The following is a 57671-nucleotide window of genomic DNA, read 5'->3' on the forward strand; positions in this document are numbered from 1 at the left end:
AAGCCATGAAATAGGCGTTGGCGCCGGCAGCCAATTCGTCTTCGACGCAGAGCTTGCGGTAGAGCCGGGAGGTCGTGCCGCCGCCGAGGATCTCGGCTGCGAGTTCGAGCGCCAGAACCTCGTCGCGCTCACCGGCCGTATAGGTCGGGGTCAGCCAGCCGCGGCGCAGCGAGGGCTGCTGCACGCGCGGATCATTGAGCTGGACGCGGCGCGAAGCGCGCGGTTCCGGCTCGATCGGGCGGCTACGGACGGGCGCGGCGCCACGCGCGGCGATCCTGCCATAGGTTTCCTCCGCGAGGCGACGGACCTCGGCGGCATCGGTATCGCCGGCGACGACCAGGATCGCGTTTTCCGGCGTGTAGAAGCGCTGGTAATAGGCGAAAGCGTCATCCCGGCTCAGGCGCTCGATCTCGTGCTCCCAGCCGATGATCGGCGTGCCGTAGGGATGATGGAAGAACAGCGTCGCGGAGAATTCCTCGCCGAGCTGGGCGGACGGGTCGGAATCGACGCGCATGCGCCGTTCCTCCAGCACCACGTCGCGCTCGGGCGCGACCACGCCCTCGTCGAAGGAGAGGCCGGTCATCCGGTCGGCTTCGTAATCCATCATCGCGCGCAGGTGTTCCTTCGGCACGCGCTGGAAATAGGCAGTGTAGTCGAAGGAGGTGAAGGCGTTCTCCTGGCCGCCGAAGCCGGCGACGATCTTGGAGAACTCGCCGGCCGGCCAGCGCTCCGTGCCCTTGAACATCAGGTGCTCGAGGAAATGCGCGATGCCCGACTTTCCGGCCGGATCGTCGGCCGAGCCGTTGCGATACCAGACCATGTGGGTGACGACCGGCGCGCGCCGGTCCTTCACCACCACGATATCGAGGCCGTTGGCCAGCCGGAACGATTCGACCGGCTGCGCCAGGTCGGTCCCTTGCGCATGGATGTTCACCTGGTGCCGTCTCCTCGATCGAAAAAAGGGCGGGCGCGACGCGCCCGCCCTTCTGGACAACTTGGTCAGGCGTCCCTGCTTCGGCAAGGGGCAATCGGGTGCGGCGACCTGGCCGCAGCCATGGCGCCTTTCGTCGATGCCGTACCGCCTACTGCATCACCGGGCCGCGCCCGGTCGAGAATTCACGCGCACCGACAGCCTGCTTGTCTTCCACCGGGCCGCGCTGGCCCGGGCCGATCGCGGCCGTCGAAGCCGGACGGCGATAGCCGACCGGCGGCTCGGTCAGGGTGCGGCGCGGCGGCTCGGAGCCATAGGCGAGCGTATCCTGATCGACCTGGTTCTGGCGCGCGGCCATCTCGCGGCCGATGCGGATCGGCTTGATCTGGTTGTTGTACATATTCTGCTCTTCCGAGACCATCGGCCCCGTCGGCTGGCGCGCCGCAGTCCGGCCGCGGCGGATCTCCTGCGGCGACATGATCGGATTGTTCTGCAGACCAAGCGCCGACACGTAGGGCAGCGCGTTGGCCTCGTCCTTGCGGCGCTGGACATCCGGATCGTTCGGCCAGGCGGCATTGCGCTCGCTGGCCGCCTCCTGCGGACGCGGCAGCGTCGAATTCGGCGGAACGACCAGCGGCGCGCGGGCGCGATAATCGATATCGCCGCCGTCGCCCTTGCCCATGATGCCTTCCATCAGATTCTTGAACAGCATGCCGTCCTGCGCGAAGGCCGGCGAAGCGGCAAGCACAAGCCCGCCGGCGATCAGCAGATGAGCCACGCGAATGCGTCCGGCCATGTCAAATCTCCCTTCGGACAATCCCGCCATGTCTGAAACCCAGACGAACGGCAAAACAATGGCGAAACCGTCGTTAAGCTGTTTTTTCTGTGCTCGGGCGGAAGGACTCATACAGCAGACCGAGCACCCCGACAACGATCGCGACATCGGCGATGTTGAAGATATACCAGCTGAAACTGCCCCAATGGAAATGCACGAAGTCGACGACCGCGCCATAGACCGCGCGATCGACCCCGTTTCCAAGCGCGCCGCCGATGATCAGCGCCAGGCTGAACACGGAAAAGCGCCGCGGCTCGCGCCACATCCAGCGCCAGAGCCAGACGGCCGCGACGAAGGAGATGACGACGAGGAACCAGCGGCCGAGATCGGTGCCCTGCTGGAACAGCCCATAGGAGATCCCGCGATTCCAGGCCAGCACGATCGTCAGGAAGGAGGCGAGATCGTACGGCCCGTTCTCGGCCAGCCCGACGCCATAGAGCAGCCAGCATTTCAGAAGCTGATCGGCGATGAAGACGATCAGCACCGTAGCGAGGCCGAGGCGGCGAGCGGACGTCATCAGGCGCGCACTCCCAGCTCCTTGAGCGCCTTGGCGTCGCGCGGCGTTACCTGGGGATAAGCCTTGTCGGCCTTCGCCGGATCGAAATACTTCCAGGAGCGGGCGCATTTGATGCCGGCCGCGCGATGCGGCACGACCGCGACGCCCGGCACATCGGCGAGGCGGAAGGCCTCGGCCGGCCCCTCCCCGCTCTCGATGCGGATGCCGGAGGTGATGCTGATCTCGGCGAGATCGGCGCCCGACAGGGCCGCGTAAAGATCGCTGTCGGAGACGAAGACCTGCGGCGCTGCTTCCAGCGAGGAGCCGAGGCGCTTGGCCGCGCGCTCAAGCTCGAGCGCACCGGTGACGACGCGGCGCACGCGCCGGATCTTCGACCAGCGCTCGGCCAGTTCGGGATCGAGCCAGCCGGCCTGCGCCGCGACGAAGCGCTCGAGATGGACCGAACCCTCGCCCGCCTTCTGGTCGGGATAGCGGTCGAGCCAGGCTTCCTCGGCGGTGAAGACCAGGATCGGCGCGAGCCAGGTCGTCAGGCAGCGGAAGAGATGGTCGACGACGGTCAGCGCGCTCTTGCGGACATGGCTCGACAGCGGATCGCAATAGAGCGCGTCCTTGCGCACGTCGAAATAGAAGGCCGAGAGCTCGGTGTTCATGAACTGCGAGAGCAGGAACACGACCTTCTTGTAGTCGTAGGTGCGATAGGCCTCCTCGACCTGCGGGCCCAGTTCGGCCAGCCGGTGCAGCATCAGCCGCTCGAGCTCCGGCATGGTCTGCGGATCGGAGACGCGGACATCCTCGCTGAAATGCGCGAGCGTGCCGAGCATCCAGCGCATGGTGTTGCGCAGCTTGCGATAGGTTTCGACGAAGGTCTTGAGGATCTCCTTGCCGATGCGCAGGTCGTCGGAATAGTCGGCCGCCGCGACCCAGAGGCGCAGGATGTCGGCACCCGAGTCCTTGATGATGTCCTGCGGGGCGGTGACGTTACCCTTGGACTTCGACATCTTCTCGCCCTTCTCGTCCAGGCAGAAGCCATGGGTGAGGACGATGTCGTAGGGCGCCCGGCCGCGCGTGCCGCAGCTTTCCAGCAGGCTCGAATGGAACCAGCCGCGATGCTGGTCCGAGCCTTCGAGATACATCACGCGATCCTTGCCACCATCGCCGCGGCGACGGGCGCGCAGATCGGCGCGCTTCTCCAGGGTGAAGGCATGGGTCGAGCCGGAATCGAACCAGACGTCGAGCACGTCGGTGACGCGCTCGTACTGCGCCGGATCATAGCCGAAGGGCTTGAGGAAGCGGGCGCCGTCCAGATCGGTGAACCAGGCATCCGCGCCCTCGGCCTCGAAGGCCTCGGCGATCGCGGCGTTGACCTTGGCATCGACAAGGATCGCCTTGGTTTCCTTCTCGACGAAGACGGTGATCGGCACGCCCCAGGCACGCTGGCGCGAGACGACCCAGTCCGGCCGGTTGGCGATCATGCCGGTGATGCGGTTCTCGCCGGCGGCGGGAACCCATTCGGTCTCCTTGATCGCCTTGAGCGCGCGGTTGCGCAGCGTATCGGTGTTGCCGCCCGCGACCGGCTGCGGATCGGCCGCATCCGGCGCGCCGGCCTCGCCGATCGGCTTGTCCATCGCGATGAACCATTGCGGCGTGTTGCGGAAGATCACCGGCTTCTTCGAGCGCCACGAATGCGGATACTGATGCTTCAGACGGCCGCGCGCGATGATGTTGCCTGCCTCGACCAGCGCCTTGATGACGACGTCGTTGGCATTGCCCTTGTCGCCCTTGTCGGTGATGACCTGCGCGCCCTCGAAGCCCGGCGCTTCCTTGGTGAAACGGCCATCGGCATCGACGGTGTAGGGGATGCGGGTCTCGATGCCGCGCTCGGTGAGCTGGCGGCCATTGGCCATCCAGACGTCGAAGTCCTCGCGACCGTGGCTGGGCGCGGTGTGGACGAAGCCGGTACCGGCATCATCGGTGACATGGTCGCCGTCGAGCAGCGGGACGACGAAGTCGTAGCCGCGGCCGCGCAGGGGATGGGCGGTGGTCAGCGTGGCCAGATCATCGGCGGAGACATCCGCGACGAGTTCGAAGGCCTCGACCTTCGCCGCCTTGAAGACGCTCTCGGCGAGATTCTTGGCGAGGATATAGGTGGCTCCGACCTTGGCCCAGTTGTTCTCGGGCGCAGCCGTGACCTTGTAGAGGCCATAGGCGACCTTGTTATGGAACGAGATCGCGCGGTTGCCCGGGATCGTCCAGGGTGTGGTCGTCCAAATCACGACGCCGGCACCGGCGAGCGCGGCCGGGCCGTTCAACACCGGGAACGGCACATAGATCGTGTCGCTCGTGTGCTCCTCGTACTCGACCTCGGCCTCGGCCAACGCGGTCTTCTCGACCACGGACCACATCACCGGCTTGGAGCCGCGATAGAGCTGGCCGGTCTCGGCGAACTTCATGATCTCGCGGGCGATCTGCGCCTCGGCCGGATAGGCCATGGTCAGATAGGGGTTGGCCCAGTCGCCCTCGACGCCCAGGCGCTTGAACTCCTCGCGCTGGACATCGACCCAGTGCTCGGCGAAGGAGCGGCATTCCTTGCGGAACTCGACGACCGGGACGTCGTCCTTGTTCAGGCCCTTGGCGCGATATTGCTCCTCGATCTTCCACTCGATCGGCAGGCCGTGGCAGTCCCAGCCTGGCACATAGTTGGAATCATAGCCGAGCATCTGCTGCGAGCGCGTGACGAGGTCCTTCAGCACCTTGTTCAGCGCATGGCCGATATGGATGTTGCCGTTGGCATAGGGAGGGCCGTCATGCAGGACGAAACGGTCCCGCCCCTGCCCGGCCTCGCGCAGCTTGCGGTAGAGATCCATCTTCGCCCAGCGGGCGAGCAGCTCCGGCTCGCGCTGCGGCAGGCCGGCGCGCATCGGGAACTCGGTCTGCGGCAGGAACAGCGTCTGGGAATAATCGACGCCGTCGGCTGCGGTCTCGGCGGCTTTGGCAGTATTGGTCTTGTCGGTCATCATCCGGCTCGGGCAGTCGGGACGTCAGGCCGGTCGATGGGCCTCGGGCGTCCACTCTTGAAACGGGAAAAGCGGTCTTCAACCCGGACTGCGCAAGCGCCCGCGCCTAATCTAGCGCGAGGCGGCAGCCGGGCCCGTAATTCGCCGGGAAAGATCGATCGACAAGGCGCGGTTGGCGAGCATGGAGGGCTTCTAGCAGGCAGCGCTCAAGGAAGGAAGGGCGGCGTATTCGCCAGAATGTCGCGCGCACGGGCGCTGTCGGCGTCCATCTGCACGATCAGGGCTTCCAGCGTGTCGAACTTCTCCTCGCCGCGAAGCCAGTCGACGAAGGCGACATCGACGCGCTCGCCATAGAGATCGCCGGAGAAATCGAAGACGAAGGTTTCCAGCCGCGGCGCGCCGTCATCGAAGGTCGGGCGGCGGCCGAAGCTCGCGACGCCGTCATGCCAGACGCCGTCGATCTTCATTCGGACCGCATAGATGCCGTGGCGCAGCCGGCAATCGCGGGCGAGCTGCATGTTGGCGGTGGGATAGCCGAGCTCGCGCCCGCGCTTGTCGCCATGGGCAATGAGCCCGCGCACCAGCCAGGGCCGACCAAGGAAGGTCGCGGCACGCCCGACATCCCCGGCCTCCAATGCCGTGCGGATCAACGTCGAGGAAACCGGCTCGCCCTGCCAGGAATAGGGCGGCACGACCGCAACCGGAATGCCGGCGGCGAGGCCATGGGCCTGCAACATCTCGGGCGATCCGGTGCGGCCCTTGCCGAAATGGAAATCATAGCCGCAGACCAGGCCGGCGGCGCCCAGCCGACCGACAAGCAGGTCGTCGATGAAGCTTTCAGCAGGGATCGCCGCGATGTCGCGGTCGAAGGGCAGGACGAAGACCTGGGCAAAGCCCGCCTGCGTCAGCCCTTCGAGCTTGAGCTGCGGCGAGGTCAACCGAAAGACCGGCTCTTCCGGGCGAAAGACGCTGCGCGGATGCGGCTCGAAGGTGAAGGCGGCCGGCTTCGTGCCGAGATCCTGCGCCATGGCGCCGGCGACACGGGAAAGCTCGGCATGGCCGCGATGGACGCCGTCGAAATTGCCCAGAGCCAGGACGGCACCGCGGAAGGCTTCGGGAGTGGGCTTGTCGAGGTCAAGGACCACGGCCGTCGGCTCGGGGCGGTCAGGCGCATCGGCTTGGAATGGCATCAATCGGGAACGTCCACGTCCACCTGCCCTGAAACGCGGGCGATGACCGTCTTTGCGGCGAAGGCCGGCGGGGCGTCAAGACCGCGCGCGGACGGAAGATCTCAGGATCGCGGCTTCGGCGGCATCGCGACCCAGGCCTCGCCTTCCATCACGGCCTTGCCGTCGACGAGGCATTCGCAGAAGAAGCGTGCCCGGCGGCGCTCTGCCACGAGTTCGACGACCTCGACGCGGGCCGTGACCACGTCGCCGATCTTGACCGGCGCCAGGAAGGTCAGCGTCTGCGAGAGATAGACCGCACCCGGCCCCGGCAAACGCGTGCCGAGCAAGGCGGAGATCAGGCTCGCGGTCAGCATGCCATGGGCGATGCGCTGGCCGAACTTGGTGTTGGCGGCGAAATGGTCGCAGAGATGGATCGGATTGGCATCGCCGGACAATTCGGCGAAGAGCGCGACGTCCCGCTCCATCACGGTCCGCATCAGGCTTTCGCTCTGGCCGATGGCCAGATCCTCGAAGGCGTGGACGGTGTAGAGCCCGCCGGGCATCGGCTGAACGGTCATGGATCACGCGCGGCCCGCGGACCTGCGCCCTCCTGTCTGCGATCCGACCAAGCATCTCGCAACCGCAACATGAACGCAATTGAACTTTGGTGCGGCGCACGCTTCTGCCCTTGCGTCACTTCGGCATCGAATTAACCGGTTCGCAAGGCGCTGCGGCTATCAACTCGGACGAGCGGCACGGCGCTGGTATGTCCCGGCACCGCGACCGTCATGCCTGGAGCATCGCAATGGCTCTCGACCCGTCCATGCCGATCCTCGTCGTCGACGATTACCAGACGATGGTCCGCATCATCCGCAACCTGCTGAAGCAGCTCGGCTTCGAAAATGTCGACGATGCCTCGGACGGCTCGGCCGCGATCTCGAAGATGCGCGACAAGAAATACGGCCTTGTGATCTCCGACTGGAACATGGAGCCGATGAGCGGCTTCGAGCTGCTCCAGAAAGTCCGCGAGGAAACGGCGCTGTCGGAAACGCCGTTCATCATCGTCACCGCCGAATCGAAGACCGAGAACGTCGTCGCGGCGAAGAAGGCCGGCGTCAGCAACTACATCGTCAAGCCGTTCAACGCGCAGACGCTGAAGACCAAGATCGAATCGGTCTGCGTCGCCGCCTGACGCGCGCCCGTCATTGCGAGCACAGCGAAGCAATCCAGGGGGACGGGGTTAAGACGCCCAGCCCAGCCCTCCTGGATTGCTTCGTCGCTTCGCTCCTCGCAATGACGGAGGAGCGGCCTCAATCTCACCAGACCAGATGCGGCATCGCATAGGCCGGACGATGCGTCTGCCGGCCGAACCAGCCGCGACGCTCGTCCCATGAGGCTTCCATCAAATCCTGGGCGTGGATGCCGGCCAGAACCATGATGCCGGCCGCGCCGAAGGCGTCGGCGCCGGCGATGTCGGTGCGGATCGCATCGCCCACGGCGCAGATCCTGTCGCGGGCGATCGCGCTTCCCCGCGCCTTTTCGGCGGCAGCCACCGCCGCCTCGTAGATCGGCCGATGCGGCTTGCCGGCATAGACCACCCGTCCACCGATCTCCTCATAGGCCAGCGCGACCGAGCCGGCGCAGGGAATGATGCGCCCGCCGCGCTCGACGACAAGGTCGGGATTGGCGCAGATCAGCGGCAAACCGCGCGCGGCGAAGCCGGCGAGCAAGCCGGCATAGGTTGCCGCCGTGTCGTTCTCGTCGTCGAACAGGCCGGTGCAGAGCACATAGGCCGCCTCATTCGGCCCGGTCTCGCGCACGTCGAGCCCGGCGACCAGCGGCAAGTCCCGATCGGGGCCGAGGCGGAACATCGGCTCGCCCGCCCGCTCGCGGATCAGCGAGCGGCAGACATCGCCGGAGGTAACGATGGCATCCCAGGCCTCGCGCGGCACGGCGAAATTGTCGAGCTGACCGACGATGACCTCGGCCGGTCGCGGCGCGTTGGTGACGAGAACGACGCTGATACCGCGCTCGCGCATCCGCATCAGCGCCGCGACCGCATCGCGATAGGCGGCGACGCCGTTATGGACCACGCCCCAGACGTCGCACAGGCAGAGATCGAAACGATCCGCGACCTCGGAAAAGCCCGAAAGCGGAAGGGTGGAAGCGATCCCCGATGGCGACACTGTCTCGATCTCCGGCGGCTGCATCAATGAAAGGCGAGCTTCGCCCCTCGACAAGGCCTGATCTAGACGGGATTCGCCGGAAGCGGAACCGGAGACCGCGGCGGGCGGCCGCGCGTCAGGCGCTGGCTCGGCGCAGCACGGCCCGGAAGGGCAGCCGCTCCGGCGGCGCTTCCTGTGCAGCGGCGCCAGGGAAAGGCAGCGGTGCCGGCGAACCCTTGTCCTGGCCCAACAGGCGCTCGGCAATGCTCTGCGGCGGGGGGCGCTCGGCCTCGGCAGGCGCGGGAGCAGGCTGCGCCACAGGCCTGGGCTCCGGCTCGGCGAAAACCTCGGGCTTGACCGGACGCGGCGGCGAAAAGGCCAGACCCTGCCCCATCGTGGCGCCAAGCTCGATCATGCCGGCGGCGGCGGGATTGTCCTCGACCTGGTCTGCGACGAGGATGATCGCGACGCGGGCCAGCAAGGCGGCGAGGTCGCCGGCCGCGATATCGCTCTGGATCCGGCCTTCGACATGCGCCTGGAGCAGCGCGGCCGGCGCCTTCACATAGCGGATGCCCCGATCGAACAGGGCGCGCGGGTCAAGGCGCAGGTCCGCGAGTTGATCGAGCGCGAAACGAACCCCGTTCGCCGACATCGCGCCGAGCAGGCCGAGGCTGGTCGGGTCGAGCTCGCGGAAGACCGCCTGCGGCATCTCGATGACGAGATGGCCTGTATGCTCGCGGTATTTGTCGAGGATGCGGGTCAGGGTGGCCAGCGCCCGCGACGACGTCCAGGTCGCGTTGCTGAAATTGCAGGAGACAAAGATGCTCCCTTCCTTCGAGCCGAGATGGCGGGCGATCGCCAGCGCCCGCGTCAGGACAAGCGCGTCCAGCGTCGGCCCGAAGCCGCGCGCCTCGACGGTCTCGAGGAACTCATGGGGCAGCAGCAGCGTGTTCTCGTCGAGCCGCAGGCGCGCCAGCGCCTCGTAGCCGCAGGTCCGGCGCTGCGGCAGGGAGACGATCGGCTGCAGATGGATCTCGAGCCGGCCTTCTCCCAGAGCCTTGCCGATCAGGGCGGCCCGTTCGGCCTCGGCCTCCTCGCGCGCCGCAGCAGCGGCGGCGGTCCGTTCGGCAGCAAGCTTCTCGGCTCGTTCCCGGCGCATTGCTTCCGGGTCGAGCACCACCTCGGGCACTGGCGCGGCAGTCGCAGAGACGACAGGGTCCGGCAGGCGAGCCAGGACGTTCTCATGATCGGCGAGCGTCGTCGCCACCTGATGGATCAGGTCGCCAAGCAGCCCGACCTCGGCCGTCAATTCATGGATCGCGGCACGTGCCGGCGCGGCATCGGCATCGCGCATCGGCATCTGCTCGACGCGTTGCGACAGGGCATCGAGACGGATGGCGTTGGTGGCGAGACGGACCTTGACCTCGCCAAGCCCCGCCATGGCCTGTTCGTGCCGGGCAAGGCCGCGCCGCTCGAAGGCCCGCATCGCCAGCATGAAGCCGGCTCCGGAAGCCAGAAGGCCCAGCGCCGCACCGAGCCCGCCCGGCAGCAGGATCGCGACGGCAGCGCCGGCCGACAGGCCGGTCACGGCGCCAGCAAGAGGGTGCAGGGCTTTCAGGCGGGCAGGTGCCACGGCAGCGTTCGCGCCACGTCGAGGAATCGGATTGGGGACCGAATCACGGCCTCAGAGCGCAGATTAACCTTCCCGGCGAGGTTAAGCGAGCGATCCGCCTCATTTCCGCCACAGCCGGGCTTGCCGACCCTGACTTATGGTTTATTCAGCCCGAGCGCGGTTAGAATCCTGTCGATCACCGACCGGGAAAATGCCCGCCTTTCGAGAAAGGCGCGGGGGCTCTGCGCGAAAAGCGGGGATTTCTCGGCCAACTGGGCGAGCGCCTTCGCCTGTTTCTCCGGGTCGTTGTCAGCAGCGGCCTTGAGCGCCTGGCCGAGCAGGCTGAGCTGGCTCGTGTCCGCGACCAGCATCCCGGCATGGCTCTCCGACGCTTTCCCGGCGCCGATCAAGTAAGCGCCCAGGAATGCATAAAAATCATATCGCGGCGGACGGGCGACGCTGAGCGCGGTCGCGCGTTCCAGCAGCGGCAACCCTTCGGGCGAGCGATCGAGCCGCACGTAGAGCGCCCCCATGTCAGCCAGGATCTCCGGATCATAGGGGTTGCGGGTCTGCGCCTCGCGGCCCATCTGGATCGCCTCTTCGGTGGCGCCGCGCAGCAGCAGCACCTTCATCATCGCCTGGTAGGCCCGCGCTCCGGACGGGGCGAGGCGGATCGCCGTCAGCGCCGCCGCGAGAGAGCGGTCGAGCGGAGATCGCGAATCGCCTGTGTCATCCTGCGGGTCCGGGCCCGGCGAGGCCGGAGCCAGGCCGCGTTCGCCGAGCGTCATGATCGCAAGATGGGCCCAGGCCGGATAGAAACCCGGGTCCTGCTCGACCAGCTGGGCCAGGCAGAGCCTGGCAGCCTGGTGCATCTCGGGCAGCATGGCACGGCGCGCGTCGAAGGCCTTCAGGATGCAGCGGATGGCGGGAGACGGCGAGAACTGGCGCGCATCGGCCAGAATGATGCCGAAGGGCTCTGTCAGCCGCGTCGCCAGCCGCCGCGCCATCTCGGCCAGATCGCTTTCCTGCAGCGCCGCAAGCGAGAGGCGGTTCGACGAGGTCGTCCAGACGATGCGCCCGTCCCGGACGAAGCGCAGGCGGCCAAGTCCCTCGGCCCCGCCATTGACGCCCTGAGCGTCCATCTCGAACACATAGTCGATCTCATCCGAAAGGGCGGAGCCAGGCGACGGCGTCTTGATCGTCACGAGATCGTCGAAGCGCGCCATCGCATCGACGAGCAGCGCCGAGAAGCGGCGCAGGATATCCGCGAGCCTGGGATCGGAAGGCGGATTGGGAATCGTGATCGCGACACGCACGAGGCGAGGCGCCGCTGCCGCCTCCGGCGGCGCGTCGACGGCCTGCCCGACCGCAACCGATTTCGAGGCCTCGGATACGACCGATCCGCGCGGCGGCGCCAGATACCACCAGCCGAGCGCGAGCAGGCCGAGCGCAAGCGCGGCGAGGGTCAGGCCGGCCCAGCGGCGGGCCGTGCGGCGATCCGGCTCGGGCGCATCTTCGAATCCGTCGGCTGCAACCCGGCTCCCCTCGCCGCCGAACCAGGTGAAGACCGGGACATAGCCGCCCACCGGCATCGAAATCTGCACAGGGTCATCGCGGCCGTCCCCGGCATAATATTGCGCCAGCGACCGCCTCAGCCGCCCGGCCTCGACGCGGACGATCGGATCGATCTGCGGATTGAAGTCCGCTGGCCGGCCAAGGCCCTCGACCGCGATCGTGTAGCCTTTCAGCTCGGCTGCGCGTCCTTCGACCGTACGCTCGACGATGAAGCTCAGAAACGCCGAAAGCTGGGGAGCGGCGCGAAAGGTGTCGGAGACGAGGACGCGGTCGAGACCCGCGCGAATGATCGCCGCGGCTCGGACATCCAGCCGTCCAGGATCATCTGCGCCTTCCGTCATCGGGGTCCGTTCAGTTTGTCGCCCCCACCAGGGGAGCTTACGCCATTGGCGACCTAACGTCACCCGCAGCCGGCTTCGAGCCGTCATCCGCCGGACGCAGCCTTGGGGCGCCATGATGGCGATTTACAGGCCGCTGGCTCCTGCTAGCTTTAACCAAGGTTAATCCACAGGGGCCCTTCGAATGACGTCAGCATCCTCCGCCATCGCCGCACCGAACGACCTCGAAGCCTACTGGATGCCGTTCACGGCCAACCGGTCGTTCAAGAAGAACCCGCGCATGGTCGCGCGGGCCGAGGGCATGTTCTACTACACGCCCGACAACAAGCCGGTCATGGACGGCACGGCGGGCCTGTGGTGCTGCAATGCCGGCCACGCCCGCGAGCCGATCATCCAGGCGATCCAGGCCCAGGCGCGCGACCTCGACTACGCCCCGTCCTTCCAGTACGGCCACCCCAAGGTCTTCGCTGCCGCCGCCCGCATCGCGGCGCTGGCGCCGGGCGATCTCGACCATGTCTTCTTCGCCGGCTCGGGCTCGGAGGCGGGCGACTCCGCGCTCAAGATCGCGCTCGCCTACTGGAACATCTCGGGCAAGGCCGCCAAGACCCGCCTGATCGGCCGCGAGCGTGGCTATCACGGCGTCGGCTTCGGCGGCATCTCGGTCGGCGGCATGTCGAACAACCGCAAGTTCTTCGGCTCGCTGCTCACCGGCGTCGACCATCTCGCCCATACCTACGACCGCGAGAAGCAGGCCTTCAGCAAGGGCGAGCCGGAATATGGCGCGCATTTCGCCGATGACCTGGAACGCATCGTCGCGCTGCACGACGCCTCGACCATCGCCGCCGTGATCGTCGAGCCGATGGCTGGCTCGACCGGCGCCTTGCCGCCGCCGAAGGGCTATCTCAAGCGCCTGCGCGAGATCTGCGACAAGCACAACATCCTCCTGATCTTCGACGAGGTCATCACCGGCTTCGGGCGACTGGGCTTCGCCTTCGCCGCCGAACGCTACGGCGTGATCCCCGACATGATCACCTTCGCCAAGGGCGTGACCTCCGGCACCGTGCCGATGGGCGGCGTGATCGTGCGCAAGCACATCTACGACGCCTTCATGGGCGGCCCGGACAACGTCATCGAGCTGTTCCACGGCTACACCTATTCGGGCCATCCGCTGGCGGCGGCCGCCTGCCTGGCGTCGCTCGACATCTACCGCGACGAAGGCCTGTTCGAACGGGCGCGCGCGATGGAAGGCGCCTGGGCCGATGCGGTGATGAGCCTGAAGGGCGAACCGAACGTCGTCGACATCCGCACGCTCGGCATCGTCGGCGCCGTCGACCTCGCGCCCCGTGCCGATGGCGTCGGCAAGCGGGCCTTCGAAGCCATGGACCGCCTCTTCCGCGAGGAAGGGCTGATGGTGCGGACGGCCGCCGATACGATCGCCTTCTCGCCGCCGCTGATCATCACGGAGAGCCAGGTTGACGAGCTGATCGGGAAGCTGCGCCGGGTGATCCGGGCGGTTGCGAACTGAAGCAGCGTTCGACAGGGAGCTGATTGAGATGGATCGGCGCACTTTTCTCACCGCGGCGAGCGTAGCCCTTGTGCCGCGCCCGGCCGCGGCGCAAGCGCCGGCTCGCCAATGGCAATCCCAGTCTCTCACCGAGGCGGGTTTCAAACCCGATGCGAGCGAACGCCTTGAGAAGGCCTTCGCAGACGGCGAACTGAAAGGGCTCCATGGCCTCGTCGTGCTCCGGCACGGCAAGATCGCGATGGAGCACTATTTCAGCGGCGCGGACGAAATCTGGGGCGACAGCCGCGGTACCGTCGCCTTCAATGCCGACGAGCTCCACGACCTCCGTTCCGTGTCGAAGAGCATCGTCGGTCTGATCTACGGCATCGCGCTCGGCGAAGGCCTGGTCCCGAAACCGGGCGCTCCGGTGCTGGCGAGCTTCCCGGATTATCGCGATCTCGCTGCGGATGCCGACCGGCAGCGCATCAAGATCGAGCATGTCCTGACCATGAGCATGGGCCTCGCCTGGGACGAGAGCCTGCCCTATACCGACCCGCGCAACAGCGAGATCGCGATGGAGCGGGCAGCCGACCGCTACCGCTTCATCCTCGAGCAGCCGATCACCCGCCCGCCCGGCGAGGCCTGGACCTATAGCGGCGGCGCCACAGCCCTGCTGGGCCATCTCGTCGCCAGGGGTTCCGGCCAGCGCCTCGGCACGTATGCTTCGAGCCGTCTGTTCGCGCCGCTCGGGATCGAGCATTTCGTCTGGACGAACGGCATGAACGGTGAAGAAGCCGCAGCCTCGGGCCTGCGCCTGCGCCCACGCGACCTGGCCGCGATCGGCCAGCTTCTGCTCGACAAGGGCCATTATGGCGGACGGCAGATCATCCCGGCAGATTGGGTGGAGCAGGCTCTCACCGAGCGCTCGCAGCGGTCGGACGGGCTCCGCTACGGCTATCAGTGGTATCTCGGCCGCGACCGTGCCGGCGATCCCTGGTACGGCGCCGAAGGCAATGGCGGGCAACGCCTGATCGTCGCGCCCAAACAGCAGATCGTCATCGCCGTCACGGCAGGAAACTACAACCAGCCCGGCAATTCGCGGCTGCCGCTTCGCGTGGCGAGCGAGTTCGTCTTCGGCGCCCTCGCCCAATAGGCGGCGCGCCGTTCAGACGCGCCGCAACTTGTTGTAGCGCGCGATCAGCCTGTCGCGCTTGAGTCGCGACAGGCGGTCGATCCAGAAGATGCCGTCGAGCTGGTCGATCTCGTGCTGATGGCAGACGGCCAGCAGGCCGTCCGCCTCCTCGTTCTGCTCCACCCCGTCGAGATCGTGATAGCGCACCCGGACATGGGCATGGCGTTCGAGCTCGTCGGTGACGCCGGGCATCGAGACGCTGCCCTCGACATGGCGGATGGTCTCGCGTGAGACCCCGTCCAGCACCGGATTGGCATAGGTCCGGACGTCGCCGGGCGTCAGCTCCAGCACCACCAATCGCTGGGACACGCCGATATGCGGCGCGGTGATGCCGATGCCGGGCGCCGCGCGCATCGTATCGAGCAGATCGGCCGCCAGTTCGCGCAGATCGGCATCGAAGCGCGTGACGGGTGCCGCCGCCACGCGCAGGCGCGGATCGGGAAAACTCAGGATCGGGCGTGGAGGCATGCGTAGGCTCGGTCTTCGCTATCCCGGTTCAGGCCCCGCTTCCCTAGCGGATCGCGGGTCCTGACCCCAGCAGGGACATCTTCACTTCGTCGTGTAGCCACCATTCACGAGAATGGTTTGCCCCGTCATCCACCAGCCGTCCGAGACCAGGAAGCGGATCCAGGGGACGATATCCTGGATGTCGGTCAGGCCCGTCTTCGAGAAGGGCGAGAGCGCGGCGGCCGTCTTGTGATAGGCGACCGCATCGGCGCCTTCCGCCGGATAGAAGAACGGCGTGTCCATCGGCCCCGGCCCGATCGCGGTGACCGAGATGCCACGGGCACCGAATTCCTTCGAGGCAGCGCGGGTATAGTGCTCGACCGGCGCCTTGGTGCCGGCATAGCTCGCATAGAACGGCGTGAAGGCGCCGAGCAGCGAGGTCACCAGCGTGCAGACCTTGCCGTTGTCGCCGACCTGCTTGCCGGCCTCCTTGAGGAAGAAGAACGCCGTCTTGGAGTTGACCGCGCTCATCTCGTCGAACTCGGCCTCGCTGATTTCGACCATCGGCTTCTTCAGGACCTTGCCGACCGTGTTCACGGCGATGTCGATCGAGCCCATCGCCGCCTTGGCGTCAGCGAAGAGCTTCTCCATCGCAGCCGCCGAGGTCAGGTCGGCCTGAAACGCATAGGCTTCCGCACCGGCTGCCTTGATCGCCGCGAGGGTCTTCTCGGCCTCGGCCTTGGCCGGCGTGCTGTTGTAGTGGATGGCGACGGCTTTCGTGCCCTGCGCGGCGAGGTCCTTCGCCAGCAGACCGCCGAGATTCTTGGCGCCGCCGGCGATCAGAACCGTCTTACCCTTGATGCCGTGATCGGCCATCGCATGCTCCTGTTCACTCGCAATCGATGGCCACAAGATACCGTCCAAAAATCAGCTATAAAGATTTTGATCAGGACATCACTGGTCAGATATCACGAACAATCCGGAGTGCCGATTTGGACCGCATCGACCTCTTCCGCATCTATGCCCGCGTCGTCGAATGCGAGAGTTTCACCCAGGCCGCCAAGGCGCTCGGGCTGCCGCGTTCCTCGGTCTCGGCGGCGGTCGCCGCTCTCGAACAGCGGATCGGTACGCGGCTGCTGCATCGCACGACGCGGCGAGTCTCGGCGACGCCGGACGGCGCGGCCTTCTATGAGCATTGCGCGCGGCTCGTCGCCGATGTCGAGGAAACCGAGGCACTGTTCCGCCATAGCACCGCGAGCCCCGCCGGGCGGCTCAGGATCGACGTGCCCGGCCGGATCGGGCGATTGATCATTGCACCGGCCCTGCCCGACTTCCTCGCCCGCTATCCCGAGATCGATATCGATCTCAGTGTCACCGACCGGGCAGCGAACCTGATCGAGGACGGCATCGACTGCGTGCTGCGTGTCGGCCCCCTGAACGATTCAGGATTGATCGCCCGTTCGGTCGGGGAATTGCCGCTGATCAATGTCGCCAGCCCCGGCTATCTCGCAGCGCATGGCGTGCCGACGCATCCCGGCGAGCTCGACGGGCACAGGGCGGTCAACTACGCTTCGCCGACGACGGGGCGGATCGAGCCTTGGGAATGGCTGGAGGACGGAACGCTTCACGGCCGCGCCCTGCCCGGTCGCGTCACCGTCAACAGCGCGGAGGCCTATATCGCCTGCTGCCTTGCCGGGCTCGGCCTGATCCAGATCCCGGCCTATGACGTGGCCGAGCATCTCGCGGCGGGCGAGCTCGTCGAGGTCATGCCACGGCACCACGCAGCGGCGATGCCGATGACATTGCTCTATCCCCACCGCCGGCACCTGTCGCGCCGGCTGCAGGTCTTCGCGGACTGGCTCGTGGCGCTGCTGCGCACGCGGCTGGCTGCTTGAACCGGGAGGCTCAGGCCACTTTCTTCTCGGCCGCGCCGTAGAAGCTCTCGCCGGTCTTGGCCATGCGCTTCAGCAGCCGGTTCGGCTTGAAGCGCTCGCCATGGGCCCTGGCGAGCTTCTCGCAGAGCTTCACGAAGGTAGCCGCGCCCATGTTGTCGATATAGGAGAGCGTGCCGCCCGAGTAAGGCGCGAAACCGAAGCCGATGATCGAGCCGACATCGGCCTCGCGCGGGTCGGTGACGACGCCCTCCTCATAGGTCTTCGCGGCTTCGAGAGCCTGCGTCACCAGGAGACGGTGCTTCAGCTCCTCCATGTCGACGCTGTCGGGATCGAGACGCGGGCCTGCGAGATCGGCAAGGCCCGGCCAGAGCCGCTTCGGCCCGGCTTCCGGATAATCGTAGAAGCCCTTGCGGTTCTTGCGGCCGAGGCGACCGTGCTTTTCGACCATGTCGGCGAGCAGCTTCTCCTGCGCCTGATCGACCGCGCCCTCGCCGAGCTGGGCCTTGGTGGCCTTCAGCACCTTGTAGGCGAGATCGACCGCGACCTCGTCATTGAGCGAGAGCGGCCCGACCGGCATGCCGGCCTGCTTGCCGGCGGCCTCGATCATCGCCGGTGGCAGGCCTTCCATCAGCATCAGATGGCCTTCGCGGATATAGTTGCCGACGCAGCGATTGGCGTAGAAGCCGCGGGTGTCGTTGACGACGATCGGCGTCTTCTTGATGGCGCGGACATAGTCCAGGGCCATGGCGAGCGCCTTCTTGCCGGTCTTCTTGGCCATGATGACCTCGACCAGCAGCATCTTCTCGACCGGCGAGAAGAAATGGATGCCGATGAAGTTTTTCGGGCGCTGGCTGGTCTGGGCGAGCCCCGTGATCGGCAGCGTCGAGGTGTTGGAGCCAAAGATCGTGCGCGGGCCGACCACGGCCTCGACCTTGGCGATGACCTCGGCCTTGACCTTCGGGTCCTCGAAGACGGCCTCGACGATCAGGTCGCAGCCCTTGAGATCGGCATAGTCGGCCGAGGCCTTGATGCGGCCGAGCAGCGCGTCGCGATCGGCGGTCTTGGCGCGGCCCTTCATGATCTGGTCGGAGACCAGCTTGTGCGAGTAGGCCTTGCCCTTCTCGGCCGCCTCGATGTCCTTGTCGACCAGCACAACCTCGAGGCCGGCATTGGCCGTGACATAGGCGATGCCGGCGCCCATGAAGCCCGCGCCGATGACGCCGACTTTCTTGAGCTTCGAAGGCGGCACGTCGGCCGGGCGGCGGGCGCCCTTGTTCAGCTCCTGCATCGAGACGAAGAGTGACCGGATCATCGAGGCCGCCTCCTTCGTCCTGAGTATCTTGGCGAAGTAGCGGCTCTCGACCTTGAGGCCGAGATCGATCGGGAGCTGCAGCCCCTCATAGACCGCCGAGAGGATGGCGCGAGCGGCCGGATAGTTGTCGTTGGTCTCACGGCGGTAGATCGCATTGGCCGGCGGCCAGATCTGCATGCCGGCCGGCGAATGCACCTTGTTGGAAGGCAGCTTGAAACCCTTCTGGTCCCAAAGTGCGGTCGCCTGCGGATTGGCCTTGAGCCAGTCCTTGGCGTTCTGGACGATGTCGGCGCGCGGGGCGACCGCATGAACGAGGCCGGAATTGCGCGCCGGCAGCGCCTTCACCTGCTCGCCCTTGAACATCATCTGGAGGGCGTCGCCAGTCTGCATCAGGCGCGCGACGCGCTGGGTGCCGCCGGCGCCGGGGAAAAGACCGACCTTGATCTCGGGCAGGCCGACGCGGGTCGAGGCATCATCCGAGACGACACGATACTGGCAAGAGAGCGAGAGCTCGAAGGCACCGCCAAGGCAGACGCCATGGATCGCCGCGGCAAACGGCTTCCCGCAGGTTTCGAGCTTGCGGTAGAGCAGCGAGAGCTTGCGGCTCTCATCGAAGAAGCTCTGCATCGCGACCGCCTCGCCCTTCTCCTTGGCGAGCTTCACATAGAGATCGCGCAGGCCCTGGAGCATGGTGAGGTCGGCGCCACCGGAGAAGCTCTCCTTGCCGGAGGTGATGACGCAGCCCTTGATGGCTTCGTCGCCCGCGACCTTGTCGACGATCTGGTTCAGCTCTTCCATCACCTCGGGAGTGATGACGTTCATCGAGCGACCCGGCATGTCCCAGGTCGCCACAGTGATGCCGTCGGCATCGGTCTCGAAGCGGAAATTGGTGAGGTTCATGATCTCTCTCCCTGCCCTTCCGCTCAGACGCGCTCGATGATGGTGGCGACGCCCATGCCGACGGCGACGCAGAGCGTCACCAGCGCGGTCTGCTTGTCCTGCCGCTCCAGCTCGTCGAGCACGGTGCCGAGCACCATCGCCCCGGTTGCGCCGAGCGGATGGCCCATGGCGATGGCGCCGCCATTGACGTTCAGAACCTCGTCATCGATGTCGAGCGCCTGCTGGTAGCGCAGCACCACCGAAGAGAAGGCCTCGTTCAGCTCGAAGAGGTCGATGTCCTTCTTGGACATGCCGGCCTTCTTCAGCACGAGCTCGGTAACGTCGACCGGGCCGGTCAGCATCAGCGCCAGATCGGAACCGACCGTGGCGAAAGCCTTGATGCGGGCGCGAGGTTTCAGGCCCGCGGCCTTGCCGGCCTTCTTCGAACCGACGAGCACGGCAGCCGCGCCATCGACGATGCCGGAAGAATTGCCGGCATGATGGACGTGGTTGATGAACTCGACATCCGGATGCGCGGCGGTGGCGACCGCATCGAAGCCACCCATCTCGCCCATCTGGACGAAAGAGGCCTTGAGCGCTGCGAGCGTCTGCATGTCGGTGCCCGGCCGGATCGTCTCGTCGCGATCGAGGATGACGAGGCCGTTGACGTCGGTGACGGGGATCACCGAGTTCTTGAAGCGGCCTTCACTCCAGGCCTTTGCGGCGCGCTGGTGCGAGCGCACGGCGAAGGCGTCGACGTCGTCGCGCGAGAAGCCGTATTTGGTCGCGATCAGGTCGGCGGAGACGCCCTGCGGCATGAAATAAGTGTCGATCGCGACTGATGGATCGACCGCGATGCCGAAGCCGGAAGCACCCATGCCGATGCGTGACATCGATTCGACGCCGCCGCCGATCGCCATCTCCTTCTGGCCGGACATGACCTGCGCCGCGGCGAGGTTCACCGCATCGAGGCCCGAGGCGCAGAAGCGGTTGATCTGCACGCCCGGCACTTCCTTGCCGTAGCCGGCCTTGAGTGCGACCGTGCGGGCGATATCGGCGCCGGCCTCGCCGACCGGGTCGACGCAACCCATAACCACATCCTCGACGAGGAGCGGATCGAGACCGTTGCGGTCCTTGATCGCGCGGAGCGCCTGGGTGCCAAGCTCGATCGCCGTGACTTCATGGAGCGAGCCGTCGGCCTTGCCCTTGCCGCGCGGCGTCCGGACGTGGTCGTAGATGAATGCGTCTGCCATCGAGGGAACTCCCTGGCCTGCCGCGACCCGGCGACTTGTTTTCCTGCTGAACGCCATGGTCGGGCTTGACCCGACCATCTTCTCATCCAGCGAACTCATCAAGAGATGCCCGGGTCCAGCCCGGGCATGACGTTAAGTGCTATGCGCGTCAGAACTGCTCGGCGCTCAGCGCCATCGTCGTGTCGGCGCCGGAGGTGATACGTGCCAGATGGGCGCCGGTTTCCGGCAAGGTGCGCTCCATGAAGAAGCGGGCCGTGACGAGCTTGCCGCTCATCCGTTCGTCGGCACCGGCCTTGAGCTTCTCCTGCGCGGCCTTGGCCATCTTCACCCACATGTAGCCGAGCGAGACCAGACCCAGCAGATGCATGAAGTCATTCGCGCCGGCGCCGGCATTGTCGGGCTTGGCGAGCGCGTTGTTCATGAACCACATCGCCGCCTGCTGGAGGTGGCCGAGCGAAACCTGGAGCGGCCCCAGCAAGGGCTTCAGCGCCTCGTCCTCGGCATTCTCCTTGAGGAAGGCGCCGACTTCGTTGAAGAAGGCCATGATGCCGCGGCCACCGTCGCGGCCGAGCTTGCGGCCGACGAGATCCATCGCCTGCACGCCGTTGGCGCCCTCGTAGATCATGGCGATGCGGGCATCCCGGACGAACTGCTCGACGCCGGTCTCGGCGATGTAGCCGTGGCCGCCGAACATCTGCTGCGCCTTCACCGCATTGTCGAAACCGATATCGGTGAGCACGCCCTTGAGCACCGGCGTCATCAGGCCGAGCTGGTCATCGGCCGCCTGGCGCTCGGCCGCGTCGCCGGAGCGATGGGCGATGTCGGATTTCAGCGCGTTCCAGAGCACGAAGGCGCGGGCCGCCTCGTTGAAGGCCTTGATCGACATCAGCGTGCGGCGCACGTCGGGATGGACGATGATCGGGTCCGCCGGCTTGGCGGGCTCCTTGGCGCCGGTGAGCGCACGGCCCTGCAGGCGCTCCTTCGCATAGGCGACGGCGTTCTGGTAGGCGACCTCGGACTGGGCGAGCCCCTGGATCGCGACGCCGAGGCGGGCCTCGTTCATCATCACGAACATGGCATTGAGGCCCTTGTTCTCGGTCCCGACCAGCCAGCCCTGCGCGCCGTCATAGTTCATGACGCAGGTCGCGTTGCCGTGAATGCCCATCTTGTGCTCGATCGAGCCGCAGGACACGCCGTTATTGGCGCCGACCGAGCCGTCTTCGCCCAACTTGTTGCGCGGCACGACGAAGAGCGAGATGCCCTTCACGCCGGCCGGCGCGCCCTCGATGCGGGCCAGCACAAGATGGATGATGTTCCCGGTGATGTCCTGCTCGCCGGCCGAGATGAAGATCTTGGTGCCGGTGATGGCGTAGGAGCCGTCGCCGTTCGGCACGGCCTTGGTCTTGAGCAGGCCGAGGTCGGTGCCGCAATGCGGCTCGGTCAGGTTCATGGTGCCCGACCAGGTGCCGTCGATCATCTTCGGCAGATAGGTGCGCTTGATCTCGTCGGAGCCGTGGACATAGAGCGCCGCGATCGCGCCCATGGTCAGGCCCGGATACATGGCGAAGGCCATGTTCGCGGCCGAGGCGTACTCGTTGATCACAGCCCCCAACGTATAGGGCAGGCCCTGGCCGCCATATTCCGGGTCCATGGCCAAGCCGATCCAGCCGCCGCCGGCATAGGCTTCATAGGCCGCCTTGAAACCCTTCGGCGTGGTGACGCGGCCGTCAGGATGGCGGGTGCAGCCCTCCTGGTCGCCGGAATGGTTGATCGGCTGGAGGACTTCCTCGCAGAGCTTCGCGCCCTCGCCGAGCACGGCTTCGATCACGTCGGAGGACGCGTCGGCGAAGCCCGGCAGGTTGTTGTAGCGCTCGATGGCGAAGACGTCGTTGAGCAGGAAAAGCGTGTCGTCGACGGGTGCCTTGTAGACCGGCATCGGATCCTCCCTCTCGTCGCAAGGCGGCGCCTGGTTCCTGTCGCCGCAGCAAGATAGTTCATATATAAACAATCTAGCCGAAGTTGCAACTGCAGCCTCGCGATTTGTCGCTCGCGGGATGGCGGGAGCGTGACGCGGTCATAAAAAAAGCCCCGGCGAAGCCGGGGCTTTGACTGTCGACCCGAGAGCCTCAGGCTTTCGGCATACGAACGAGCGACGCTTCAAGCTCGGTGATCGCGCTTTCGATCTCGGTGCGCTGGCTGCGCAGCAGTTCGAGCTGCTCCACGATCTGCTCCCGGCTGAGCTGAAGGCCCCCGACGGAAGCCGCCATATCGCCAGCCCCGCCCTTCTTGTCCTCGTTGGCCAGCATGGCGCGGATCTCGACGAGCGTGAAACCGAGCTGCTTGCCCTTGAGGATCAGGGCGAGGCGCGCCCGGTCGCGCGCCGAATAGATGCGGGTCATGCCGGAACGGCTCGGGGCGATCAGGCCCCGCGATTCGTAGAAGCGGAGCGTGCGCAGCGTGACGCCGAAATCACGGGCAAGATCGCTGATGGTGAAATCGCCGGTCTGATCGGCATCGGCAGGGGCGGTAGCGGAGCGGGTTTCATGAATCGAGGAACCCGCCATAGCTAAGCTTTGGCGTGACATGAAAGCTGCAATCCTTGCAAGTGTGTCGAATCGCCGGCCATGGCGGCGTCGAGTGGTACCGCAGTGATAGGGTGGGCGCTCTCGCTGCGTCAGGTAATACGCGCCCTCCGCAGGGTAAGTTACCGTTACATGGCTCGCAAAGGAGCCATTCCACGCGGCATTCGGAAAAAATTAACGATCGGCACGGCGGTTATTAACCCGTTGTTTACCATGCCCGCCAAATGTCGGGAGCGCGCATCGGCGTCGTGGCTTCGTCAACGATATCTTCACGACCTGCCAAGGTTCGCGCGGGAGGCGACGGCACCAGGGGGCCTCGCCTGTCGCAGACAAGGTCCCCTGAGGCGAGCGAGATCATGGCCAACAGCTTGCCCTGGAGCGTGAAGGGCGTCGATCCCCGGACGCGCGATGCGGCAAAGGCGGCGGCCCGCCGTCTGGGAATGACGCTGGGCGAATGGCTCGACCACAAGATCCGCGACGAGAGCGACGAGGGCTCGGCCCCAGCCGCTCCGGAGCAGCTCGATATCGCCGCCCTGTCGGAGCGGCTCGCCCGCCTTTCGCAGGCCCGGACCGACACCACGCCACGCCAGATGGCCCCGAACCCGTCGCGCGAGGCGATCGACAGCCTCGTCGGCCAGGCGGCCGCCCTCGAGAGCATGACCCGCGAAGCCAATGCCCGGACCGCCGGCGCGCTGGATTCGATCACCCGCTGGATCGAGAAGACCGAGGATCGCCTGTCGTCGAGCGAGCGCGGCTCGGCCGAGCGCCAGGAACGCGCCACCAACGTCATTGCCGACGCGATCAAGACGATGGGCGAGCGTATCGCCGAAATCGAACGCCGCAGCGTCGAGACCCAGCAGAGCCGCGCCGAGCAGGCGCCCCGCCTCGCCTTCAGCCGCGAAGGCCTTGCCGCCGCCGTCACCGACATCCGCACCCGCCAGCGCGTCCTCGATACCGACGAGGCGGCCCGGCCGGCCGCGGTCGCGCCCGAGCGCATTTCGGCCCTGCGCGAGGACCTGCGCGAGCTCGGCTCGCGGCTCTCCTACGAGGGCCGCCGCCCGGCCCAGGCGCAACGCCCGGCCGCTCCGGTCCGCGTCGACACCGGCGCCATCGAAGCCAAGATCGGCCTGCTGGCCGAGCGCCTCGACCGGTTCGACCGGCGCGACCAGTTCGAGCCCCTGCTCAAGCCGCTGACCCGGATCGAGGCGGAAGTCTCGCGACTGTCGCAGGACCGGGCCGGCGAGAGCTACCAGCGCTTCCAGCTGGAGATCGCGCATCTCGCCGCCAAGGTCGATGCGCTCGCCGCCCGTGGCGGCCAGGTCGCCAATCTCGATCCCGTCAGGCGCGACATCGCGGAGCTCAGGGATCTCCTCGGCGCCGGCGGGCAGGACCACAAGCTGGACGATCTTTCCCAGCAGGTCGCGACGCTCGGCTTCGAGATCGGCCGGTTGCGCGATGTCCGCCCCGACATGGGCGAGCTGCGCAGCCTGGCGAGCGCGATCGACGACGTGCGCAGCGCAGTGCTGTCCCAGCGCGGCGAGTTTCCCGGCGCAGGCCTGCTGACCTCGCTTGCGAGCCAGGTCGACGCCCTGTCGCGCAAGTTCGACGCGGTCGCCACCCAGAAGCTGGACGAGAACAGCGCTTCGCGGCAGAGCGATTACCTCGCCAGCCGCATCGACTCGCTGCAACAGCGGATCGACGTCCTGGTCGAGCAGGGACCGTCCAACGTCACGCGCGAGATCGAGGCCCTCTCGAGCCGGATCGAAAGCCTTGCGGCCTCGAACCAGTTGACGCGGATGGTCGGAGAGGGTGCGGCTGCGGTCGATCTCAATCCGATCGAGCAGATGCTGCGCCATCTCGCCGAGAAGATCGACGAAGCCGGCGCGCCCGGCGCGAACGCCGAATCCTTCGATGCCCTCGAACGGCAGATTTCCGGCATCGCCAGCCGCCTCGACGAGGCGTCCGCAACCCGCTCGGCCGAAAACGGCATGGAGCGCACGCTGCAGGACCTCGTCGTGCACCTGCGTTCGATGCGCGAGGAAACGGCGGCCGAACGCGCCGCCCTCGTCCAGGCCGCCAGCACGGCCGCCTCCGGCAAGGGCATCGCCGAACTGTCGAGCCTGGTGACGGGCCTGCGCGACAACCACGTCTCGTCCGACAGCCAGACGCGCGACGCAATCGGCGCCGTTCATGGCTCGCTCGAGTTGATCATGTCGCGGCTCGCGAGCCTCGAAGCCGAGCTGCAAGGCGAGCGGCATCCGCCGGCGAACGGACTGGCCGCAGCGATGCGCGCCGGGGATGGCGTCATCCGGACCAACTCCGTGCCGGCCCGTGACAGCACGAACCTCTCGGTCGGCGCCGCAGCGCAGGACCGCTTTGCCATGCCGGCCGGCGAACCCGGCCGCAGCGAGCCGACCCTGCCGGCGAGCACCGCTTTCGACATTCCGCTGGAACCCGGCTCCGGGCGCCCGCGCCCCGAGACCGCGATCGGCGCAGGCCTGGACCCGCAATCGGTCCGCCAGAGCCTGATCGCCGCCGCGCGGCGCTCCGCCAAGGCCGCCAGCGAGGCGGCAGCATCCACGCCCTCGCCCGCAGCGGAGCCGACGACGAAGAGCCCGGGCCGCCTCAAGGACATCCTGGAGAAGCGCAAGCGCCCGCTGCTGCTCGGCCTCGCCGCGCTGATCCTCGCCATGGGCACCGCCCATCTCGTCACGAATTCCCTGCGTGGCGACAGCGCCAAGACCGCCAACAGCGGAGCGCGCAGCCTGATCGTGCCGCCCGCCGCCCAGCCGGAAGCGCCGGCCGCGCCGGCGCAGGCCCCCGCCAAGGACCAGTCTTCGGCGCTGCCCGCCACCCCGCAGGACGCTCCTGCCCAACCGGCTGCGAACCAGGCCGCGCCCGAGCAGTCCGCCACCGCGGCGGCCGCGCCCGCAACCCCGGTCGTCGCGGAAGCCGCACCCGCAGCCACCGCCGCTCCGGCCGAACAGGTTCAAGCCGTGACTGGCATCGGCGACCTGCCGGCCGGGTTCGGCAGCGCAGGCTTGCGCAAGGCAGCCCAGGACGGCGATGCACGCGCGGTCTACGAACTGGCGAGCAAGGCCGCCGACGGCCCGGCCAACCAGCGCGACCCGAAGCTGGCGTTGCGCCTGTTCGAGCGCGCCGCTGTCGCCGGCCTCGCCCCGGCCCAGTTCCGCGTCGGCAACATGTTCGAGAAGGGCATCGGCACGCAGCGCGACCTGTCGCTTGCTCGGATCTGGTACCAGCGCGCCGCCGAACGCGGCAACGCCAAGGCGATGCACAACCTCGCCGTGCTCCATGCCGAAGGCGCCGCCGGCAAGCCGGATTACGCCATGGCGACGGAGTGGTTCCGCCGCGCCGCCGAACTCGGCGTCCGCGACAGCCAGTACAATCTCGCGGTGCTGCTCGGCCGCGGCCTCGGCGCGCCGACCGATCTCGCCCAGTCCTTCGTCTGGTTCTCGGTCGCTGCCGGCCAGGGTGACGAGGATGCCGGCCGCAAGCGCGACGAGGTGGCCCAGCGCCTGAAGGCGGAAGACCTCACCTCGGCCAAAGCGGTCGCCGCGAGCTGGAAGCCGAAGACGCTCGACGCCGCCGCGAACGAGGTCGCCGTCCCCGCAAAGGGCTGGGACCCCCAGCCGACCGCGGCGGCGCCGAAGCCCGGCAAGCCGTCCCGGACCTGAGCCGCGTTGCGCGACGTCATGCTTTCGACGTGTTGACGCGGCACGAAGAACAATCGTTTCCTAGGGCGGGCCGGAAGCGGCCCGCCTTTTCCTTTTGGAAATTTGCCTTAACCCGGACCGCCTAGTCTGGGGCCCATCAGGCGCATGCAAACGTCCATGCGCCCGCCTTGCGAGGGGTAAGCGTGCAGATCTACCTGCCGATCGCCGAGCTGCCGATCAGCGTGCTGATGGTTCTCGGCCTGAGTGGCGCGGTGGGCTTCATCTCCGGCCTGTTCGGCGTCGGCGGCGGCTTCCTGCTGACTCCCCTGCTGATCTTCCTCGACATCCCGCCGGCGGTTGCCGTCGCCACGGTCGCGGCACAGGTCGCGGGCTCCTCGATGACCGGCGTGCTGACCTATCTCCGGCGCAAGGCGCTCGACCTCAAGCTCGGCGGCGTGCTGGTCAGCGGCGGTATCCTCGGCACGGTGCTCGGCGTGCTGTTCTTCAACACGATGAAGCGGCTCGGACAGCTCGAGCTCGTGATCACGCTGTCCTATGTCACGCTGTTCTCGATCATCGGCGGGCTGATGCTCTACGATGCGCTGCGGGCGATGCTGCGCGTCCGGGCCGGCAAGCCGGCGCGCCTGAAGCGGCGCGGCGGCATGCATCCGTGGTGGATGGGCCTGCCCTTCCGCCAGCGCTTCTACCGGTCCGGCCTTTATTGCAGCGTCATTCCCATCGCGCTGCTCGCGGTCATCATCGGCTTCATCGGCGCCGTGCTCGGCGTCGGCGGTGGCTTCATCCTGGTGCCCGGCCTGATCTATTTCTTCCGCATTCCGCCGGCGGTGGTGGTCGGCACCTCGCTGTTCCAGATCCTGGTGACGATGACCGGCGCCACCGTGCTGCACGCCGTCACCAACCAGTCGGTCGACATCGTGCTGGCCGTGCTGCTGCTGCTCGGCGGGGTGATCGGCGCGCAGTTCGGCGGCCGTGCGGCGCGCAGCCTCAATGTCGAATCCTTCCGCCTGCTGCTGGCGCTGCTGATCCTCTCCGTCGGCCTGCGCTTCGCCATCGAGCTGTTCATCCCGCCGAGCGAGCCCTTCTCGGTCGTCGTTCCGGAGAGCGGGCGATGAGGTGGCTCGCCGCAATCCTCGCCGCCCTCTCGATCGGTTTCACGGTCGGCACAGCCCGCGCCGAAACGCTGATCGCGGCGATGTCGAGCCACCAGATCCAGATCACATCGAACTATACCGGGAGCCAGCTCACGGTGTTCGGCCTCGTCGAACGCGACGGCAGGACGGTCTCGCGCGGCGACCCCTACGACATCATCGTCACGGTGCGCGGTCCCCGGCGCATGCTGCTGGTGCGCGAGAAGGAACGGCTCGGCCCGATCTGGATCAACCGGACGCAGCGGCGCTTTCCCGACAACCCGGTCTTCCTGCATGTCGCCAGCAACCGCCCGATCGCGGAGATGATGTCCAACGAGACGGCGCAGCGCGACCGCATCGGCCTCGTCAATGCCGAGCGGCCCTCCGGCAGCTGGGTCGATCTCGATCCCGGCGCGCGGCGCTTCCGCGAAAGCCTCGTCCGGATCATGCAGGGCAAGGACCTCTACGGCTACGAGGAGCGCGGCGTCACCTTCCTGTCGAACGCGCTGTTCAGCGCCCCGGTCGACATCCCCGCGACGGCGCCGACCGGCTCCTACACCGTGGACATCGTGCTCTATTCGGGCGGTGTGCCCCTGGCGCGGCAGCAGACCAATTTCGAGGTGATCAAGACCGGCATCGAGCAGCGCCTGGCGCTGGGCGCCTATGATTGGGCCCTGCTCTACGGCCTCGTCACCGTGCTTCTGGCACTGTTCCTCGGCTGGGGCGCGAGCGTGATCTTCCGGCGCGACTAATAGAGCGCGGAATAAGGGTAGAACGGAGCGCTCTCTCCCACCTCGACCTTAGCGACATCTTCCGCCAGCGCGATGAGCCCGTCCGATTGCGCGAGCGAGGCAAGCGAGCCCGCTCCTTCGCCGGGGTGCTTGCGCGCGACGGTGATGCCATCGGCATCCTGCTCCAGCGATACGCGCAGGAATTCGCGCCGGCCAGGCCTCTTGGCATGCGCGAAGCCCAGCCGCATTGGTTGGGCAATCAGCGGCGTGTAGGCTTCCCCAGCCAGTCGCGCGAGCAGCGGACGGGCGACGAAGGCGAACCCGACGAAGACCGCGACCGGATTGCCGGGCAATCCGACAAAGGGAGTACCGGCAACGCTGCCGATCGCGATCGGCTTGCCCGGCTTGATCGCCACGCGCCAGAGATCGAGCGTGCCGCTAGCGATGACCGCATCCCTGACATGATCGGCCTCGCCGACCGAGACGCCGCCGGAGGTAAGCACAAGATCGCACTCGGCCGCCGCCTCGCGCAGCCGTTGCTCCAGCCCCCCGGCTTCGTCGCGCAGGATGCCGAGATCGACGGTTTCGGCGCCAGCCCGCGCCAACAGGGCGCGCAGCATCGCCCGGTTGGCGTCGTAGATCGCGGCCGGAGCGAGCGCCTGGCCCGGCTCGGTCAGCTCGTCACCGGTCGAGAACAGGGCGACGCGCGGGCGCCGGCGCACGGTGACATCGGCCAGCCCCAACGCTGCGAGCAGGCCCAGATCCTGCGGGCGCAGGCACCGCCCCGCCGGCAGAATCGCCTGCCCGCGCGCGACATCCTCGCCCGCCGATCGCAGATTGGCACCGCATCTGACGCCTGTCGGCAGGACGACCGCGCCGTCGCTCGCGACAGCGTCCTCCTGCATCACGATGGTATCGGCACCCTCGGGAACCGGCGCGCCGGTGAAGATACGCCAGGCGCCATGCTCCAGCACCGCAGCAGCTTCGCCTGCCATCGTCCGGCCGAGGATCGGCAGACTGGTCGCCGCGCCAGTCGTGAGATCGGCGAAGCGGACGGCATAGCCATCGACCGCCGAATTCGCGAAGGGGGGCAAGTCGCGCGGCGCAACCACCGCTTGCGCCAGTACATGGCCATCGGCTTCGGCGAGAGGCAGTACCAGCGTGCCGGCAACCGGATGGACGCGCGACACGGCGTCGGCCGCCGCTTCGTCCAGCGTGAGGAGCCCGGAATCGGATCTGCCGCCGCCCAGTCGCACCATCACGGTCCCCGCCTGCTTCGGCCGCCTGGACACATCGCCGCCCGCTTCCTCCCGATCGCTCGCCTCTTCATCGTCGGCGTGGCGGAAGGGGTCAAGTGACCTGCGTCAAGGCGGCGGTTGCCGCGCCCCGAACAGCCGTCCTATGAAGCAGCATGACGACGATGGCCCCGGCGGGCGCGACCCTCGATATCATTCCGCTCGACCTGCGCGGCCTGAAATGTCCGCTCCCGGTACTGCGCGTCCGCAAGGCGCTGATAGCGGCGCGTGCCGGCAGCCTGCTCGTCGTGGAATGCACCGACCCGATGGCGGCGATCGATCTGCCCAATCTCGCCCGCGAGACCGGCGACACCATTGAGCGACTGGGGGATGCGGATGGCGCCCTCGTCTTCCATATCCGCAAGGCGGCGTGAGGCCGCGAGCGAACGGAGTTCAACCACGTGAGCCTTTCCCAAGCCGATGTCCTGCGGGCGCTCGAACTGGTGAAGCTGCCGGCGAGCGGGCAATCGCTCGCCGCCTCCGGCCGGATCGGCGATATCCTCGTCGATGGCGGCAAGGTGATCTTCGCGATCGGCATCGACGCGACCGAAGCGGCGGCGATGGAGCCGGTGCGCAAGGCGGCAGAGAGCGCGGTCGGCGGCCTGCCGGGCGTGACGCAGGTTCTGGTCGGGCTGACCGCCGACAAGGCCGGGCCCTCGGCCGGCATGCAGGCGCGCCAGCAGGCGCAGCGCCCTGGGCCGGGCGGCGCACCGAAGCCCGCCGGCGTGCCGGGCGTGAAGCAGATCATCGCGGTGGCCAGCGGCAAGGGCGGCGTCGGCAAATCGACGACCGCGGCCAATCTCGCCGTGGCGCTTTCGACGCTGGGCCTCAAGGTCGGCGTGCTCGATTCCGACATCTACGGACCGTCCATGCCGAAAATCTTCGGCATCAAGGGCAAGCCGCAGATCGTCTCGGGCCGGACGCTGGCGCCGATGGAGGCCTATGGCCTCAAGGTGATGTCGATCGGCTTCCTCGTCGACGAGGAGACGCCGATGATCTGGCGCGGGCCGATGGTGATCTCGGCGATCACCCAGATGCTGCGCGAGGTCGCCTGGGGCGAGCTCGACGTGCTCGTCGTCGACATGCCGCCCGGCACCGGCGACGCCCAGCTCACCATGGCCCAGCAGGTGCCGCTTGCCGGTGCCGTCATCGTCTCGACGCCGCAGGACCTCGCCTTGCTCGACGCGCGCCGCGGCGTCGCGATGTTCAGGAAGGTCGCGGTGCCGATTCTCGGCCTGGTCGAGAACATGAGCTATTTCACCTGTCCGGCCTGTGGGCACCGCTCCGACATCTTCGCCCATGGCGGCGCCCGGCACGAAGCCGAGCGGCTTTCCATCCCCTTCCTCGGCGAAATCCCGCTGGCCATGCCGATCCGCGAGACCTCGGATGGCGGCCGACCGATCGTCGCGAGCGATCCGTCGAGCGCCCATGCCAAGGCCTATGTCGCGCTGGCGCGACAGGTGCAGGCCAGCCTGGGCGGCGCGGCGCGGGCGGCGCCGCGGATCGTCATCGAATAAGGTCGAGCACACGATGCCGGCAGCTTGACAAACCTGGAAATATGTTCTTCTTTTGTTCTGTATTCAGAAGGACGAAAACCATGGCCGTCCATCGCGCCCGCCATATCGGAATCGGCATCGACCGACCGGTGGAGGAGGTCTATGCCTTCCTCGCCGACCCCGTGAATTTCCCGCGCTGGGCCGAAGGGCTCGGCCACAGCTTCGTGCAAGTCGAGGGCATGACCTGGCGCGCCGAGACGCCGATGGGGCCAATGCGCATCCTGTTCAGCGAGCCGAACAATCACGGCGTGCTCGACCACGCCGTGATTCCCGAGCACGGCCCGGCCATGCACAATCCGATGCGCGTCGTCGCCAATGGCGACGGGGCGGAAGTGGTTTTCACGCTGTTCCAGCGCGACGGCATGTCCGACGACGAGATGGCCCGGGATGCGGCCATGGTCAGCCGTGATCTCGCGGCGCTGAAGGCGCTGCTGGAGAGGTAAGCCGGTCAGCCCGTGCCAGCCGCCAGACGCTCGGCCTCGGCAAGATCCTCGGGCGTATTGACGTTGAAGAAGGGATCGACGGACTCGGCTGACCACTCGGCGACGGCGACGCCATGGCCTTGCGTCCAGCGGCCGAGCCTGCGTTCCCCCGCGGCCAATGCCTGGCGCAGGTTCTCCCGCAACGCGACAGGCCAGAGGCCGATGGCATGATGCTGCTGGCCACCCGAGGCGGCGCAGGCAAGCGGTGTGCCAGCGGTAGTGCGTACCTGGTGAAGGCGCGAGGCAAGATCGCCGGGGATGAAGGGCGTATCGGCTGCTACGCTGAGCAGCCACCCGGTTTGCGGCCGATGCTCGGCGACCCAATCGAGACCGGCCAGAACGCCGGCGAGGGGACCGGCGAAATCCGGCACGGTATCGGCGACGATCGGCAGGCCGAATTCGGCCAGGCGTGCGGGATCCCCATTGGCGTTGAGCAAGAGGTCGTCGCATTGGCCGCGCAGACGCTCGATGACATGGGCGAGGATCGGCCGGCCGGCGAGCGGCTTCAGGGCCTTGTCGCCGCCGCCCATCCGCCGGGCGAGGCCGCCCGCGAGGATCAGGCCGATCGTGGGCGTCTCCGCCATGCCGCTCGATCAGGCCGCGACGGCCGCGACGGCCGTGGCGGCCTGCACCCAGCGCTCCACGACCTCTTCGTCAACGGGCAATTCCTGCCAGTCGTCGCCGGCGAAGTCGCGCCAGGCCGGCAGGAAATCGCTGCGCACGGCGATCAGCAACGGCAGGCCCGCGAGCAGCGCGCCGGCGATCTCCTGGCGCAGCCCCTCGCCCAGGGCCTCCTGCTTGCCGAAGCGGTTGACGATCACGAGATCGGCGCGCCCGGCCAGCGCATCGGAAAAGGCTGCGGCTGCGGCCGCAAGCCCGGCCGCGTCGAGATGGCAGCCCGAAGCGCCGGCGCCGAGATCCTGGCTGATCGGAAAGCGCCGGCCGCTCGCAACGTCCTCCAGCGACATCGCCATGCAGCGATCGTCACAGGTCGCGTCGTTGTGCTGGACCACGCCGCCGAGGCGCAGGCCCTGCCGTTTCAGCCTGTCGACGAGGCCGTGCATGAAGGCATCGATCGCGAAGCCGCTCGCAAAGGGGATGGCTGCCAGCATGGTCATGCCGGTTTCTCTCATGAACGCTACCGCTCCGCCAGTGGCGGCAGCGCCGCGCCCCTGCGATCCCGTCGGAGAGATGCCGCGACAGTGTTGCGCCGCACCTACAGTCGGGCGCGCCCGCGCCCGCTAGGGTGGCAGGCTGAGGCCCCGTGACGACCGCCGGAACGCATGATCCGAAAGAACGCTCAAGCCCCGCTCGACCCGGCTACCGACGCCGCGCTGCTGCTGCGGCGCATCGGCTTCGGCACGCTGGCCCTCGTCCTGCCGCTGGCCGCGCTGGTGTCGCGCCGGGCCGCCGTCGTGCTGGTGCCGATCGGTGTCGCGCTGCTGATCATAGCGAGCCTGATCGAGGATCCCCGCAAATTCGTGGCGACCCTTCGGGCCTTGCTACTGAGCCGCCCCGGCGTGATCCTGATCGGCCTGATTGCCTGGGCCTTCCTGTCACTGGTCTGGAGTCCGTTCCCGGGCGCAGCCGCCGAGAAGGCCGGCAATCTCATGCTCGCGGCCCTTCTCGGCTTCGTCGGCCTCTCCGCCCTGCCTGAGCGGATGCGCTCGTCGAACCTCAATCTCGTCGCACTCGGCACCGGCAGCGCCGGCATCTTCGCGCTCGGCCTGATCGCGGTCGCGGCGCTGCGCCATGCCGAGACGCCGCCGGGCGCCGTCGAGCGTGGCGTCTCGATCATCCTGATCATGGCCTGGCCGGCGCTGGCCTGGCTGCTCTCGCGCGAGCGAGGCTTGAGCGCACTCGGGCTCGCGCTCGTCGTGGCGCTGCTGGCGCTGACGCGGTTCGAGGACGGCGAGACGCTGGCGATGATCTTCGGTGCGGTCGCCTTCGGCGCGGTCACCGCCAGCCGCGAGCGCGCGACGCAGATCATCGCCACGATCGTCGCCGGCTTGATGCTGCTCGCGCCGATCCTGCCCTTCCTGCTGGCGCCGCTCGTCTCGATCCTGCCGGACAGCGCCGACGACTTCGCACAGATGCTGTCGATCTGGGCCGATGTGATCCGGCAATCGCCGATCGAAGTGATCACCGGGCACGGTCTCGATACCGTCCTGCGCCGCCAGATGAGCGGCACCCTGCCCCAGCCCGCTCCGGCGACGCTGCTGTTCGAGACCTGGTATGAGCTCGGCCTGGTCGGTGCTGCTGCTGCGGCGGCCTGCCTCTATTTCGCGATCCGTGCCGCCGGGCGCATGACCGGAGCGCTCGCCGCCGGCGGTGTCGCCGCTTTCACAACCGCCTTTGCGCTCAGCGTTTTCGGCTTCGCGCCGCTGCTGCCCTGGTGGCTGATGACCCTGACGGCCGTCATGCTCCTTTTCGGCGCCATCGCGCGGGGGCAGTACCGGACCGACCGTCCCGCCGTGCCGCTGCCGACACGCGCCCCCAACCATACGCGACCCAAAGCCTCCCAACCGCCGCGCCCATAGCGGCCCGGACGACCGGCGCTTGACGGGCCGGCATCTGCCGCGCTCTCGTGCCGCCTGATCGGAATCGCTGCGGCAGAGGACAAGAGCGCCATGACCTTCGACGTCACCCCGTTCGACGTCACCCTCGCCGACGTCCAGGCCGCGGCCGCCCGCATCGCCGGCAAGGTCCGGCGCACGCCGACCTATCACAGCGTCGGATTGTCGGAGCGCCTGGGAGTCGAGACCTGGATCAAGCTGGAAAACCTGCAGCTCGGTGGCTCCTTCAAAGTGCGGGGCTGCTTCAACAAGCTGTCAGGCCTGAGCGAGACGGAGCTCCGGCGCGGCGTCGTCACCGTGTCCGGCGGCAATCATGCGATCGCCGTCTCCCTCGTCGCGCGCGCGGTCGGCACGCGGGCGCTCGTGCTGATGCCGAAAGCGACGCCGGCGCTCAACATCCGCCTGACGGAGGAAGCCGGCGGGCAGGTCGAGCTCTGCGAGGATTCCATCGCCGCCTTCGCCAAGGCCGAGACTTACGCCGCGCAGGGCATGACCCATGTCCACTCCTATGACGATCCGGCGATCATCGCCGGCCATGGCACGCTCGGCCTCGAACTGGCTGCCGATGCCGGCGGGCGGCTCGACCATGTCTTCGTCTCGGTCGGCGGCGGGGGTTTTTCGGCCGGCGTCGGCGCTGCCCTGAAAGGCCTCGATCCGGCCGTACGCCTGCACGGCGTCGAGACCGAAGGCGCCACGACGATGACGCAGGCGCTCGCGGCCGGCGAACCGGTCTCGATCCGCCCGACCTCGATCGCCCGCACGCTCGGCGCGCCTTTCGCGACCAGGCGCACGATGGCGGCCGCCCGGCAATTGCTGGAGGACATCATCGTCGTGCCGGATGCCGCCGCAGTCCGCGAGTTGGTCTGGGCCCTGGAGAACGAACGCGTCCTGCTGGAGCCGGCGGCCGCCTGCGTGATCGCCGCGGCGCTGGAGCGGAAGGACAGCTTCCGGCCGGGCGAGCGCATCTGTCTCGTGCTCTGCGGCTCGAACGTCGCCCTCGCGGATATCGAGAGCTGGCGCTCGGGTTTCGGGATTTAAGACACCCCGATCAGCGGCTGTTGCGCGCCACCCGCGTGTAGTGGCGGCGCTTGCCGGCGGAAGCGTAGCGGCTGCGCTTGTGGCCGTGCCAGGAAATCTCGCGCGCGCCGACATCGGCATGGACCAGGCCGTTCGAGTAGGTCCCGACACCGCCGACGTTCTCGATCGCGCGCGCCGCAGCGGCAGCCTTGCGCGACGACGTCGCCATCGGCCGAAAATCGATCGCCCGGCCGCTGTAGTGCTGGGAGTGGCGGGCATGACGGCCGCCGCAGGTCGAGGTGATCTGGATCGGGCCGATCTTCGCGACGAGATCGGCGATCATCGCCTTCGTCTCGGGCTTGAGGCAGCCGAGGCCTTTGACCTGCGGCTGAAAGGAGATTTTCTCGGGCGTAACATCAGCCAGGGCGGCAGCAGGCAAGAAGCCGCACAGTAACGCAAGCAACGACAAGCGACGCATCATCTACCAAACATTTAAGGGGGGATTGGAAAGGATCAGGCCAGATAATCTCGATGGCCCGAGCGGATGCCGCCTCCGCTAATCGTGAAGCAAGGCCAAATCATGGCTGAGACCTTTCCAGATTATTTCACGCCTGTCATCCGGATCGCTCCTGGCTCTTGGTCACGCGACGATGACCCAGCGATTGGCGATCACGGGAATGCGCAAGCGAAGCCGCCGACGAAGCGCTGTCATCCCGTGCGCGGTGCAGCGCGCAGCGGTGCTCCGCAGACACGAGACCGCATGACGAGAATGTTCCTTTCCGGAGAACGGTCCCGTGTCTGCGCAGCGGCATTGCATGCCGCAGCGCGCACGGGATGACCCGGTGAATGGCACCCGCCATTCCGCGAAGGCCCATCCCCTGCGCGCCACCGGCTTGGACAGGCGGGGCGCGGCTGGGCTAGCCTGCGCGACGGCACCCGCTTTCTGCGCGGTCGCCCCATACGATCTCAGAGGATACGATGCCCAAGACCGACATCATCGCGGCGCTGACCCCGGAAATCACCGCGATCCGCCGCGACATCCACCGCCACCCCGAACTGATGTACGACGTTCACCGGACCGCTGGCCTCGTCGCCGACAAGCTCAAGGAGTGGGGCGTCGATGAGGTCGCCACCGGCGTCGGCCAGACCGGCGTGGTCGGCATCATCAAGGGCAAGGGCCAGAATTCCGGCCGCGTCATCGCCATGCGCGCCGACATGGACGCGCTGCCGATCCATGAAGAGACCAATCTCCCGCACCGCTCGACCGTGCCCGGCAAGATGCATGCCTGCGGCCATGACGGCCACACCGCCATGCTGCTCGGCGCCGCCAAGTATCTGACCGAGACCCGCGATTTCGACGGCACCGCCGTGCTGATCTTCCAGCCGGCCGAGGAAGGCGGCGCCGGCGCCAAGGCGATGATCGACGACGGGCTGATCACCCGCTTCGGCATCCAGGAAGTCTACGGCATGCACAACAAGCCGGGCGTGCCCGTCGGCAAGTTCGAGATCCGCAAGGGTCCTGCGATGGCCGCGGCCGACCGCATCCACATCAAGATCGAGGGCCTCGGCGGGCACGCGGCGGCGCCGCACCGCGTCAACGACCCGATCGTCGCCTCCTGCGCGCTCGTCACCGCGCTGCAGACGGTGTCCTCGCGCAATGCCGATCCGCTCGATTCCATCGTGGTCTCGGTGACGGCGCTGAATGCCGGCGAGGCGTTCAACGTCATCCCCCAGACCGCCGAGATCAAGGGTTCGGTCCGCACGCTGACGCCGGAGATGCGCGCGCTCGCGCAAAAGCGCATCACCGAGATCGTCGAAGGCGTGATGAAGGCCTTCGGCATGAAGTACGAGCTGGAATACCATCTCGGCTATCCCGTGACCTTCAACCATGCCGGCCAGACCGATTTCGCCACCAGCGTGACGAAGGAGGCCTTCGGCTCGGACGCGATCAATACCGAGGTGCCGCCGACCATGGGCTCGGAGGATTTCTCCTACATGCTGGAGGAGCGCCCCGGCGCCTTCATCAATATCGGCAACGGCGACTCGGCGGGCCTGCACAACCCGGCCTACGAGTTCAACGATGCGGCGATCCCGGTCGGCGTGAACTACTGGGCGAGCCTGATCGAGATCGCCATGCCGCAGCGCGGCTGACGGCTCAGGCGATGAGCGACATCGATTGTCTGGTGATCGGGGCCGGCGTCGTCGGTCTCGCGGTTGCCCGCGAACTGGCGCTGGCCGGACGCGAGGTCGTCATCGCCGAGGCTGCCGAGGGCATCGGCACCCAGACCTCGGCACGCAATTCCGAGGTCATCCATGCCGGGATCTACTATCCGCCCGGCTCGCTGAAGGCCCGCGTCTGCGTCGCGGGCCGCAGCAAACTCTATCGCTACCTGCAAGAACGCGGCCTGCCGCACAAGGCCTGCGGCAAGCTGATCGTCGCCACCTCCGAAGCCCAGAAGCCGGCGCTGGAGACGATCATGGCTCGCGCACAGGCTTCGGGCGTCGACACGCTGCGCTGGCTTTCAGGCGCCGAGGCAAAGGCGATGGAGCCTGAGGTGCGCTGCGAGATCGCGCTCATCTCGCCAGAGACCGGCGTGGTCGACAGTCATGCGCTAATGCTGTCTCTGCTCGGCGAGTGCGAGGCGGCCGGCGGATCGCTCGCGCTGAACACGCCGATCACCGGCTGGCGGCGCGAGACTGAAGGCTTCAGCGTCGATTTCGGCGGTGCGGAGCCTGCGACCTACACGGTGCGGACGGTGGTCAATTCGGCCGGCCATGGCGCACCGAAGCTGCTCGGCCTGCTCGACGGCTTTCCGTCTGAACACGTGCCGGTGCAGCACTATGCCAAGGGCAACTATTTCGCGCTGACCGGCAAGCAGCCGTTCAGCCATCTGGTCTATCCGGTGCCAGAAGCAGCAGGGCTCGGCATCCACGCCACCATCGACATGGGCGGGCGGGTCAAGTTCGGCCCCGATGTCGAATGGGTCGGGAGCGACCAGGACCTGGTGGTCGATCCGGCCCGCGCCGAGAAGTTCTATGCGGCCATCCGGACCTATTGGCCGGCACTACCGAACGGCGCGCTCGTCGCGGACTACGCCGGTATCCGGCCGAAGCTGCACGGGCCGAGCCAGCCGATGCCGGACTTCCGCGTCGACGGACCGGAGATGCATGGCGTGGCGGAACTGGTCAATCTTCTGGGCATAGAGAGCCCTGGGCTGACCAGTTCGCTGGCGATCGCGGAGATGGTGCGCGAGAAGCTGTCATAGAGTGTCATCCCGCACGCGCGGCAGCGTGAAACGCTGCGGCACAGACGCGAGATGACACGCGCGAGCGGTTATCCCCGCGCCTTCTGAAATGCTTCCTTCGCCTCGCGCGCCAGCGTCTCGATCCGCTTCCAATCGCCGGCGGCGATCGCATCGGCCGGGACCAGCCAGGAGCCGCCGACGCAGATGACCTGCGGCAGGGCGAGATAGTCGGCAAGGTTCTTCAGGCCGACACCGCCGGTCGGGCAGAAGGTCATCTGCGGGAACGGGCCGGAGAGCGCCTTCAGGGCCGGCGGGCCGCCGGCCTGCTCGGCCGGGAAGAACTTCGCTGTCGTGCGGCCAGCGGCAACGGCGCGCATGCAGTCGGACGCTGTAGCGACGCCCGGCAGCCAAGGCAGACCCGCCTTGCGCAAGGCTTCGTCGACACTCTCGCTGAAGCCCGGGCTGACCACGGCCTGCGCGCCGGCATCCTTGACTTGCTGGGCTTGGGCCGGGGTGACGACCGTGCCAGCAACCGCCAGCGCCTTCGGAACCGATTTCGCGATGGCCGCGAGGGCTTCCATCGCGGCCGGACGGCGCAGCGTGACCTCGACGACATCGATGCCGCCGGCGACCAGCGCATGGGCGAGATCGACGGCGCGCGAGGCGTCCTCGATCACCACGACGGGGATCACGCCGCAATTCTTCAACCGGGCAATCGCGGCAGTCTCGTCCATGGTCTCGTCTTTCAATCGATTTGAACTGGCAACCGGGCTCTACTCCTTAGCCCAGTAGACGTCGAGCCCTCGCGCGCTGCCGAGCAGGAGATCGACTGGCAATGGCCGATGCTCGCGCTCCGAGGCTGCCTTGAGTACAGCTTCCTTGGCAGTGCCGGAGACGAGCAGGCTCGCCCAGCCGGCCCCGAGCAGGCGAGCGGGCGAGAGCGAGAGCCGCGGCGGCAATCCCGGCGGGCGGGCGACGACGATGCCGCTGTCCGGCACCGCATTGAAGGCAGCCTCCGCGCCGGGAAAGAGCGAGGCGATATGCCCGTCGGCGCCCATGCCGCTGACGAGCAGGTCGATCTGGGGCAGTTCGGCAAGTTTGGCGCACAGCACGGCAGCAGCGGCCTCGATGTCGCTGCCGTGCTCGTGGAAGGACAGGAACGAGGCTCTCCCTTCCGCGAGCGGAGCGAATTGCGCCCGGATCATGCGCTCGTTCGAAGCGGCATCATCGGCGGCGACGAAGCGCTCGTCGGTCGGCAGCAGCGTGACCTGTTCCCAGGGCAAGTTATGCCGGCCCAGCGTGGCGAGGAAGCCGGCCGGGGTCGTGCCGCCGGGCACGGCGAGAAGCGCCCTGCCCTGCCCGGCAAGCAAATCCTTCAGCCGGATCGCAACCGCCTCCGCCAGCGCCTCGGAGGCGTCGGCCAGAGTGGCGAAGCGGTGCCAGGCGAGCGGGCCGGCCATCAGACCAGATCCGGATCGGCCCAGGAGCGGCCGTCGCGCTCGATCAGGCCGATCGCCTGCGACGGGCCCCAGGAGCCGGCGGCGTAGCGATGCGGATGCGGGTAGTAATCCTGCCAGCCGGCGATGATCGGATCGACCCAGGACCAGGCCTGCTCAACCTCGTCGCGATGCATGAACAACGTCTGGTCGCCGCGGATCACGTCGGTCAGCAGGCGCTCATAGGCGTCCGGCGTGCGCTCGTCGAAGGCCGTGGAATAGCGCAGGTCGAGCTGGCGCGGCACGATCTTGAGCCGGCCGGAACCGGGCACCTTCATCATCAACTGGAGCTGCACGCCGTCATTCGGCTGCAGGCGGATGAAGAGGCGGTTGGCGTCGAGCCTGTCACCGCTGCCATTGCCGAAGATCGAATGCGGTACCGGCTTGAAGGTGACGGCGATCTCGGAGTAGCGCTGCGCCATGCGCTTGCCCGTACGCAGATAGATCGGCACGCCGGCCCAGCGCCAGTTGTCGACCTCGCAACGGATCGCGACGAAGGTCTCGGTGTTGGAGGCGTGGCCGAGTTCGTCGGCATAGCCCTTGACGCGCTGGCCGTCGATCTGGCCGGCGCCGTACTGGCCCCGCACGGTGAAACGCTGGACGTCCGGTCCGACGATCGGACGCAGCGCCTTCAAGACCTTGATCTTCTCGTCGCGGACGGCGCTGGCCTCCAGCATGTTCGGCGGCTCGATGGCGAAGAGGGTGAGCAACTGCATGAGATGGTTCTGGACCATGTCGCGCATATGCCCGGACTTGTCGTAATAGCCGGCGCGCTGCTCCAGGCCGACCGTCTCGGCCACGGTGATCTGGACATGGTCGATGTCGCGGCTCGACCAGGAGCGCTCGAACAGCGTGTTGGCGAAGCGCAGGACGAGCAGGTTCTGCACCGTCTCCTTGCCGAGATAATGGTCGATCCGGTAGGTCCGGCTTTCCGGCAGGATGCGCGCGACGGCATCGTTGATCGCCCGCGCCGAGGCGAGGTCGCGGCCAAGCGGCTTCTCCAGGATGACGCGCGAGGTCGGCGTCAGGATGTCGGCCTTGGCCAAGTTCTCGCAGATCGGGATGAACAGGTCGGGCGGGGTCGAGAGATAGAAGGAGCGGACGCGCTCGCTGTCGCCCAACGCCTTCTTCAAAGCCTTGTAGGTTTCCGGTTTCAGCGCATCGAGCATCACCATGGTCAGGCGGCGCAGGAAGGGCTCGACCTGATCCTTCGGGATGCCCTCTTCATCGAGGCGCCTGGCGATCTGCTTCGGCAGGCCCTCGACATCCTCTTCCTTGCGGACGACGGCGAGGATGCGGCTCTCTTCGGGCAGGACGCCCTCGCGGTTGCGCTGGGCCAGCGCCGGGAAGAGCTTGCGCAGGGCGAGATCGCCGCCCGCCCCGAAGATCACAAGATCGAAGGGCGGGACCGGTGTCCGCTCGGGAATGCTCTCGGGCCGAAGCGCGTTGTCCACGGTTGCGTCCATAAGTCCTGTAACTCCGTCAGGCGGTGCCGGTTCGCTGGACCGGCGCAAGGCCTTGCAGGCCGGTCGCAATCCGAACCGGACACGAAGCAGCTAGCGCAAGGCTGCGACCAGAGTGAGACGGATTTGCCGCGCTGCAAAGAGGGGACGGCGCAGGGCCGATCCCCTCGTCGTTCAGCCCGCGCGCCGGAAGCCTGCGCTCGCGGTCAGCAATTGCTGGGCATAGGCCGTCTGCGGCTGGCGCGCGGCCAGCATCTCGACCGTCATTTCCTCGACGGCGCGGCCGAACTGCATGACCAGCAGGCGCTCGCACATGTGGCCAACGACCGAGAGATCGTGGCTGACGAGGATATAGGTCAGCTTGCGTTCCTGCCGCAGCGCCGCGAGCAGGTTCAGCACCTCCGCCTGGATCGAGACGTCGAGTGCCGAGGTCGGCTCGTCCAGCAGCAGGATCGAGGGTTCGAGCACGAGCGCTCGCGCGATCGCGACGCGCTGGCGCTGGCCGCCCGAGAGCTGGTGCGGATAGCGGAAGCGGAAGGAGGCGGGCAGGCCGACATCGGAGAGCGCTTTGCCGATGCGAGCCTCGGCATTGTCGAGGCCATGGATCGCGAGCGGTTCGGCCAGCGTATCGTCGACCGTCTTCTTGGGATGCAGCGAGCCATAGGGGTCCTGGAAGACCATCTGGACGTTGCGATAGAAGGCCTTGTCGCGAACCTTGGGCTGCACAACGCCCTCGATCGCGACATTGCCGCTCCATTCGCGGTTGAGACCGGAAAGCACGCGCAGAACGGTCGACTTGCCCGAGCCGGACTCGCCGACGAGGCCATAGCTCTCGCCCTTGCGGACTTCGAAGGAGAGGTCCTTCACGACATGGGAGTCGCCGAAGGAGACGTTGAGCTTGTCGACGGAGATCGCTGCGTTCGTCATGCCAGCCACGCCGGATCACGGTTGAGGGTGGCGAGCTTCGCCCGGGGATGGTCGAGGTCCGGCAGGCATTCGAGCAGGCCGAGCGTATAGGGATGGCGGCGGCTGCGCGCGGCCGTGTCGGCGAGTTCCGCCGCCGGCAGCGTCTCCATGACCTTGCCGCCATACATCACGATGACGCGGTCGCAGAAGGACTGCACCAGATGCAGGTCGTGGCTGATGAAGATCAGCCCCATGCCGCGCTCGGTGACGAGATCGTCGAGGATCTTGAGGATCTGGAGCTGCACGGTGACGTCGAGCGCCGAGGTCGGCTCGTCGGCGATCAGGACTTCCGGCTCCGCGATCAGCATCATCGCGATCATGACGCGCTGGCCCATGCCGCCCGAGACCTCGTGCGGGTAGAGATCGTAGACGCGCGCGGGCTCGCGGATCTGCACTTGCTCCAGCATGGCGAGGCTGCGCTCGCGCGCCTCGCGGGAGCCGGCCTTGCGATGGATGCGATAAGCCTCGGCGATCTGGCTGCCGACGGTCTCGACCGGGTTCAGCGAGAATTTCGGGTCCTGCATCACCATGGAGATGTGGCGGCCGCGCAGCTTGCGCCTTGCGCCCTTGTCCATGGTCGTCAGGTCCTGTCCGCGGAAGCGCATGCGGTCGGCGCTGACGACGCCGGGATGCGGGATCAGGTCGAGGATGGCGCGGCCGGTCATCGACTTGCCGGAACCGGACTCGCCGACGATGCCGAGCCGCTCGCGGCCGAGCGTGAAGGACAGGCCGCGCACGGCCCGGACGATGCCGGTCGGCGTGTGGAAATCGACCTTGAGATTGTCGACTTCGAGAAGAGGCTGCTCGCTCGTCATCAGCTTACCTCGCATCCATGACGTCGCGGAGCCCGTCGCCGAGCAGGTTGAAGCCGAGCGCGACGATGCAGATGGCGACGCCGGGGAAGGTCGCGACCCACCACTGGTCGAAGATCTGCTCGCGGCCGGCTGAGATCATCGCGCCCCATTCGGGCATCGGCGGCTGCGCGCCGAGGCCGAGGAAGCCGAGGCCGGCGGCCGTCAGGATAATGCCGGCCATGTCGAAGGTGGTGCGCACGATCAGCGAGGACATGCACATCGGCACGACATGCTTCCAGATGATGCGCCCCTGCGACGCACCCTGCAGGCGCATCGCGGCGATGTAGTCCTGGTTGCGGATCACCATGGTCTCGGCGCGGGCGACGCGAGCATAGGGCGGCCAGGTCGTGATCGCGATGGCGATGATGGCGTTGACGATGCCGGGGCCGAGCGCCGCGACGAAGGCCAGCGCCAGCACGAGCCGCGGGAAGGCGAGGAAGACGTCGGTAATGCGCATCAGCAGACGGTCGACCCAGCCGCCGTAATAGCCGGAGATCGCGCCGATCAGCAGGCCGAAGGGGCCGACGGTGACGACGACCAGCAGCACGATCACCAGCGTGATGCGCGTGCCGTAGACGATGCGGCTGAAGATGTCGCGCCCAAGCGCATCGGTGCCGAACCAGTTGGTCGCAGACGGCGGCAGCAGGCGCTTGTCGAGCGTCTGCGCGATCGGATCGAAGGGCGCGATCAGGGGCGCGAAGGCAGCGATCAGCAGCAGCAGGACGATGATGACGAGCCCCGCCACCGCCATCGGGTTGCGCCTGAAGGCGCGCCATTGCCGGTAGAGCTGGCCGAGGCGCGCCTGGCGGCGCGACTCAGGCGAGTCGCTGATCAGCCAGGCATGCAGGCCAGTGGAGGAGGTATCGCTCATGTCCGCCTCCTCAGCGCACGCGCGGATCGGCCAGGCGGCCGATGATGTCGGTCAGCAGATTGACCGCGATGAAGACCACGCCGACCACCAGCGTGCCGCCGAGAACCGCGTTCATGTCGGCGTTGAGCAGCGCATTGGTCAGATAGCGGCCGAGGCCCGGCCAGGCGAAGATCGTCTCGGTCAGCACCGAGCCCTCCAGCAGATGCATGTAGGAGAGCGCGATCACGGTGAAGAGCGGCACGGCAGCGTTGCGCAGGGCGTGGCGCCAGATCACCGCAGTCTCGGAAACGCCCTTCACGCGGGCGGCGATGACATATTGCTGCTGCAGCTCGGTGATCATGAAGCTGCGCGTCATGCGGCTGATATAGGCGACCGAAAGCAGGCCGAGCACCAGAGCCGGCAGGATCAGATGTGAGAAGGCGTCCCAGAACGCCTCCCATTCGCCCTCGAGCGCGGCGTCGATCATGATGACGCCGGTGCGGGTGGTGACGATGTCCTGCCAGACGACCGAGATGCGACCGGGACCAGCGACCCAGCCAAGCTTGGCGTAGAACAGCAGCAGCGCCATCAGGCCGATCCAGAAGACCGGGACGGAATAGCCGACGAGGCCGACGACGCGGGCAACCTGGTCCTGCCAGCGCCCTTGGTTGACGGCGGCGAGGATGCCGAGCGGGACGCCGATGAGGACGCCGATCAGCGTGCCGAGCGTCGCGAGTTCCAGCGTCGCCGGGAAGACGCGCTTGATATCCTCGACGACCGGGTTCGAGGTCAGCACAGAGGTGCCGAGATTCCCGGTGAAGACCTTGCCGATATAGATGGCGAATTGCTGCCAAAGCGGCTTGTCGAGGCCGAGCTCGATGCGCGCCGCTTCATAGGTCTCGGGCCGGGCGTTGTCGCCGACGACGGCGAGCACGGGATCGATCGGAATGACGCGGGCGATGAAGAAGGTGACCAGCAGCAGGCCGAACATGGTGATGACCACGGTGGTCAGCTCGCGCGAAAGGGCGCTGCCCCAGCGGCGAAGCCTTCCCGGCGCGGCGGCCTTGGCTGTGGGCGCTTGCGTCACGGCTGTCATGACCCGCCTCCATTTCTCGTGTTTTTCGTCGGTATGCCGGAACCGGCCGCGAGCAATCCAGGCTGCGCGGACATCCGGGGCATATCCGGAGATGAGGCATGAAAGGAAACCCGCCGCGACCTTTCAGGATCGCGGCGGGCTCCTGAGCCGGGGGCTCAGTTCTTGGTGATGGGGGCGTAGCGGTTGGTGTCCGAGCTCGGTCCGATGACCCAGCCGTTCACGTTCTTGCGCTCGGCCGAGACCTCGATCTGCTGGAACATGATGACGAAGGGCGAAACCTTCTGGTGCTCGCGCTGCAGGCCCTCATAGGCGGTCTTGCGCTTGGCCGCATCGGATTCCAGCACGGCGGCCTGGGTGGTCTTGGTCATCTGCGGGATGTCCCAGGCGTTGCGCCAGGCCAGCGTCTTCGACTTCGCCTCCTCGCCATTGTCCTCGTTGATGGCGAAGGTCTCGGCATTGGTGTGCGGGTCAAGATAGTCCGGCCCCCACTGGCCGATATAGATGTCGTGGGTGCGGGCGCGGTACTTGGTCAGCGTCTGCTTGCCGTCGCCGGGAATGATCTCCAGCTTGACGCCGGCCTGGGCCCAGGTCGCCTGGATCGCCTGAGCGATGTCGGTGATCGGCGCGACCGAGCGGGTATCCATGGTCACGGTGAAGCCGTTAGGCAGCCCGGCCTTGGCGAGCAGTTCCTTCGCCTTGGCGACGTTGAGCGAATAGGGCTTGTCCGTGATCGCGCCGAGGAAGCCCTGCGGCAGGAAGGATTCGTGGCCCTTATAGGTGCCCTCGAGGATGTTCTTCTCGATCGAGGCGTAATCGACCAAGAGCTTCAGCGCCTCGCGGACCTCCGGCTTGGCGAGGTTCGGGTTCTTCTGGTTCAGGCCGAGATAGAGGATATAGCCCTTGTCGCCCTGGACGATCTTGATCGCGTCGTTGGTCTTGACCGCCGCGAGCTGATCCTTGGAAAGGTTGCGGGCGATATCGACGTCGCCCTTCTCGACGAGGAGGCGCTGCGAGGCCGGCTCCGCGACATGGCGCACGACGATGCGCTTGCTCTTCGGGGCGCCCTTCCACCAGCTCTCGTTGGCATCGAGCGTATACTGCTCGTTGGGGCGATAGCTGCGGACCTTGTAGGCGCCGGAGCCGGCCGAATTCAGCTTCAGCCAGCCATTGCCCCAGTCGCCGTCCTTCTCGTTGGCCTTGACCAGCTTGGAGTCGACGATGGCGGCGACGCCGGAGGTCAGGCAGTTATAGAAGAAGGTCGGGGCGAAAGGCTTCGAGACCGTGATCTGGACGGTGTTCTCGTCGACGGCCTTGACCTTGTCGAGCACGTTCTCGGCGACGAAGCCGAACTGGCGCAGGATGAAGCCCGGCGACTTGTTCAGCGTCACCGCGCGCTGGAAGGAATAGACCACGTCGGCGGCGGTCATCGGGTTGCCGGAGTGGAACTTCACGCCTTTGCGCAGCTTGAAGGTGTAGGTCAGGTTGTCGGGGCTGACGGTCCAGCTCTCGGCAAGATCCGGGATCAGCTCGTTATTCTTGGCGATATCGATATTGATGAGCTTGTCGTAGACATTCGCGCCGACCTCGACGCCCGAGAACTCGAAGGCCTCGGCCGGATCGAGCGTGATGATGTCGTCGATCTGCTTGGCCATCACGATCGTGTCCTTCGGCGTCTGCGCGAAGGCGGCGGTGGTCGACATCAGGGCCGCGAAGGCCGAAACCGCCATCAACTTGGCTACGTGACGCATCGATTTCCCCATTGTTCGTGTTGCGCGGGCGCTAGCCGCCCGTTGGGCGCTATGTGCAACCAGTCCCTAGCGGCTGTCCAGTCGACGAACGGCGATGGAAAGGGCTCGGCGAGGCATTTTGCACATCTCTTGAGCAGCAACCCGGCGCTCAGGGAGCTTTCCGGCCTTGGCGACTCCTTGCGCGCGCCGACCGCCCCGCTAACCTGACGTCGCCGGCGGCTTTCGCCTGGGACTAGGGGGCGAAACTTGGCCATCATCGCCGCACTGAACCATGTCACGCACTACCGCTACGACCGGCCGGTCACGCTCGGGCCGCAGATCGTGCGCCTGCGACCGGCACCGCATTGCCGGGCCGCAATCCAGAGCTACTCGCTGAAGGTGACGCCGGCACAACATTTCGTGAACTGGCAGCAGGACCCGGCCGGCAACTGGCTGGCCCGATTTGTCTTTCCAGAACCCGTGATGGAATTCCGGATCGAGGTCGATGTCGTCACCGAACTGTCGATCATCAATCCATTCGATTTCTTCGTCGAAGCGCAGGCAGAGACCTTCCCCTTCGCCTACACGCAAGAGCAGACCGAGGAGCTTGCGCCTTACCTGGTCACGGAGCCGGCCGGGCCGCTGCTCTGCGCCTTCCTCGCCGAACTGCCCCGCGAGCCTCTGAACACCGTCAACTTCATCGTCGACCTCAATGCCCGCCTGCAGCGGCGGATCGCCTATGGCATCCGCATGGAACCCGGCGTGCAGGAGCCGGAGCATACGCTGTCGATCGGGTCGGGCTCCTGCCGCGACACGAGCTGGCTGCTGGTCCAGGCGCTCCGGCATCTCGGCCTCGCGGCGCGCTTCGTCTCCGGCTACCTCATCCAGATGAAGGCGGATATCGATCCGCTCGAAGGTCCGCGCGGGACGGACAAGGACTTCACCGACCTGCATGCCTGGGCCGAGGTCTATATCCCCGGCGCCGGCTGGGTCGGGCTCGACCCGACCTCGGGGCTGCTCACCGGCGAGGGCCATCTGCCGCTGGCGGCGACGGCGCATTATCGCTCGGCCGCGCCGGTCTCGGGCGTTGCGAGCTATGCCGAGACGAGCTTCGACTTCCAGATGAGCGTGACGCGGGTGCACGAGGTGCCGCGCATCACGCTGCCCTTCTCCGACGCATCCTGGGGCGAGCTCGACGCGCTCGGTGACAAGGTCGAGGCCGATCTGCAGGCGCAGGATGTCCGTCTCACCATGGGCGGCGAACCGACCTTCGTCTCGATCGACGACCAGACGGGCGAGGAATGGAACATCGCCGCCGTCGGGCCGACCAAGCGCCAGCGCGCAGACGTGCTGATCCGCCGGCTGCGCCAGCGCTTCGCGCCCGGCGGGATGCTGCATTACGGCCAGGGCAAATGGTATCCGGGCGAGACCCTGCCGCGCTGGGCCTTCGCGCTCTACTGGCGCCGGGACGGCCAGCCGATCTGGCGCAATGCCGATCTCATCGCCCGCGAGCCCGGCGCGCAGACCGGCGGCGACCGCGAACTCGACATCGCTTCCACCATCCGCGACGCCGAGGCGCTGGCGCAGGGGCTTTCCGAGAAGCTCGGGCTCGGCGCGGACCATGTGATGCCGGCCTATGAGGACACCGGCGTCTGGCTGCTCAAGGAGGCGCAGCTTCCCGACAATGTCGACCCGCTCGATTCGCGCCTTTCCGATCCGGAGGAGCGCTCGCGGATGGCACGGGTCTTCGAACTCGGGCTCGGCAATCCGCGCGGCTACGTCATCCCGGTGCAGCGCTGGCAGGCGGGCGCGAACGACCGCCGCTGGCGCTCGGAGAAATGGCAGCTGCGCCGCGGCAAGCTCTTCCTGGTGCCCGGCGACTCGCCGGTCGGCTACCGTTTGCCTCTGGGTTCGCTGCCGGTCGTGCCCAAGGCCGAATACCCGCATATCCACCCGCAGGACCCGATGGAGCCGCGCCCGCCGCTGGCCGCTGCCGGCCCCGCCGGAGCGAGCTGGACCGACCATCCCGAGGCACGGCCGGCAGAACCGGCCGCCACGGAGGAACGGCCCGGTCCGGCACAGATGAGCATCGGGGCGTCAGCGGCGGCGGGTCCGGTCCAGGACCGGCGCGAGCAGGAGATCGGCGGCGAGCATGTCCGCACCGCGCTCAGCCTCGAAATCCGCGACAATGTGCTCTGCGTCTTCCTGCCCCCGGTCGAGCGGCTGGAGGATTATCTCGACCTCGTCGCCTCGGTCGAGGCGGTGGCGGAAGAGCTTGGCCAACCCGTGCATATCGAGGGCTATGCGCCGCCCTTCGACCCCCGCCTCGACGTCATCAAGGTCACGCCCGATCCCGGCGTGATCGAGGTCAATATCCACCCGGCAAAGGACTGGCGCGAGGCGGCGGCGATCACGCAGGGGGTCTACGAGGAGGCGCGGCTGGCGCGGCTCTGCGCCGAGAAATTCATGGTCGACGGCCGCCATACCGGCACCGGCGGCGGCAACCATGTCGTGCTCGGCGGCGTGACGCCGGCCGACTCGCCCTTCCTGCGCCGGCCGGACCTTTTGAAGAGCATCATCCTCTACTGGAACCGGCACCCGTCGCTGTCCTATCTATTCTCAGGCCTGTTCATCGGCCCGACCAGCCAGGCGCCGCGCATCGACGAGGCCAGGCAGGATCAACTCTACGAACTGGAGATCGCACTGGCGCAGGTGCCAAGGCCCGGCGAAAAGCCGATCCAGCTCTGGCTGGTCGACCGGCTGTTGCGCAACCTGCTGGTCGACGTCTCCGGCAACACGCACCGCACCGAGATCTGCATCGACAAGCTCTACTCCCCGGACGGACCGACCGGCCGGCTCGGGCTGGTCGAGTTCCGCGGTTTCGAGATGCCGCCGGATGCACGGATGTCGCTCGCCCAGCAACTGCTGCTGCGCGCGCTGATCGCCTGGTTCTGGCGGGAGCCGCTCGACGGCAAGCTGGTCCGATGGGGCACGACCTTGCATGACCGCTTCATGCTGCCCGAGATGGTCTGGCAGGATTTCAAGGACGTGCTCGCAGACCTCAAGCGCGCCGGCTATGCCTTCGATCCCGTCTGGTTCGAGGCGCAGGCCGAGTTCCGATTTCCCTTCTTCGGCAAGGTCGCGCATGGCGGCGTCGCGATCGAGATCCGGCAGGCGCTCGAACCCTGGCATGTCATGGGCGAGGAAGGCGCGATCGGCGGCACGGTGCGCTATGTCGACTCGTCGATCGAGCGTCTGCAGGTCAAAGCGACCGGACTGGTGCCGGGCCGCCATCTCGTGACCTGCAACGGCCGGCGCCTGCCGCTGACGGAAACCGGCGTCTCGGGCGAGGCCGTCGCAGCGGTGCGCTTCAAGGCCTGGCAGCCGGCGTCTGGCCTGCATCCGAAGATCCCGGTGCATGCGCCATTGACCTTCGACATCGTCGATCTCTGGTCCGGCCGCTCGCTCGGCGGTTGCGTCTATCATGTCGCCCATCCCGGGGGGCGCAATTACGAGACACCTCCGGTCAATTCCTACGAGGCGGAGGCAAGACGGCTCGCACGTTTCGAGGCGATCGGTCATAGTCCCGGCGCTCTGGCGATTCCGCCGGAGGAACGCAGCGCCGAATTCCCGCTCACGCTGGATCTGAGGCGCCCGACAGGGATCTGACACGAAGAATGCCGGTGCAGGGCCGCATCCGATCGGGACGCAGCAGGGCCGAGCGGCGCGCATCGCTGCTTGCCGGCTATCGTCCCCTGCCGGGCGTCTGCGACGAGTTCATCGACGAGAACGGGAATGTGCGCCCGCATTGGGAGCCGTTCCTGTCGGGCTGGTGCGCACTGTCTCCCTCGGAGCTGAACCAGCGCTTCGGGTTGGCCGACCGGCATGTCCGCGACACCGGCGTGTCCTATCGCGTCCATGGCGATATCGACGAGCGCGACCCCGGCGTCGGCGAGCGGGCCTGGCCCTTGTCGCATGTGCCGCTCGTCATTCCCGAGGCGGAATGGCAGGCGATCGCCGCCGGCGTGACGCAGCGCGCCGAATTGCTCTCGACCCTGCTCGACGACATCTACGGGCCGGGCGAATTGATCGCGGAGGGCCTCCTGCCCGCTGCCGTCGTCACCGGCAGCCCCGATTATCTGCGCCCGATGCACGGGATCGCAGGCGGCGGCACGCTCCAGCTCTATGCGGCCGATCTCGGCCGTGGTCCGGACGGACGCTGGTGGGTGCTGCAGGACCGGACCCAGGCCCCCTCCGGCGCCGGCTATGCGCTGGAGAACCGGCTGGCGCTGGCGCGCGCCTTCCCCGACATGTTCCGCAACATGAATATCGAGCGGCTGGCGGCCTTCTTCCAGGGCTTTCGAGCGGGGCTGGTTTCCAGCTCGAAACGTGTCGAGCCGCGCATCGCCCTGCTGACGCCCGGCCCGCTCAACGAAAGCTATTTCGAGCAGGCCTATCTGGCGCGCTATCTCGGCTTCCTGCTGGTCGAGGGTGGCGACCTGCTGATGCGCGAGGGCCGCGTGCATGTGCGCACGATCGCCGGCCTGAAGCGCGCCGACGTGATCTGGCGACGCATCGACGGCGATTTCGCCGATCCGCTCGAGCTCAATTCCCGCTCGGCACTCGGTGTTGCCGGGCTCGTCGAAGCCGCCCGGCAAGGTCAGGTCCGCATCGCCAACGGGCTCGGCTCCGGGGTCGTCGAGGCACGCGCCCTGATGGGCTTCCTGCCAGCCCTGGCGCGGAAACTGCTCGGCCAGGACCTGATCCTGCCGAATATCGCGACATGGTGGTGCGGGCAGCCGCAGGAGCGGCAGACCGTGCTCGACAGGCTGGGCGAGATGAGCATCGCGCCGGCCTTCCGCGGCGGCGGCAACGGCACCGACACGTCTCAGGTCGTGGCCGGGGAATTGCCGGAGGCGGAGCGCGCAGCGCTGCGCGAGCGCATCGAGGCGCATGGCATGGATTATGTCGGGCAGGAGGTCGTCAGGCTCTCGACCATGCCGGTCTTCCAGAACGGCCGGCTCGAACCGCATCCGATGACGCTGCGCGTCTTCGCCGCAGCGACGCCCGACGGCTGGAAAGTGATGCCCGGTGGCTTCTGCCGGATCTCCGACGAGCCCGATGCGCGCGCCGTCAGCATGCGCAACGGCGTGCGCTCCAGCGATGTCTGGGTCACCTCGAATGAGCCAGTCGCGCAGGTCACCCTGCTGCCGACGCCGGACCGCATCAGCATCCGCCGCGTCACCGGCACGCTGCCGAGCCGGGCCGCCGACAACCTGTTCTGGCTCGGACGCTATCTGGAGCGCGGCGAAGCGATCCTGCGCCTGGTGCGCGCTCTGCTCGGCCGCCTGATCGATCCCGACCCGGCGCCCGGCCGCAACGACACGGTGCGCCAGCTCGCCGGCATGCTCGTTGCCTGGGGCGCCGCGCCCACCGGGCAGGAACGCCGGGCGCCGGCGGCACAGGCCTATGCCGCGCTCTACAGCCTCGACGATTACGGCTCGGCCGCCGCTTCGCTGCGCGAGGCGCGGCGCACCGCCTCGGGCATCCGCGAGCGCCTCTCCGTCGATGCCTGGCGGCTGTTCGGCGACCTCCAGCGCCAGCTCGATCCCGAGGACGGGCGCAAGCCGAGCGAGGGCGAGGCCTACGAGATCGCCGACCGGGCGCTGAAATCGCTCGCCGCCTTTTCCGGCCTCGGCCAGGAAAACATGGTGCGCGGCAACGGCTGGCGCTTCCTCGATATCGGCAGGCGGCTGGAACGGGGCATCGCGACCTGCCGCTTCGCCCGGCAGTTCGCCGACAGCAACGCCTCCAGTGACAGCCTCGACGCGCTGCTCGACCTGACCGACTCGCAGATCACCTATCGCTCGCGCTACCTGCTTGGCGCCAGCCTGCAGCCCGTGCTCGACCTCGTCATGCTCGACCCCTACAATCCGCGCTCGGTCGCCTTCCAGGTCGAGCGGCTCGACGCCGAGATCGCCGCCCTGCCGACGCTTGCCGATGACGGCATGCTGGAGGCACCGCGTCGGTTGGTGCTGCGGCTGGCGGCCGATTGCCGGACGATGGAGGCAAGCCGGCTCGACCGCACCAGCATCCTGCTGTTCGAACAGTTGCTGATGGGGCTCTCGGGCGCGATCGCCGATCGCTATTTCCTGCAGAACAGCGGCCCCGAAGGCTCGCGGATGACGAGCATCGCGTGATCTACGAGCTGCGCCACGTCACGACCTACGGCTATAGCCGGCCGGTGCCCTTTTCACGCTGCATCCTGCGGCTTTTGCCGCGCGACGGGGCGGGTCAGCGCGTGCTGAAGAGCGAATTGCTGATCACGCCCCGCCCGGCCGAACGCAATGACGGGCTCTGCTTCTTCGGCAACCGCATGACCACGATCACGATCACCAAGCCGCATCGCGAGCTGAAGCTCGAAATGCGGGCGCGGATCGAGGTCGACCGGCCGCCGCCGCCCCATGCCGGGCTGACGCGGAACTGGGAGGATGTCGCGGCGCTGGCGCTCGATTCCCGGAGCCTCGCGCCGGATTCGCCGGCGCATCACCTTTATCCCAGTCGGCTCGTGCCGCATGTCCCCGCGGTGATCGACTATGCCCGGTCGAGCTTCGATGCCGGCCGACCGGTGCTGGAAGCGGCCTGCGAGCTGATGGCCCGGATCAGGCGCGACTTCACCTACGATCCCGAAGCGACCGAGGTGACGACGCCGCTGGCGGAAGCCTTCGAGCAACGCCACGGTGTCTGCCAGGATTTCGCGCATATCATGATCGCGGGCCTCAGGGGCCTTGGCCTGCCGGCTGCCTATATCTCCGGCTATATCCGTACCATCCCGCCGCCGGGCCAGAAGCGGCTCGAAGGCGCCGATGCCAGCCATGCCTGGGCGATGCTGTGGTGCGGGCCGGAAATCGGCTGGGTCGGGCTCGACCCGACCAACGACCTGATCGTCGCCGACGACCATATCGTCACCGCCTTCGGCCGCGACTATGCCGATGTCGCCCCGCTCGACGGCGTGGTGATCGGGCCCGGCACGCAGAAGGTCGGCGTCGCCGTGGACGTGGTGCCCGTAGGCTGAACCGCAGCCTTAGGCCGCAGCTTCGGCCGTTTGGGGCTGCGGCGAGCGGGCATGCGTCTCGCCCCAGCTCTTCAGCGCCATGATCACCGGCTCCAAGGTCTTCCCCTTGGCAGACAGGCTGTATTCCACGCGCGGCGGTACTTCCGGGTAGACGACGCGCACGATCAGGCCGTCCGCCTCCAGCTCGCGCAGTTGCGTCGTCAGCATACGCTGGGTGACGCCGGGGATCCGTCGGCGGATTTCGTTGAAGCGCAAGGTCCCGCTCATCAGGTGATAGAGCGCGATGCCCTTCCACTTACCGCCGATCAGGCCAAGCGCCGCCTCGACGGGGCAGCCGGCCGAGCAATAGGGCTCCTGAAAGCGCGGCGGCATGACGGTATCCTTTTCGACACTATGGGCTGAAATTGTGCGTTCTTGTGCCTTATGAAGGTTATGCGCATCTCGGCTCTATCGCAATGCAGGAGAGACGCCATGCGCGCCGTCGGATACCGCCAGTCGCAACCCATCACCGCCGAGACCAGCCTGATCGATCTCGACCTGCCCGTGCCGAAGGCGGCTGGGCGCGACCTGCTGGTCGAGGTCAAGGCCGTCTCGGTCAACCCGGTCGACACCAAGCTCCGCGTCCGCAGCCAGCCGGCGGAAGGCCAGGCGAATGTGCTCGGCTGGGATGCGGCCGGCATCGTCAGGGCGGTGGGGCCGGAGGTGACCGGGTTCAAGCCGGGCGACGCGGTGTTCTATGCCGGGGCGATCGACCGGCCGGGCTCGAATGCCGAATTCCATCTCGTCGACGAGCGCATCGTCGGGCCGAAGCCGAAGAGCCTCGGCTTCGCCGAAGCGGCTGCCCTGCCGCTCACCGCCATCACCGCCTGGGAGATGCTGTTCGACCGGCTCGATATCCGCAAGCCCGTGCCGGGCGCGGCGAACGCGCTGCTGATCATCGGCGGCGCGGGCGGTGTCGGCTCGATCGCGATCCAGCTCGCGCGACAGCTCACCAATGTCACGGTCATCGCGACCGCCTCACGGCCGGAAACCCGCGCCTGGGCACAGGAACTCGGCGCGCATCATGTGATCGACCACACCAAGCCCCTGCCCGCTCAGATCGCGGCGCTCGGCATCGGCACTCCGGCCTTCGTCTTCTCGACGACCCATACCGACACCCATCTGGAGGGCATCGTCGAGCTTATGGCGCCGCAGGGCCGGTTCGGCCTGATCGACGACCCGAAGACGCTCGACGCCAATCCCCTGAAGCGCAAGAGCCTGTCGCTGCACTGGGAGCTGATGTTCACCCGCTCGCTGTTCCAGACCGCCGACATGGGCGAGCAGGGCAAGCTGCTGGCGGAGGTTTCGCGGCTCGTCGACGAAGGCAAGATCCGCACGACGTTGGCGGAGCATTTCGGCACGATCAACGCCAGCAATCTCAAGCGGGCGCATGCGCTGATCGAGAGCAACCGCGCCAAGGGCAAGATCGTGCTGGAAGGCTTCTGAACCTCGCGTGCCGGCCCGCGCTCAGGCGGCGAGTGCCGCGCAGGCCTTCGCACAGGCACGGCAGGCGGCGACGCAGGAATCCATCTCGCCGACCCGTGCGCAGTCGGTTGCACAGGCCTCGCAGACCTCGGCGCATTCGCTGGCCATGTGACGGCCGTGGACCGAATCCATCAGCAGCAGATGCGCCGTGGTCCGGCAGATTTCGGCGCAAGCCGCCATCAGGCGTAGATGGTCCGGCTCGGCATGAGCGCCGCCCACCTTCAGGCAATGGGTCATCGCCATGCCGTGGCAGTGCTTGTAGCAGTCGAGCGCGAGGTCGGCTGCGTTGCGCGTCTTCGGGTCGAGATGGTGCATGTCGCGGCTCCGATCGGGAGGGGTATCCCGATCAACCGCCGCGACAGGCGCCCTGTTCCGGTGGTCAGGCCAGCGTGTAGGCCGTCTTGACCGTGGTGTAGAACTCCTTGGCGTAGGCGCCCTGCTCGCGCGGGCCGTAGCTGGAGCCCTTCCGGCCGCCGAACGGCACGTGGTAATCGACGCCCGCCGTCGGCAGGTTGACCATCACCATGCCGGCCTCGCTGTTGCGCTTGAAATGCGTCGCATGCTTGAGCGAGGTCGTGCAGATGCCCGAGGAGAGGCCGAACTCGGTGTCGTTGGCGAGGCTGAGCGCCTCCTCGTAATCCTTGACGCGGACGATGTTGGCGACCGGTCCGAAGACCTCCTCGCGCGAGATGCGCATGGCGTTGGTCGTCTCGGTGAAGAGCGCCGGCTGGAGGTAGAAGCCGGGGGTGTCGCGCTTCAGCAATTCGCCGCCGAAGACCAGCTTGCCGCCCTCGTCCTTGGCGATCTGGATGTATTTCAGGTTCTGATCGAGCTGGCTCTGGTCGACCACGGGGCCGATATGGGTGCCGGCCTTCAGCGCATCGTCGACGACGACGGTCTTCAGGCGCTCGATGCAGGCCTCGACGAATTTGTCGTGGATGCCGGCCTGGACGATCAGGCGCGAGGAGGCCGTGCAGCGCTGGCCGGTCGAGAAGAAGGCGCCGTTCACGGCAACCTCGACGGCAACCTTGAGATCGGCGTCATCCAGCACGACGAGCGGGTTCTTGCCGCCCATCTCGAGCTGGACCTTCTTCATCGGATTGCCGGCGATGCAGGCGGCCGCGACCTTGCGGCCGGTCGGGACCGAACCGGTGAAGGAGATTGCATGCACGTCCTTGTGCTCCAGCAGCGCCTGGCCGACGACCGAGCCGCGGCCCATGACGAGGTTGAGCGCGCCCTTGGGCAGGCCGGCACGCTGGAGGATGTCGACCAGCGCCCAGGCCGAGCCCGGCACGAGATCGGCGGGCTTCAGGACGACGCAATTGCCCCAGGCAAGCGCCGGGGCGATCTTCCAGGCGGGGATCGCGATCGGGAAGTTCCAGGGCGTGATCATGCCGACGATGCCGACCGCCTCGCGGGTGATCTCGACGCCGACGCCCGGGCGCACCGACGGGACCATCTCGCCGCCGAGGCGCAGGCACTCACCGGCGAAGAAGGCGAAGACCTGGCCGGCGCGGGTCGCCTCGCCGATGCCCTCGCCAAGGGTCTTGCCCTCCTCGCGCGAGAGCAGGCGGCCGAGCTCGTCCTTGCGGGCGAGGATCTCGTCGGAGGCCTTCTTCAGGATGTCGTAGCGCTCCTGCGGGGTGGAGCGGCTCCATGCCGGGAACGCAGCC

At 67.4% G+C, this 57671-nt stretch carries 48 protein-coding genes (2 of these 48 running past the window's edge); 18 read left to right on the plus strand and 30 right to left on the minus strand.

What is annotated here, in order from left to right; translation table 11 throughout:
• The 6 genes from ASE61_RS04420 to ASE61_RS04445 form a co-directional block, all read right to left on the minus strand.
• Positions 1-934 carry the 5' portion of a M16 family metallopeptidase gene (locus ASE61_RS04420; RefSeq protein WP_061964959.1) on the minus strand. Its footprint begins 356 nt before the window's first position, so the window shows 934 of its 1290 coding nt (coding positions 1-934); the start codon lies at positions 932-934; its stop codon lies off the left edge, out of view.
• Positions 935-1082: 148 nt separating this feature from the next.
• Complete coding sequence (locus ASE61_RS04425; protein WP_061964961.1) at positions 1083-1727, minus strand: hypothetical protein; 645 nt, start codon at positions 1725-1727, stop codon at positions 1083-1085.
• A gap of 73 nt (positions 1728-1800) precedes the next feature.
• Complete coding sequence (gene lspA / locus ASE61_RS04430; protein WP_061964963.1) at positions 1801-2283, minus strand: signal peptidase II; 483 nt, start codon at positions 2281-2283, stop codon at positions 1801-1803.
• Complete coding sequence (ileS, locus tag ASE61_RS04435) at positions 2283-5297, minus strand: isoleucine--tRNA ligase (RefSeq protein WP_061965614.1); 3015 nt, start codon at positions 5295-5297, stop codon at positions 2283-2285. Before ileS ends, lspA begins: the two co-directional genes overlap by 1 nt.
• A gap of 206 nt (positions 5298-5503) precedes the next feature.
• Positions 5504-6487, minus strand: a complete 984-nt coding sequence (locus ASE61_RS04440; protein WP_061964965.1) for a bifunctional riboflavin kinase/FAD synthetase — start codon at positions 6485-6487, stop codon at positions 5504-5506.
• A 101-nt stretch (positions 6488-6588) separates the two neighbouring features.
• Positions 6589-7044 (minus strand): MaoC family dehydratase, encoded by a 456-nt coding sequence (locus tag ASE61_RS04445; RefSeq protein WP_244492702.1) that lies wholly within the window; start codon positions 7042-7044, stop codon positions 6589-6591.
• A 227-nt stretch (positions 7045-7271) separates the two neighbouring features.
• On the opposite strand from ASE61_RS04445, the gene ASE61_RS04450 reads away from it, so the two are divergent.
• A complete protein-coding gene (locus ASE61_RS04450) occupies positions 7272-7658 on the plus strand; it encodes a response regulator (RefSeq protein WP_061964967.1) in 387 nt (128 codons plus the stop codon).
• Between the two features lie 124 nt (positions 7659-7782).
• On the opposite strand, the gene ASE61_RS04455 is transcribed toward ASE61_RS04450, so the two are convergent.
• The 3 genes from ASE61_RS04455 to ASE61_RS04465 all read right to left on the minus strand — a co-directional run bounded on the left by ASE61_RS04455 (position 7783) and on the right by ASE61_RS04465 (position 12159).
• On the minus strand, positions 7783-8652 hold the full coding sequence (locus ASE61_RS04455; protein ID WP_244492703.1) for a TIGR01459 family HAD-type hydrolase: 870 nt from the start codon (positions 8650-8652) through the stop codon (positions 7783-7785).
• 115 nt (positions 8653-8767) lie between these two features.
• Positions 8768-10264 carry an EAL domain-containing protein gene (locus tag ASE61_RS04460; protein WP_156406971.1) on the minus strand — a complete coding sequence of 499 codons (1497 nt, stop codon included), beginning with the start codon at positions 10262-10264 and terminating at the stop codon, positions 8768-8770.
• A gap of 134 nt (positions 10265-10398) precedes the next feature.
• Positions 10399-12159 (minus strand): hypothetical protein, encoded by a 1761-nt coding sequence (locus ASE61_RS04465; protein ID WP_061964971.1) that lies wholly within the window; start codon positions 12157-12159, stop codon positions 10399-10401.
• A gap of 181 nt (positions 12160-12340) precedes the next feature.
• Between ASE61_RS04465 and ASE61_RS04470 the strand changes: the two genes are divergently transcribed.
• Complete coding sequence (locus tag ASE61_RS04470) at positions 12341-13681, plus strand: aspartate aminotransferase family protein (protein ID WP_061964973.1); 1341 nt, start codon at positions 12341-12343, stop codon at positions 13679-13681.
• 28 nt (positions 13682-13709) lie between these two features.
• The gene (locus ASE61_RS04475) at positions 13710-14813 is read left to right on the plus strand and encodes a serine hydrolase domain-containing protein (protein ID WP_082617080.1); all 1104 of its coding nucleotides are present in this window, start codon (positions 13710-13712) and stop codon (positions 14811-14813) included.
• Positions 14814-14825: 12 nt separating this feature from the next.
• Here the strand turns inward: ASE61_RS04475 and ASE61_RS04480 are convergent, their stop codons facing one another.
• Positions 14826-15320, minus strand: coding sequence for a peptide deformylase (locus ASE61_RS04480; RefSeq protein ID WP_061964975.1), 495 nt, complete (start codon positions 15318-15320; stop codon positions 14826-14828).
• Positions 15321-15401: 81 nt separating this feature from the next.
• On the minus strand, positions 15402-16175 hold the full coding sequence (locus tag ASE61_RS04485; protein WP_061964977.1) for an SDR family oxidoreductase: 774 nt from the start codon (positions 16173-16175) through the stop codon (positions 15402-15404).
• Positions 16176-16291: 116 nt separating this feature from the next.
• Here ASE61_RS04485 and ASE61_RS04490 point away from each other — a divergent pair, with 116 nt between their 5' ends.
• A complete protein-coding gene (locus tag ASE61_RS04490) occupies positions 16292-17194 on the plus strand; it encodes a LysR family transcriptional regulator (protein WP_061964979.1) in 903 nt (300 codons plus the stop codon).
• A 10-nt stretch (positions 17195-17204) separates the two neighbouring features.
• Here ASE61_RS04490 and ASE61_RS04495 read toward each other — a convergent pair whose 3' ends face one another.
• The 4 genes from ASE61_RS04495 to ASE61_RS04510 form a co-directional block, all read right to left on the minus strand.
• Entirely contained in the window at positions 17205-19406 is a 2202-nt protein-coding gene (locus ASE61_RS04495; RefSeq protein ID WP_061964981.1) for a 3-hydroxyacyl-CoA dehydrogenase NAD-binding domain-containing protein, read from the minus strand.
• A gap of 23 nt (positions 19407-19429) precedes the next feature.
• Positions 19430-20638: an acetyl-CoA C-acetyltransferase gene (locus ASE61_RS04500; protein ID WP_061964983.1), complete on the minus strand. Its 1209-nt coding sequence runs from the start codon at positions 20636-20638 to the stop codon at positions 19430-19432.
• 148 nt (positions 20639-20786) lie between these two features.
• Complete coding sequence (locus ASE61_RS04505; protein ID WP_061964985.1) at positions 20787-22574, minus strand: acyl-CoA dehydrogenase C-terminal domain-containing protein; 1788 nt, start codon at positions 22572-22574, stop codon at positions 20787-20789.
• 190 nt (positions 22575-22764) lie between these two features.
• Positions 22765-23202, minus strand: coding sequence for a MerR family transcriptional regulator (locus ASE61_RS04510; protein ID WP_061964987.1), 438 nt, complete (start codon positions 23200-23202; stop codon positions 22765-22767).
• A 374-nt stretch (positions 23203-23576) separates the two neighbouring features.
• On the opposite strand from ASE61_RS04510, the gene ASE61_RS04515 reads away from it, so the two are divergent.
• The 3 genes from ASE61_RS04515 to ASE61_RS04525 all read left to right on the plus strand — a co-directional run bounded on the left by ASE61_RS04515 (position 23577) and on the right by ASE61_RS04525 (position 28797).
• Entirely contained in the window at positions 23577-26918 is a 3342-nt protein-coding gene (locus ASE61_RS04515) for an SEL1-like repeat protein (RefSeq protein WP_061964989.1), read from the plus strand.
• 182 nt (positions 26919-27100) lie between these two features.
• Entirely contained in the window at positions 27101-28030 is a 930-nt protein-coding gene (locus ASE61_RS04520; protein WP_061964991.1) for a sulfite exporter TauE/SafE family protein, read from the plus strand.
• The gene (locus ASE61_RS04525; protein ID WP_061964993.1) at positions 28027-28797 is read left to right on the plus strand and encodes a TIGR02186 family protein; all 771 of its coding nucleotides are present in this window, start codon (positions 28027-28029) and stop codon (positions 28795-28797) included. Before ASE61_RS04520 ends, ASE61_RS04525 begins: the two co-directional genes overlap by 4 nt.
• Here ASE61_RS04525 and glp read toward each other — a convergent pair.
• On the minus strand, positions 28794-30035 hold the full coding sequence (gene glp, locus ASE61_RS04530) for a gephyrin-like molybdotransferase Glp (protein ID WP_061964995.1): 1242 nt from the start codon (positions 30033-30035) through the stop codon (positions 28794-28796). The two genes, ASE61_RS04525 and glp, sit on opposite strands and share 4 nt — an antisense overlap.
• A 152-nt stretch (positions 30036-30187) precedes the next feature.
• Here glp and ASE61_RS04535 point away from each other — a divergent pair, with 152 nt between their 5' ends.
• From ASE61_RS04535 to ASE61_RS04545, 3 genes are all read left to right on the plus strand, one after another.
• Positions 30188-30445 carry a sulfurtransferase TusA family protein gene (locus ASE61_RS04535; RefSeq protein ID WP_320409853.1) on the plus strand — a complete coding sequence of 86 codons (258 nt, stop codon included), beginning with the start codon at positions 30188-30190 and terminating at the stop codon, positions 30443-30445.
• 27 nt (positions 30446-30472) lie between these two features.
• Positions 30473-31588 carry an Mrp/NBP35 family ATP-binding protein gene (locus tag ASE61_RS04540; RefSeq protein ID WP_061964997.1) on the plus strand — a complete coding sequence of 372 codons (1116 nt, stop codon included), beginning with the start codon at positions 30473-30475 and terminating at the stop codon, positions 31586-31588.
• A gap of 80 nt (positions 31589-31668) precedes the next feature.
• Complete coding sequence (locus tag ASE61_RS04545; protein ID WP_061964999.1) at positions 31669-32070, plus strand: hypothetical protein; 402 nt, start codon at positions 31669-31671, stop codon at positions 32068-32070.
• Positions 32071-32075: 5 nt separating this feature from the next.
• On the opposite strand, the gene mobA is transcribed toward ASE61_RS04545, so the two are convergent.
• A complete protein-coding gene (gene mobA / locus ASE61_RS04550) occupies positions 32076-32693 on the minus strand; it encodes a molybdenum cofactor guanylyltransferase MobA (protein ID WP_061965000.1) in 618 nt (205 codons plus the stop codon).
• Positions 32694-32702: 9 nt separating this feature from the next.
• Positions 32703-33227, minus strand: a complete 525-nt coding sequence (locus ASE61_RS04555; RefSeq protein WP_162260063.1) for a DUF2478 domain-containing protein — start codon at positions 33225-33227, stop codon at positions 32703-32705.
• 165 nt (positions 33228-33392) lie between these two features.
• On the opposite strand from ASE61_RS04555, the gene ASE61_RS04560 reads away from it, so the two are divergent.
• Together ASE61_RS04560 and ASE61_RS04565 are read left to right on the plus strand one after the other, a co-directional pair.
• Positions 33393-34649, plus strand: coding sequence for a hypothetical protein (locus tag ASE61_RS04560; RefSeq protein ID WP_061965004.1), 1257 nt, complete (start codon positions 33393-33395; stop codon positions 34647-34649).
• A gap of 90 nt (positions 34650-34739) precedes the next feature.
• A complete protein-coding gene (locus tag ASE61_RS04565; protein ID WP_061965006.1) occupies positions 34740-35723 on the plus strand; it encodes a threonine/serine dehydratase in 984 nt (327 codons plus the stop codon).
• A 10-nt stretch (positions 35724-35733) separates the two neighbouring features.
• Here ASE61_RS04565 and ASE61_RS04570 read toward each other — a convergent pair whose 3' ends face one another.
• Positions 35734-36141 (minus strand): DUF882 domain-containing protein, encoded by a 408-nt coding sequence (locus ASE61_RS04570; RefSeq protein ID WP_162260064.1) that lies wholly within the window; start codon positions 36139-36141, stop codon positions 35734-35736.
• A 539-nt stretch (positions 36142-36680) separates the two neighbouring features.
• On the opposite strand from ASE61_RS04570, the gene ASE61_RS04575 reads away from it, so the two are divergent.
• Together ASE61_RS04575 and ASE61_RS04580 are read left to right on the plus strand one after the other, a co-directional pair.
• Positions 36681-37853: a M20 aminoacylase family protein gene (locus ASE61_RS04575; protein WP_061965010.1), complete on the plus strand. Its 1173-nt coding sequence runs from the start codon at positions 36681-36683 to the stop codon at positions 37851-37853.
• Positions 37854-37864: 11 nt separating this feature from the next.
• Positions 37865-38968: an NAD(P)/FAD-dependent oxidoreductase gene (locus ASE61_RS04580; RefSeq protein ID WP_061965012.1), complete on the plus strand. Its 1104-nt coding sequence runs from the start codon at positions 37865-37867 to the stop codon at positions 38966-38968.
• Between the two features lie 68 nt (positions 38969-39036).
• Here ASE61_RS04580 and eda read toward each other — a convergent pair whose 3' ends face one another.
• The 8 genes from eda to ASE61_RS04620 form a co-directional block, all read right to left on the minus strand.
• Entirely contained in the window at positions 39037-39681 is a 645-nt protein-coding gene (gene eda / locus ASE61_RS04585; protein WP_061965014.1) for a bifunctional 4-hydroxy-2-oxoglutarate aldolase/2-dehydro-3-deoxy-phosphogluconate aldolase, read from the minus strand.
• Between the two features lie 39 nt (positions 39682-39720).
• Positions 39721-40407 carry a 6-phosphogluconolactonase gene (gene pgl, locus ASE61_RS04590; protein ID WP_061965016.1) on the minus strand — a complete coding sequence of 229 codons (687 nt, stop codon included), beginning with the start codon at positions 40405-40407 and terminating at the stop codon, positions 39721-39723.
• Positions 40407-41909, minus strand: a complete 1503-nt coding sequence (gene zwf / locus ASE61_RS04595; RefSeq protein WP_061965018.1) for a glucose-6-phosphate dehydrogenase — start codon at positions 41907-41909, stop codon at positions 40407-40409. The genes pgl and zwf overlap by 1 nt, the downstream gene beginning before the upstream one ends.
• Positions 41910-42080: 171 nt before the next feature.
• Positions 42081-42833: an ABC transporter ATP-binding protein gene (locus tag ASE61_RS04600; protein ID WP_061965020.1), complete on the minus strand. Its 753-nt coding sequence runs from the start codon at positions 42831-42833 to the stop codon at positions 42081-42083.
• Positions 42830-43687 carry an ABC transporter ATP-binding protein gene (locus ASE61_RS04605; RefSeq protein ID WP_061965022.1) on the minus strand — a complete coding sequence of 286 codons (858 nt, stop codon included), beginning with the start codon at positions 43685-43687 and terminating at the stop codon, positions 42830-42832. The genes ASE61_RS04600 and ASE61_RS04605 overlap by 4 nt, the downstream gene beginning before the upstream one ends.
• 4 nt (positions 43688-43691) lie before the next feature.
• On the minus strand, positions 43692-44597 hold the full coding sequence (nikC, locus tag ASE61_RS04610; RefSeq protein ID WP_061965024.1) for a nickel transporter permease: 906 nt from the start codon (positions 44595-44597) through the stop codon (positions 43692-43694).
• 10 nt (positions 44598-44607) lie between these two features.
• Positions 44608-45672: an ABC transporter permease gene (locus ASE61_RS04615; protein WP_061965026.1), complete on the minus strand. Its 1065-nt coding sequence runs from the start codon at positions 45670-45672 to the stop codon at positions 44608-44610.
• Positions 45673-45827: 155 nt separating this feature from the next.
• Positions 45828-47432: an ABC transporter substrate-binding protein gene (locus ASE61_RS04620; RefSeq protein ID WP_091855960.1), complete on the minus strand. Its 1605-nt coding sequence runs from the start codon at positions 47430-47432 to the stop codon at positions 45828-45830.
• Positions 47433-47666: 234 nt separating this feature from the next.
• On the opposite strand from ASE61_RS04620, the gene ASE61_RS04625 reads away from it, so the two are divergent.
• Genes ASE61_RS04625 through ASE61_RS04635 form a run of 3 tightly spaced genes read left to right on the plus strand, consistent with a single transcriptional unit; the run spans position 47667 to position 54474 of the window.
• The gene (locus tag ASE61_RS04625) at positions 47667-51068 is read left to right on the plus strand and encodes a DUF2126 domain-containing protein (RefSeq protein ID WP_061965030.1); all 3402 of its coding nucleotides are present in this window, start codon (positions 47667-47669) and stop codon (positions 51066-51068) included.
• Between the two features lie 8 nt (positions 51069-51076).
• A complete protein-coding gene (locus ASE61_RS04630) occupies positions 51077-53599 on the plus strand; it encodes a circularly permuted type 2 ATP-grasp protein (protein WP_061965032.1) in 2523 nt (840 codons plus the stop codon).
• Complete coding sequence (locus ASE61_RS04635) at positions 53596-54474, plus strand: transglutaminase family protein (protein ID WP_061965034.1); 879 nt, start codon at positions 53596-53598, stop codon at positions 54472-54474. Before ASE61_RS04630 ends, ASE61_RS04635 begins: the two co-directional genes overlap by 4 nt.
• 9 nt (positions 54475-54483) lie before the next feature.
• Here ASE61_RS04635 and ASE61_RS04640 read toward each other — a convergent pair whose 3' ends face one another.
• Entirely contained in the window at positions 54484-54846 is a 363-nt protein-coding gene (locus ASE61_RS04640) for a winged helix-turn-helix transcriptional regulator (RefSeq protein WP_061965036.1), read from the minus strand.
• 99 nt (positions 54847-54945) lie between these two features.
• Here ASE61_RS04640 and ASE61_RS04645 point away from each other — a divergent pair, with 99 nt between their 5' ends.
• Positions 54946-55959, plus strand: coding sequence for a zinc-binding alcohol dehydrogenase family protein (locus tag ASE61_RS04645; RefSeq protein ID WP_061965038.1), 1014 nt, complete (start codon positions 54946-54948; stop codon positions 55957-55959).
• Between the two features lie 21 nt (positions 55960-55980).
• On the opposite strand, the gene ASE61_RS04650 is transcribed toward ASE61_RS04645, so the two are convergent.
• Both ASE61_RS04650 and ASE61_RS04655 read right to left on the minus strand, forming a co-directional pair.
• Positions 55981-56313, minus strand: a complete 333-nt coding sequence (locus tag ASE61_RS04650) for a hypothetical protein (RefSeq protein WP_061965040.1) — start codon at positions 56311-56313, stop codon at positions 55981-55983.
• A 64-nt stretch (positions 56314-56377) separates the two neighbouring features.
• On the minus strand, positions 56378-57671 hold the 3' portion of the coding sequence (locus ASE61_RS04655) for an aldehyde dehydrogenase family protein (RefSeq protein ID WP_061965042.1). It continues 152 nt past the right edge of the window; only the last 1294 of its 1446 coding nucleotides appear in the window; its start codon lies beyond the right edge, outside the window; the stop codon is at positions 56378-56380.

This window comes from Allobosea sp. Root670 (assembly GCF_001429415.1).
Taxonomy (GTDB): Bacteria; Pseudomonadota; Alphaproteobacteria; order Rhizobiales; family Beijerinckiaceae; genus Allobosea; species Allobosea robiniae.

What these genes read in the sequence shown, in the direction of transcription:
- ASE61_RS04425 (WP_061964961.1), bottom strand. Translation starts at nt 1,727, where the DNA reads ATGGCCGGACGCATTCGCGTGGCTCATCTGCTGATCGCCGGCGGGCTT.
- lspA (WP_061964963.1), bottom strand. Translation starts at nt 2,283, where the DNA reads ATGACGTCCGCTCGCCGCCTCGGCCTCGCTACGGTGCTGATCGTCTTC.
- ileS (WP_061965614.1), bottom strand. Translation starts at nt 5,297, where the DNA reads ATGACCGACAAGACCAATACTGCCAAAGCCGCCGAGACCGCAGCCGAC.
- ASE61_RS04440 (WP_061964965.1), bottom strand. Translation starts at nt 6,487, where the DNA reads ATGCCATTCCAAGCCGATGCGCCTGACCGCCCCGAGCCGACGGCCGTG.
- ASE61_RS04445 (WP_244492702.1), bottom strand. Translation starts at nt 7,044, where the DNA reads ATGACCGTTCAGCCGATGCCCGGCGGGCTCTACACCGTCCACGCCTTC.
- ASE61_RS04450 (WP_061964967.1), top strand. Translation starts at nt 7,272, where the DNA reads ATGGCTCTCGACCCGTCCATGCCGATCCTCGTCGTCGACGATTACCAG.
- ASE61_RS04465 (WP_061964971.1), bottom strand. Translation starts at nt 12,159, where the DNA reads ATGACGGAAGGCGCAGATGATCCTGGACGGCTGGATGTCCGAGCCGCG.
- ASE61_RS04470 (WP_061964973.1), top strand. Translation starts at nt 12,341, where the DNA reads ATGACGTCAGCATCCTCCGCCATCGCCGCACCGAACGACCTCGAAGCC.
- ASE61_RS04475 (WP_082617080.1), top strand. Translation starts at nt 13,710, where the DNA reads ATGGATCGGCGCACTTTTCTCACCGCGGCGAGCGTAGCCCTTGTGCCG.
- ASE61_RS04480 (WP_061964975.1), bottom strand. Translation starts at nt 15,320, where the DNA reads ATGCCTCCACGCCCGATCCTGAGTTTTCCCGATCCGCGCCTGCGCGTG.
- ASE61_RS04485 (WP_061964977.1), bottom strand. Translation starts at nt 16,175, where the DNA reads ATGGCCGATCACGGCATCAAGGGTAAGACGGTTCTGATCGCCGGCGGC.
- ASE61_RS04495 (WP_061964981.1), bottom strand. Translation starts at nt 19,406, where the DNA reads ATGAACCTCACCAATTTCCGCTTCGAGACCGATGCCGACGGCATCACT.
- ASE61_RS04500 (WP_061964983.1), bottom strand. Translation starts at nt 20,638, where the DNA reads ATGGCAGACGCATTCATCTACGACCACGTCCGGACGCCGCGCGGCAAG.
- ASE61_RS04505 (WP_061964985.1), bottom strand. Translation starts at nt 22,574, where the DNA reads ATGCCGGTCTACAAGGCACCCGTCGACGACACGCTTTTCCTGCTCAAC.
- ASE61_RS04510 (WP_061964987.1), bottom strand. Translation starts at nt 23,202, where the DNA reads ATGGCGGGTTCCTCGATTCATGAAACCCGCTCCGCTACCGCCCCTGCC.
- ASE61_RS04515 (WP_061964989.1), top strand. Translation starts at nt 23,577, where the DNA reads ATGGCCAACAGCTTGCCCTGGAGCGTGAAGGGCGTCGATCCCCGGACG.
- ASE61_RS04525 (WP_061964993.1), top strand. Translation starts at nt 28,027, where the DNA reads ATGAGGTGGCTCGCCGCAATCCTCGCCGCCCTCTCGATCGGTTTCACG.
- glp (WP_061964995.1), bottom strand. Translation starts at nt 30,035, where the DNA reads ATGGTGCGACTGGGCGGCGGCAGATCCGATTCCGGGCTCCTCACGCTG.
- ASE61_RS04535 (WP_320409853.1), top strand. Translation starts at nt 30,188, where the DNA reads ATGACGACGATGGCCCCGGCGGGCGCGACCCTCGATATCATTCCGCTC.
- ASE61_RS04545 (WP_061964999.1), top strand. Translation starts at nt 31,669, where the DNA reads ATGGCCGTCCATCGCGCCCGCCATATCGGAATCGGCATCGACCGACCG.
- mobA (WP_061965000.1), bottom strand. Translation starts at nt 32,693, where the DNA reads ATGGCGGAGACGCCCACGATCGGCCTGATCCTCGCGGGCGGCCTCGCC.
- ASE61_RS04555 (WP_162260063.1), bottom strand. Translation starts at nt 33,227, where the DNA reads ATGACCATGCTGGCAGCCATCCCCTTTGCGAGCGGCTTCGCGATCGAT.
- ASE61_RS04560 (WP_061965004.1), top strand. Translation starts at nt 33,393, where the DNA reads ATGATCCGAAAGAACGCTCAAGCCCCGCTCGACCCGGCTACCGACGCC.
- ASE61_RS04565 (WP_061965006.1), top strand. Translation starts at nt 34,740, where the DNA reads ATGACCTTCGACGTCACCCCGTTCGACGTCACCCTCGCCGACGTCCAG.
- ASE61_RS04575 (WP_061965010.1), top strand. Translation starts at nt 36,681, where the DNA reads ATGCCCAAGACCGACATCATCGCGGCGCTGACCCCGGAAATCACCGCG.
- ASE61_RS04580 (WP_061965012.1), top strand. Translation starts at nt 37,865, where the DNA reads ATGAGCGACATCGATTGTCTGGTGATCGGGGCCGGCGTCGTCGGTCTC.
- eda (WP_061965014.1), bottom strand. Translation starts at nt 39,681, where the DNA reads ATGGACGAGACTGCCGCGATTGCCCGGTTGAAGAATTGCGGCGTGATC.
- pgl (WP_061965016.1), bottom strand. Translation starts at nt 40,407, where the DNA reads ATGGCCGGCCCGCTCGCCTGGCACCGCTTCGCCACTCTGGCCGACGCC.
- zwf (WP_061965018.1), bottom strand. Translation starts at nt 41,909, where the DNA reads ATGGACGCAACCGTGGACAACGCGCTTCGGCCCGAGAGCATTCCCGAG.
- ASE61_RS04600 (WP_061965020.1), bottom strand. Translation starts at nt 42,833, where the DNA reads ATGACGAACGCAGCGATCTCCGTCGACAAGCTCAACGTCTCCTTCGGC.
- ASE61_RS04605 (WP_061965022.1), bottom strand. Translation starts at nt 43,687, where the DNA reads ATGACGAGCGAGCAGCCTCTTCTCGAAGTCGACAATCTCAAGGTCGAT.
- nikC (WP_061965024.1), bottom strand. Translation starts at nt 44,597, where the DNA reads ATGAGCGATACCTCCTCCACTGGCCTGCATGCCTGGCTGATCAGCGAC.
- ASE61_RS04615 (WP_061965026.1), bottom strand. Translation starts at nt 45,672, where the DNA reads ATGACAGCCGTGACGCAAGCGCCCACAGCCAAGGCCGCCGCGCCGGGA.
- ASE61_RS04620 (WP_091855960.1), bottom strand. Translation starts at nt 47,432, where the DNA reads ATGGGGAAATCGATGCGTCACGTAGCCAAGTTGATGGCGGTTTCGGCC.
- ASE61_RS04630 (WP_061965032.1), top strand. Translation starts at nt 51,077, where the DNA reads ATGCCGGTGCAGGGCCGCATCCGATCGGGACGCAGCAGGGCCGAGCGG.
- ASE61_RS04640 (WP_061965036.1), bottom strand. Translation starts at nt 54,846, where the DNA reads ATGCCGCCGCGCTTTCAGGAGCCCTATTGCTCGGCCGGCTGCCCCGTC.
- ASE61_RS04645 (WP_061965038.1), top strand. Translation starts at nt 54,946, where the DNA reads ATGCGCGCCGTCGGATACCGCCAGTCGCAACCCATCACCGCCGAGACC.
- ASE61_RS04650 (WP_061965040.1), bottom strand. Translation starts at nt 56,313, where the DNA reads ATGCACCATCTCGACCCGAAGACGCGCAACGCAGCCGACCTCGCGCTC.